Here is a 57671-nt window from a genome sequence, read left to right as displayed (position 1 = left end):
GTCTCCTCCCTGATTGTTGTTCGGTGGCCGATGCCGCGCCGTCGCGAGACGGGGCGGGCATCGGCATGACGCCTGCGCGCGTTACGCGACCTTCTTGCCGTCGAAGAACTGTTCGTCTTCGGTCGAGCCGTGCAGCGCGGTCGTCGATGCTTCGCGCTCGACCGTCTGCGTCACCGCGTCGAAGTAGCCGGTGCCGACTTCGCGCTGGTGCTTGACGGCCGTGAAGCCCTTGTCGGCTGCCGCGAACTCGGCCTGCTGCAGTTCGACGAACGCGCTCATCTGCGTGCGGGCATAACCGTGCGCGAGGTTGAACATCGAGTAGTTCAGCGCATGGAAGCCGGCCAGCGTGATGAACTGGAACTTGTAGCCCATCGCACCGAGTTCCTTCTGGAACTTCGCGATCGTCGCGTCGTCGAGGTTCTTCTTCCAGTTGAACGACGGCGAGCAGTTGTACGACAGCAGCTTGCCCGGGAACTGCTTGTGGATCGCTTCCGCGAACTTCTTCGCGTACTCGAGATCCGGCTTACCGGTTTCGCACCAGATCAGGTCGGCATACGGCGCGTACGCGAGACCGCGCGAGATCGCCTGCTCGAGGCCCGGCTTCGTGCGGAAGAAGCCTTCCACCGTGCGCTCGCCAGTCAGGAACGGCTTGTCGTTGTCGTCGACGTCGGACGTGATCAGGTCGGCCGCTTCCGCGTCGGTCCGTGCGACCAGCACGGTCGGCGTGCCCATCACGTCCGCGGCGAGACGCGCAGCCGACAGCTTCGCGACGGCTTCGCGCGTCGGCACGAGCACCTTGCCGCCCATGTGGCCGCATTTCTTCACCGACGCGAGCTGGTCTTCGAAGTGGACGCCCGACGCGCCGGCCTCGATCATCGCCTTCATCAGTTCGAACGCGTTCAGCACGCCGCCGAAACCGGCTTCCGCGTCGGCCACGATCGGCGCGAAGAAATCGACATAGCCTTCGTCGCCCGGGTTCTTGCCTTCCGACCACTGGATCTGGTCGGCGCGCGTCAGCGTGTTGTTGATGCGCTTTACGACGAGCGGCACCGAGTTCGCCGGGTACAGCGACTGGTCCGGGTACATTTCGCCCGCGACGTTCGCGTCGCCGGCCACTTGCCAGCCGGACAGGTAGATGGCCTTCAGGCCGGCCTTCACCTGCTGCATCGCCTGGTTGCCGGTCAGCGCGCCGAGTGCGTTGACGAACGGCTCGTTGTTGATGAGACTCCACAGCTTTTCCGCGCCGCGCTTGGCCAGCGTGTGCTCGATCGGGATCGAGCCGCGCAGGCGGACCACGTCCTCGGCCGAGTAGCCGCGCTTGATGCCCTTCCAGCGCGGATCGGTTTCCCATTGCCTTTGCAGTTCCTGTGCCTGTTGCTGACGCGACATGATGAGCTCCTTGATGCGGTGTGTTGCCTGATGGATCGAATCCGGCGATGTGATGCTGTTCGCGAAGCCGGAAGCGATGCGTTCCGTTTCGTGAAGTCTTGTATAAGAGTCTAGGCAAGTCGACGGGGGTGAAACAGGGGCCGTCTCAGGAATTGCGTAAATTTTTAGTTGTTTTAAATCAGTATCTTGAAATTGTCGTTTCGGAATGAGAAACGCTTTTTTCCATCCCGCAATCGCACGGGTTGTGCCACGCAGCATGATTTTTTACGACGCAAAAAAATTTTCCGCATCGTGAAATGTGGGGCGAGACGAAAAAAAACCGGCGCATGTGCGCCGGTTGGCTGGATTGGCGGGGGACGCCATCCGTGGGGCGGCCAGCGGCCGCCCGTGCGTGCTTACGACGCGGAACCGCGGCGCGGGCCGCTGCTGCGCTGCCCGTCGCGACGCGGGCCGCCGTCGCGGCTGCCGCCCGGCTTGCCGCTCCAGCCGCCGCCATTGCCGCCGCCGTAGCTGCGGCCGTTGCCGCCGTTGCCACCGTAACCGCCGCCCGGCTTGCCGCCGAAACGACGGCCGCCGCCGTTACCGCCGCCCGGACGGCCACGGCCGCCGGTGCCGCCGTTGCGCGGGGGTGCCTTGCGCGGCTCGAAGCCTTCGATCACGTTGACCGGCAGCGGCGAGCGCACGAAGCGCTCGATGCGCTTGAGCGCGCCCTGTTCTGCGTGGTGCACGAGGCTCACCGCGGTGCCCGAACGGCCCGCACGGCCCGTGCGGCCGATACGGTGCACGTAGTCTTCCGCGAACTTCGGCAGGTCGTAGTTGAACACGTGCGTGATGCCCGGGATGTCGATGCCGCGTGCCGCGACGTCGGTCGCGACCAGCACGCGCACGCGGCGCTCGCGCAGCGCACGGATCGTGCGGTTACGTGCGCCCTGCGGCAGGTCGCCGTGCAGCGCGGCCGACTCGAAGCCAGCGTCGGCGAGACGGCCGGCGAGCTGGTCGGCGTCGATCTTGGTCGCCGTGAAGATGATCGCCTGGTCGAGCGCGTCGTCGCGCAGCAGGTGATCGAGCAGGCGATCCTTGTGGTCGCGGTCGTCGACGTAGTGCACGGTCTGCGCGATGTTCGCGCGCGACTCGAGGCGCTGCTGGATCTCGATGCGCTCGGGATCCTTCAGCAGGCGGCTCGTCAGCGAACCGATCTTGCCGTCGAGCGTGGCCGAGAACAGCATCGTCTGGCGCGTCGCGGGCGTCGCAGCGACGATCGTTTCGATATCGTCGATGAAGCCCATGTCGAGCATGCGGTCGGCTTCGTCGAGCACGAGCATCTTCAGTTCGGACAGGTCGATACGGCCGCGCTCGAGGTGGTCGAGCAGGCGGCCCGGCGTGGCGACCAGGATTTCGGGGTTCTTCGCGAGCAGCATCAGCTGCTGGCCGTAGGCGACGCCGCCAAGGATGCTGACCGTGCGCAGGCGCTTCAGGTGCTTGCCGTAGGTCGACGCGGCCGTGGTGACCTGCATCGCGAGTTCGCGGGTCGGCGTCAGCACGAGCAGGCCCGGGCGCGCGACGGGTTGCGGGCGGCGCACGCGGCGATCACCCTGGTTCGGTTCGCGCGGCGCGCGCGGTTGCTGCGCCAGCGTCTTCTGGAGCTGCGCGAAACGTTCGATCGCGGGCAGCATGAATGCAGCCGTCTTGCCCGAACCGGTCGGGCTCGACACCAGCAGGTCGCGGCCGGCGATGCCGGCCGGAATCGCGCGCTGCTGGACCGGCGTCGGCTTCACATAGCCGGCGGCCTCCAGCGCGGAGACGATCTCCGGCGACAACCCGAGCGACGCGAAGCTCGGCTCGTCCGACGCCGGTTCGACCGCGGCCGGTACGGCGGCGTCGTCGAGACCGAGCGCCTGGTCGGCGATCGCGTTGAGCGGGCTGGAGTTGATGCTCGAAGTCATAACAATCCTTGAAACACAGTGGGTGAAACGTCGGCGCCAATCGCGCATACCCAAGTCGTCGGATTCAGCGAGCAAATCGGGAAACGGGTGCAATCCGCCGAACAGTCGGCGGATGAGGCATTAGAAGCTGTTTTGGGTGCGGCGCGCTTCAGGAGCGGGGCCGCCAGCCTGATAAGTGACGACCGCGAGGGTCGAAGCAGGAGGGGACAGGTTCTAAACCGGATTGGAGCTTAACGCTACGAGGCGTCTGGCCGGAACGGCTTGCGAGCCGAGCGCGGGAGGTGACGCAGGCCGCATTATAAAGAGATTTGCTGCGCTGCGCCACTGATTTGATTGCCTATTGCAAAGGGCGTGGTTCGGTCAGGAAGCCGTGCCGTTTTTCAACGATTCGACGAGTTCAATGTACTGCTGCTTCGCCGCATCCTGCGACGTGCCCTTCAGCGCATCCCACGCGTCGTACTTGTATTTGCCGACGATGTCGGTGAAGCCCGGCTTGTCGCCGTGGGCGTCGCCGTCGGTCGCCTGCTTGAAGAGCGCGTACAGGCGCAGCAGGGTCAGGTTGCCCGGCCGTTCCGTCAGTTGCTTGACGTCGATCTGGGCCTGGTCGAATTGGGCGGTGAGTTCGCTCATCGGGTGTCTCCGTAAGGGTTTCAGGTCGGGCGATCTTAACAAGCGGGCCGCCGCGCGGGGTCGAGCGATCCTTCCAAACCGGCGCCGGCGGCGAACGCGCGCACAGATCGGGCCCGATCGCCCGTGGGAGCGGGGCGCCGCATTACAATGTCGGCCATGACGCAAACAGTGCTCCTCGCCATCGATACGTCGACCGAATACTGCTCGGTCGCGCTGCTGCGCTCGGCCCATGCCGATGACGCCGTTTCCACCCCGCAAACCTGGGTCCGCCACGAACTGACGGGCGCCGTGTCGAGCACGCGCGTGCTGCCGGCGATCCAGGCGCTTTTCGCCGAATCCGGGCTGACGCTCGCCGACTGCGACGCGATTGCGTTCGGCGCGGGCCCCGGTTCGTTCACGGGCCTGCGCACCGCGACCGGCATTACCCAGGGCCTCGCATTCGGGCGCGGGCTGCCGGTCGTGCCGATCGGTACGCTGCTCGCGTGCGCGGAGCACGCGCGGCTGCGCGCGCCCGGCACGACCCGCGTGCTTGCCGCGCTGGACGCGCGGATGGACGAAGCCTATTGGGCGGACTTCGCGTGGGACGACAGCGCCGGCGACTGGCGCACGGTGCATCCGGCGTCGCTCGATGCGCCGGGCGCCGTCGGCGTGCCCGACGCGCCGTTCACGCTCGCGGGCAATGCGGCTGCCGCGTTCGGCGCGCAGTTGCCGGCCGCGGCACGCGCGGCCGTGATCGACGGCGAAGCATTGCCGCATGCGCTGGCGGTCGCGCATGCCGCGCTGCGCGCATTCCGCGCCGGGCGCACGGTGCCGGCCGATCAGGCGGCGCCCGAATACGTGCGCGACAAGGTCGCGCAGACGACTGCCGAGCGGGTCGCGGCACGGGCCGCGCAGACGGGCGGGGCGAAGGGATGACGGGTGTACTGCTGAGCGACCGCTATCTGGCGCCGATGACGGATGCCGATCTCGACGAGGTCGTCGAGATCGAGCAGGTCGCGTACGAATTCCCGTGGAGCCGCGGCAACTTCGAGGATTCGTTGCGCAACGGCTATCTGGGCGTGTGCATGCGGCACGTGACCGGTTCGCTGGTCGGCTATTGCGTGCTGATGCCCGTGGTCGACGAGATGCACCTGCTGAACCTGTGCGTCGCGCCGGACGCGCAGTGTGCGGGCGCGGGCCTCGCACTGTTGCGCGAGGCCGTGCGCATATCGCGCGCGGAGCGGCTCGACGGCGTGCTGCTCGAGGTGCGACCGTCCAATCTGCGTGCGATCCATCTGTACGAGCGTTTCGGCTTCGTGACGATCGGCCGGCGCAAGAATTACTATCCGGCGAAGCATCGCGGCCGCGAGGACGCGATCGTGATGCGTCTGACGCTGAACAAGGACGAAGGGGGCGCGCATGGCGTGGGCTGAAGCATCGCTCGAGGAAATGGGCCTCGCGCAGATCTGGGTGCGGCGCGGGCAGCGCGCGGACGAAGGCGTGGCAGCCGACGCGCCCGCCGTGGCGCAAACCGCTGCGGCGGACAACGTTTCCGCTGGCGCGGCCGATCGGCCGGTGCGCGCGCTGCGTGCACCGGTGCAAGACGATGCGCCGCCGGCCGTCGTGCGTGCCGCCGAGGCCTCGCCGGCTCGCGAGTCGGGCATACCGGCTTCGGGCATACCGGCTTCGGGCGTACCGGCTTCGGGCGCGCCGGCTTCGGGCGCACCGGCGCGCCGTGTCGTCGATGGCGATCGGGCGCTCGCGCCGGCGGCTTCCGCCGATGCAATGCCGCCGATGGACGACGCACCGCCTGCCGGAGAAGACGATTTCGCGTGGTTCGACGCGGCGCCGCCGGGCGAGCCCATGCCGGCCGCCGAATCGCGTCCCGCCGAAACGCCGGTTGCGATGCTCGACTGGGATGCGCTGGCCGCGCGCGTGCGCGACTGCACGCACTGCCGGCTGTGCGAGAAGCGGACCAACACCGTGTTCGGCGTCGGCGACCGTGAAGCGGACTGGATGCTGATCGGCGAAGCGCCGGGCGAGAACGAGGACAAGCAGGGCGAGCCGTTCGTCGGCCAGGCCGGCAAGCTGCTCGACAACATGCTGCAGTCGCTGGCGCTCAAGCGCGGCGACAACGTGTACATCGCGAACGTGATCAAGTGCCGGCCGCCCGGCAACCGCAACCCGGAACCGGACGAGGTCTCAAGTTGCGAGCCTTATCTGCAGCGCCAGGTCGCGCTCGTGAAGCCGAAGCTGATCGTCGCGCTCGGGCGCTTCGCCGCGCAGACGTTGCTGAAGACCGACGCCAGCATCGCGTCGCTGCGCGGCCGCGTGCATGCGTACGAAGGTGTGCCGGTGATCGTCACCTACCACCCGGCGTATCTGCTGCGCAGCCTGCAGGACAAGTCGAAGGCGTGGGCCGACCTGTGCCTCGCGCGCGACACGTTCCAGCGCGCAGAGGGTAGCGACGCTAACGGGCCGGCCGGGCCATGACGACCGGCGCGGCGTTCGCATTCGTCGATACGCTGCGTGACGCCGCGGTTCGCGATCTGGGCTGGCTGCTCGCGAGCCCGAGCCTGCTGACCGCGGCACCCGGTGCGCCGCTCGCGCATCCGTGGGCGGATGCGGCCGGACAGTCGGCCGTCGAGGCCTGGCTCGCCGCGCTCGATGCGGAGCCCGAGCCGCTGCACCGCGCGCTCGCCGGGTTGCGGCCCACACGGCTCGGCCGCTACGCCGAATGCCTGCTCGAGTATTTCCTCACGCACGGACCGTCGCTGCGGCTCGTCGCGGCCAATCTCCCGCTGCGCAGCAACGGCCTGACGCTAGGCGAAGTCGATTTCCTCGTCGATGCGCCTGACGGGCAGCGCCTGCACTGGGAACTCGCGGTGAAGTGCTATCTGTGCGCGCCGGTGCGCGACGGCGCGTCGCTCGCCGACTTCGTCGGGCCCAATCTCGTCGACCGGTTCGACCGCAAGCGCAGCCGGCTGCTCGACCACCAGCTTCGGCTCGGCGATCGCGCCGGGTTCGCGCAACTCGGTTACGGCGCGCCGTCCGACGCACAGATGTTCATCAGGGGCTGGCTGTTCTATCCGCACGGCGTGCAGTTGCCGCCGGTGTCCGCCGAAATCACGCCGGATCATCCGCGCGGTTTCTGGCTGACGCACGCGCAGTGGCCGGCGTGGGCGGCCGCGCAGCGTGCCGGCGTTGCGTGGAGTGTGTTGCCGCGGCTTGCGTGGCTCGCGCCGCGGCGCGTTGCCGCCGGCGAGGGCTTCGAACCCGAATCGCTCGCGGCCGCACTCGAGCTGCCGCCCGTGCTGGCGACGCGTCGGGCTCCCGACCTGATCGGCATCCATGAGAAGGGCGGCGATGGCACGTGGCGCGAGACGGCACGCGGCTTCGTCGTGCCGGACGACTGGCCGGCGCGCGCGCAGGCGTTCGCGGCGCAGGACAACTGACGCCGCGTCAGGCGCCGCTTACCACCAGCGATGGAAGTGATGGACAGGGCCGACGCCGTGGCCGACGTCGAGGCGGCCGCTCGCGGCGATCGCGCCGGTCAGGTAGGCCTTCGCTTCGCGCACCGCGCTTTCGAGGTCGGGCTGCTGCGGCAACAGCGCGGCGATCGCCGACGACAGCGTGCAGCCCGTGCCGTGCGTGTTGCTGACCGGCACGCGCGGCCCGTCGAGCCGCACGGTGCGCGCCGCATCGACGAGCCAGTCGGGGCTCGCGGACGCGTCGGGCAGGTGGCCGCCTTTCATCAGCACGGCGCGCGCGCCCGTTTGCAGCAGCGCCCGGCCTTGCCGGACCATGTCGTCTTCGGTGGTCGCGGGTGCGTCGCCGAGCAGCGCGGCCGCTTCGGGCAGGTTCGGCGTGACGACGGTCGCCAGCGGCAGCAGCGCGTCGCGCAGCGCGTCGACCGCGTCGGGCGCGAGCAGCGCGTGCGAACTCTTCGAGATCATCACCGTGTCGAGCACGACGAAGCGCGGCGCGTAACGGCGCAGGGCGTCGGCCACCGCGTGCACGATCGCGGCGTTCGCGAGCATCCCGATCTTGACCGCGTCGATGCGGATGTCGTCGAACACCGCGTCGAGCTGCGCGGTCACGAACGCGGCGTCCGGCGCGTGCACGCCCGTCACGCCGCGCGTGTTCTGCGCGGTCAGCGCGGTGATCACGCTGGCGCCATACGCGCCGAGTGCCGAAAACGTCTTCAGGTCGGCCTGGATGCCTGCGCCGCCGCCCGAATCGGAGCCGGCGATCGTCAGGATGTTGGGTATCGGGTGCGTCATGATGGCAACGCGCCGGTTCGAAGACCGGCGCTGGCGGACGGAAACGGGAAGTGTAGCGTCAGTGCCGCGATTCGCCGATCAGCGCGACCGAGTCGAACTGACGCTGGTTCGCCTGGTGGCGACGCATCACGAGCCACATCGTCAGGCAGACGAACGTGCCGAACAGCACGATCACGACGCCGACCGGCACGTCGAGCCACACGAGCACCGCATACAGGCACAGCATCACGAGCACCGACAGGTTCTCGTTGAAGTTCTGCACGGCGATCGAATGGCCGGCCGACAGCAGCACGTGGCCGCGATGCTGCAGCAGCGCGTTCATCGGCACGACAAAATAGCCCGACAGCGCGCCGACCCAGATCAGGAAGATGTACGCGACGATCAGGTAGACGGGCATGCGCAGGTGGCCGAAGTGTACGGCCCAGTTCGACGGAAACAGGTCGCGCGTATAGAACGCCATCAGCATCACCGCGATGCCCATGATGATGCCGACGGGCAGCACGGTCAGCGACTTCTTCAGCGGGATCCGGGCGGCGGCGGCGATCGCGCCGGCCGCGACGCCGACCGCGACCACGGCCTGCAGGATCGCGCCTTCCGACAGCGACATGCCGAGCGACACCTCGGCCCATTTCAGCACGATGAACTGCAGCGTCGCGCCCGCGCCCCAGAACAGCGTCGTGACCGCCAGCGAGATCTGGCCGAGCTTGTCGCGCCACAGCACCATGAAGCAGTCGGCGAAATCCGTGAGGAGCTTGACCGGGCCGCGTTCCTGCTTCGGATAGCGGGCGCCCGTATCGGGAATGCGCAAGTTGAACAGCGCGGCGATCACGTAGATCGCCATGATGATCGCCATTGCCGCTTCGGCAGGCGTGCTGATCCAGTCGGGCGTGTGCGCGATCACGTGCGATGCGATGTGCGGGCTGATCAGCGCGCCGCCGAGCACGGTGCCGAGGATGATCGAGCTGACGGTCGTGCCTTCGATCCAGCCGTTCGCGGCGACCAGCCGGTCGGCCGGCAGCAGCTCGGTGAGAATCCCGTACTTCGCGGGCGAGTAGGCTGCGGCGCCGAATCCGACGATCCCATACGCGATCAGCGGGTGGGCACCGAACAGCATGATCAGGCAGCCGACCACCTTGATCGAGTTGGTGATGAACATCACGCGACCCTTCGGGCGCGAATCCGCGAAAGCACCGACATACGCCGCCAACACCACATAGGACAACACGAAGAACAGCTTCAGCAGCGGTGTCATCCAGTTGGGGGCGTGGAGGTCTTTCAGCAGGGCGATGGCGGCGATGAGGAGCGCATTGTCGGCCAGCGACGAGAAAAACTGCGCGGCCATGATGGTGTAAAAACCTTTTTTCATCTGATGCGATGCTTTCGTCGCTGCGGCAGGGCCGCGTAGGCCGCCTGATATGCGATCGGCTTATTCCGTTCGAAATGGGTTGTGCGCACGGCTTTATAACATGAAAATACGCCAATTCGGACTAGCAAGATTCCCCGATCGTTCCGCAAGTTGTCGGCTTCAGTGCTCAAAAGGCGCGGTAAGCTGATGATTCGCAAGCGTCTTTACGTAAATTTCCCATGCCGCGCCCGATCTCCGCCACCATCCACACCGCCGCTCTCGCGAACAATCTCTCCGTCGTCCGCCGCTTTGCCGGCCCGTCCAAGGTCTGGGCGGTCGTCAAGGCCAACGCGTACGGCCACGGTCTCGCCCGTGCGTTTCCCGGCCTGCGCGGCACCGACGGCTTCGGCCTGCTCGACCTCGACGAGGCCGTGAAGCTGCGCGAGCTCGGCTGGGCCGGCCCGATCCTGCTGCTCGAAGGGTTCTTCCGGTCGACCGACATCGACGTGATCGACCGCTACAGCCTGACGACGACCGTCCACAACGACGAGCAGATGCGGATGCTGGAAACGGCGCGGCTGTCGAAGCCCGTCAACGTGCAGCTCAAGATGAACAGCGGGATGAACCGGCTCGGCTACGTGCCGGAAAAATACCGCGCGGCCTGGGAGCGCGCCCGCGCGTGCCCCGGTATCGGCCAGATCACGTTGATGACCCATTTTTCGGACGCGGACAACGAGCGCGGCGTCGCCGAGCAGCTCGCGACGTTCGAGCGCGGCGCGGAAAACATCGCCGGTGCGCGCAGTCTCGCGAACTCTGCCGCCGTGCTGTGGCATCCGAATACGCACTTCGACTGGGTGCGGCCGGGGATCGTGCTGTACGGCGCGTCGCCGTCCGGGCTGTCGTCCGATATCGCCGACACGGGGCTGAAGCCCGCGATGACGCTCGCGTCCGAGCTGATCGCGGTGCAAACGATCGCGAAGGGCCAGGCCATCGGCTATGGCTCGACATTCTCCGCGCAGGCGCAGATGCGGATCGGCGTCGTCGCGTGCGGCTACGCGGACGGCTATCCGCGCGTCGCGGCCGAAGGCACGCCCGTGATCGTCGACGGCATCCGCACGCGGATCGTCGGCCGCGTGTCGATGGACATGATTACCGTCGACCTGACCCCGTGCCCGCAGGCGGGCGTCGGCGCGCGCGTCGAGCTGTGGGGCAACGCACTGCCGATCGACGACGTCGCCCGTCATTGCGGCACGATCGGCTACGAGCTGATGTGCGCGGTCGCCGGCCGCGTGCCCGTGCGCGCGGAATAAGGGCGTCACGCGTGGCCAAACAGAAAACCGTCTATGTCTGCAGCGAGTGCGGCGGGCAGTCCCCGAAGTGGCAGGGGCAGTGTCCGTCGTGCCAGGCCTGGAACACGCTCGTCGAATCGGTCCCCGAGACGCCGTCGGCCCACCGTTTCCAGTCGCTCGCGAAGCGGGCGCCGGTACAGCGACTCGTCGACATCGAAGCGGCCGACGTGCCGCGTTTCTCGACGGGCATCGGCGAATTCGACCGCGTGCTTGGCGGCGGGCTGGTGCCCGGCGGCGTCGTGCTGATCGGCGGCGACCCGGGTATCGGCAAGTCGACGCTGCTGCTGCAGTCGCTCGCGGACATCGCGAGCGAGCGGCGCGCGCTTTATATCAGCGGCGAGGAATCGGCCGCGCAGATCGCGTTGCGCGCGCAACGGCTTGCGCTGCTCGACGGCGGTACGCCGGCGGCCGAGCTGCAGCTGCTCGCCGAGATCCAGCTCGAAAAGATCCAGGCCGCGATCGACGCGGAACGGCCGGACGTGGCCGTGATCGACTCGATCCAGACCGTCTATTCGGAGGCGCTCACGTCGGCGCCGGGCTCGGTCGCGCAGGTGCGCGAATGCGCGGCGCAGCTCACGCGCATCGCGAAACAGTCGGGCACCGCGATCATCATGGTCGGGCACGTGACGAAGGAGGGCAACCTCGCCGGCCCGCGCGTGCTCGAGCACATCGTCGACACGGTGCTGTATTTCGAAGGCGACACGCATTCGTCGTTCCGGCTCGTGCGCGCGTTCAAGAACCGCTTCGGCGCGGTCAACGAACTCGGCGTGTTCGCGATGACCGAGCGCGGGCTGCGCGGCGTCGCGAATCCGTCCGCGCTGTTCCTGTCGCAGCACGAGCAGGTCGTGCCCGGCTCGTGCGTGCTCGTCACACAGGAAGGCACGCGCCCGCTGCTCGTCGAAATCCAGGCGCTCGTCGATACCGCGCACGTGCCGAACCCGCGCCGGCTCGCGGTCGGCCTCGAGCAGAACCGGCTCGCGATGTTGCTCGCGGTGCTGCACCGCCACGCGGGCATCGCGTGCTTCGACCAGGACGTGTTCCTCAATGCAGTGGGCGGCGTGAAGATCACCGAGCCGGCCGCCGACCTCGCGGTGCTGCTCGCGATTCACTCGTCGATGCGCAACAAGGCGTTGCCGAAGGGGTTGTTCGTGTTCGGCGAGGTGGGGCTGGCGGGCGAAATCCGGCCGTCCCCGCGCGGGCAGGAGCGGCTGCGCGAGGCGGCGAAGCTTGGATTCACGTCCGCGCTGATTCCGAAGGCGAATGCGCCGAAACAGCCGATCGAAGGGCTGAACGTGATGGCCGTCGAGCGGATCGAGCAGGCGATCGACCGCGTGCGCGATCTCGAATGATCGGCCCGACAGCCGCGCGGGCCGTGCCGGTCGACGATCTGTCGCGTAATTCTATGTAAAGAATATGTAGGCTGCTGTAACCCGCCGGACATTGCTTTTCCCTATCCTTTGCCGGATTGTCGAACCGCGCAATGCGAAGGGAACCTATGTTGAAATCGTATGGGGAAGCGCCGGGCGGACGCCTTTACAACCTGCGCGGCTGCCGCGTGTCGGAGCCGATTCGCCAGCCCTGGGGCGGCGGATGCCGGATCGTCGAATGGATCGACGACGAAGGGCGCCTGGCGCGCAAGGTCGTGTCCGAGGACGTGACCGAAGCGGAGGTCGCCGCGGCGATTCGGCGGCCGACCGAAGGGCGCCGGTATCTGATGGGTGACGACGAGCAGATGCCGCGCGACACGCTGCCGCGGCGCTGAGCCGGCAGGCGGCGAGCGAACCGACGAGCGACGGCAATAAACAGGCCGGGCCAGTGCGCCCGGCCTTGTTGCATCCGGGCCCTGTGCGGGCCCGATGGTTTGTCGAAGAACCCGTTTCGCCGGCGTGCCAGGCTGGCTGCACCGACCGGCTGCACAGCGGCCGCGTTCAGCCGATCTGCTCGAGTTCTTCGTGCGCGGCGAGCCAGTCGGCCTCGACCGTTTCGAGACGCGTGTTGACGTCGCCGAGCTTGCGGATCGCGTCGGTCAGCTCCGTCTTGCGCGCGGCCTCGTAGCTTGCCGGATCGGCGACGAACGTGTCGAGGCGCGCCTTCTCCGCGTGCAGCGTCTCCATTTCCTTTTCGAGCTTCGTGATGCGCGTCTGCAGCGGCTTTTTCAACACCGACAGGCGCTGCCGCTCCTCGGCGGCCTGACGCTTCTGGTCCTTGCGGTTCGCCGCGGCACCCTCGCCCGACGCAGCCGCGCTGTCGGCCTTCGCGGCCGCGCGCTGTTCGGCCGCGTGCTGCAGCAGCCAGTCGCGGTAGTCGTCGAGGTCGCCGTCGAACGGCTGCAGCCGGTGCTTCGCGACCAGCATGAACTGGTCGGTCGTCGCGCGCAGCAGGTGGCGGTCGTGCGATACGAGGATCAGCGTGCCTTCGAACTGCGCGAGCGCCATCGTCAGCGCATGGCGCGTTTCGAGATCGAGGTGGTTCGTCGGTTCGTCGAGCAGCAGCAGGTTCGGCTTCTGCCAGATGATCAGCGCGAGCGCGAGGCGCGCTTTCTCGCCGCCCGAGAACGGGCCGACGGCGCTGGTCGCCATGTCACCCGAGAAATTGAAACCGCCGAGGAAGTCGCGCAGCTCCTGTTCGCGCGTGTCAGGTGCGAGCCGCGCAAGATGCGCGAGCGGCGAATCGTCCTCGCGCAGCGTTTCGAGCTGGTGCTGCGCGAAATAACCGATCGTCAGCCCCTTGCCCTCGCGGACGCCGCCCGACAGCGGCGCGAGCGTGCCGGCCAGCGTCTTGATCAGCGTCGACTTGCCCTGGCCGTTCGCGCCGAGCAGGCCGATGCGCTGCCCGTTCTGGATCGACAGCGCCACGCGCTCGACGATCGGGATGTCCGCGCCGTCGTCGGCATGGTAGCCGCAGCGGACGTCTTCCATCACCATCATCGGGTTCGGCGCGGCGTCGGGCGTGCGGAATTCGAACGTGAACGGCGACGCGATGTGCGCGGGCGCGATCAGCTCCATCTTCTCGAGCGCCTTCATCCGGCTTTGCGCCTGTTTGGCCTTGGTCGCCTTGGCCTTGAAGCGGTCGACGAAGCTCTGCAGGTGCTCGATCGTCTTCTGCTGCTTTTCGTATGCGTTTTGCTGCAGCGCCAGTTGCTGCGCGCGCAGCACTTCGAATTGCGAGTAGTTGCCGCCGTAGCGCTTCACCTGGCGGTTTTCCAGATGCAGCGTGACGTTGCAGATCGAATCGAGGAATTCGCGGTCGTGCGAGATCACGACGAGCGTGCCGGGGTAGCGGTGCAGCCAGTCTTCGAGCCAGACGATCGCGTCGAGGTCGAGGTGGTTGGTCGGTTCGTCGAGCAACAGCAGGTCGGAGCGGCACATCAGCGCCTGCGCGAGGTTCAGGCGCATGCGCCAGCCGCCGGAGAAGCTGGCGACGGATTCGCGCGTCTGGGCGAGCGTGAAGCCGAGGCCCAGCAGCAGCGCTTCGGCGCGGGCGGGCGCAGTGTAGCCGTCGGCGTCGGCGAAGGCCGCGTGCGCGTCGGCTTCGGCGGCGCCGTCATGCGCGGCCGAAGCGGCGGCGATGCGCGCCTCGATCTCGCGCAGCGCGGCGTCGCCGTCGAGCGTGTAATCGAGCGCCGAGCGGTCGACCGCGGGCGTTTCCTGCGACACATGGGCGATTCGCCACGACGGCGGCATCGCGAAATCGCCGGCGTCCGAGTGCAGCTCGCCGCGCAGGACCGCGAACAGCGTCGACTTGCCGGCGCCGTTGGCGCCGATCAGGCCGGCTTTCTCGCCGGGATTGAGCACGAACGAGGTCGACTCGAACAGCGGCTTGGTGCCGCGCGCTAGGCTGAACTGATTGAAACGGATCACGGCGGAAATGACTGGCGAAAACCGCTATTCTAGACTGCGCGCCGCTCGTGCCGGGCATCGGCCGCTCGGCGGATGCCGCAACGGCGCGATTTCGCCTAGACTCCACGTCGATCCGGTTTCGTAAAAGGAGTGCCCGATGTCCACCCTGTATTCGTTCAGCGCAGAGACGCTTGCCGGTGCGCCGGTTTCGCTCGACGCGTACCGCGGCAAGGTGCTGCTGATCGTCAACACCGCGAGCGAGTGCGGTTTCACGCCGCAATACGCGGGCCTGCAGAAGCTGTACGACCAGTACGCGGCGCGCGGCTTCTTCGTGCTCGGCTTCCCGTGCAACCAGTTCGGCAAGCAGGAGCCCGGCGACGCCGCGCAGATCGGCGCGTTCTGCGAGCGCAATTACGGCGTCTCGTTCCCGATGTTCGCGAAGATCGACGTGAAGGGCGACCATGCGCATCCGCTGTACCGCTACCTGACCGACGAGGCGCCCGGCATTCTCGGCCTCAAGGCGATCAAGTGGAATTTCACGAAATTCCTGGTCGACCGCGAAGGGCGCATCGTCAAGCGCTACGCGCCGTCGACCAAGCCCGACGAAATCGCCGCGGATATCGACAAGCTGCTGTGACGGCGGGCGGCGGCGTGTGCAGCGCCGGTGCGGATCGCACGGGCGCTGCCGGCTTCCCTGCGGTTACAGGATCGGCGCGAACAGCCGCGCGACGTGCATCGCGATTCGCCGCCATGCGGGCGACCGGTGGTATTCGTTCGCATCGACCTCGTACGCCTGCGCGAAGTCGGCATCGAGCATCGTCTCGACCTCGTCGGCGAATGCGCGGTCGACGGTCAGCACCATGATCTCGAAGTTGAGGCGGAACGAGCGGTTGTCGAGATTCGCGCTGCCGATCGCCGCCGCGATGCGGTCGATCAGCACGACCTTCTGGTGCAGGAAGCCGGGCCGGTAGCGGAACACCTTGACGCCCGCATCGACCAGGTCGCGCGCGTACAGCTTCGACGCCTCGAACACCACGTAGTGATCGCGCCGGCTCGGGATCAGGATGCGCACGTCGACGCCGCGCATCACCGCGAGCTTCAGCGCGGCGATCACGGCTTCGTCGGGGACGAGATACGGCGTGGTGATCCAGACCCGCTCGCGCGCGGCATTGATCGCCTCGACGAAGAACAGCGAGCCGGTTTCCTGCTTGTCGGCCGGCCCCATCGGCACCGCGAGGCAATGCATGCCGTCGCCGGGCTGTGCGGGCGGCGGCAGCGCGAGCGGCGGCAGCTTCTGCGTTGCCCAGTGCCAGTCTTCGGCGAACACGTACTGGATGCTCGCGACCACCGGGCCGCGAATCTCGATGTGCGTGTCGCGCCATGGCGACAGGCGCGGCTTCGCGCCGAGATATTCGACGCCGACGTTGTGGCCGCCGACGAACGCGCGATTGCCGTCGACGACGACGATCTTGCGATGGTTGCGGAAGTTGAGCTGGAAGCGGTTCACGAACTTGCGATTGGTCGCGAACGGATGGACCTCGACGCCGCCCCGGCGCAGCGCGTCGACGTAGCTGTGCGGCAGGTCGAAACTGCCGATGCTGTCGTACAGCAGGCAGCAGCGCACGCCGGCCGCCGCGCGCGCCAGCAGCGCGTCGCGCAGCATCTGGCCGAGCGCATCGTCGCGCACGATGAAGAACTGGACGACCACGTAGTCGCGCGCGGCGTCGATCGCCGACAGGATCGCCGAGAACGTCGCGTCGCCGTTCACGAGCGTGCGCACCGAATTGCCGCCGAGGAACGGCATGCCGCCGAGCCGCGTGAGCGCGAGCACGGCGGCCTGGCCGAGCGCGTCGGCGGCCGGCCCGTCTGTCGCGTCCGTCGCGTCGGTGCTGAGCCACGGCGAGCGCGGTGTGTGCGTGCGCAACAGTTCCAGCTCGTGGCGCCGTGCGTCGACGTAGCCGGAGAACTTGCTGCGGCCGAGGAACAGGTACGGAACGAGCGTCAGGTACGGCATCGCGGCGAGCGAGACGGCCCACGCGATCGCGCCTTGCGACGTGCGCGTGTTCATGATCGCGTGGCACGCCGCGACGATCCCGAGCACGTGGATGGTCAGGATCAGGGTGCCGAGATGTAGCCAGTCGAGGGTCATGGGCGCGTGACGGACTCCTGAGGTCGTGCGGCGCGGCGGCCGCTTACGCGCATCTTACCCAACCGTGCGGCGCAGCGGTGCGCGTTGCCGCACGGTTGGGGAGCCGGGAGGCTCAGGCCTTGCGCGGCAGGTCCGACGCCTGGATCAGGAACACGGTGTCGTCGCCCGCGCTGGTGGGCAGCCACGTGAGTTCGAGGCCGCCGAACGCAGCTTCGACGTGCTCGCGCTCGTTGCCGATCTCGACGACGAGCACGCCGTCATCGTGCAGCCAGCGGTGCGCTTCGGCGACGATGCGTCGCACGATGTCCATCCCGTCGTCGCCGCCCGCGAGCGCCATTTCCGGCTCGTGCCGGTATTCGGGCGGCAGCGCGGCCATCGACGACGCGTTCACGTACGGCGGGTTCGTCAGGATCACGTCGTAACGCGAGCCTGGGTCGGTACGGAACGCGGGCAGCGGCGCGTAGAGGTCGCCGCGGTGCAGTGCGACGCGGTCTTCGAGGCCGTAGTCGCGCACGTTGATCTCCGCGACTTCGAGTGCCTTGTCGGACAGGTCGACCGCATCGATCTCCGCGTTCGGGAACGCGCTCGCCGCGAGGATCGCGAGGCAGCCGGAGCCCGTGCACAGTTCGAGCACCGCACCGACCTGCTCGGGATCGGCCACATACGGCTGCAGCCCGTCGTCGAGCAATTCGCCGATGAACGAGCGCGGCACGATCACGCGTTCGTCGACGTAGAAGCGGTGGCCATGCATCCACGCTTCATGCGTGAGATACGCGGCCGGCACACGATCGGTCGCGCGCCGTTCGATCACGGCGAGCACGGCCGCGATTTCGTCGGGCAGCAGCCGCGCGTCGAGGAATGGCTCGAGCGTGTCGAGCGGCAGGTCGAGCGTACGCAGCACGAGGTAGGCCGCTTCGTCGTACGCATTGTCGGAGCCGTGGCCGAATGCGAGCTTCGCCTTCGAGAAGCGCGTGACCGCATAGCGCAGCAGGTCGCGAACAGTGGCAAAAGGTGTCGTCATGCGAGGCTCCATCAGGCGATCAGTTGTTCGAGCACGCGGCGGTACACGTTCTTCAGCGGGTCGACGAAGCGCACTTCGATATGCTCGTCGATCTTGTGGATGCTGCCGTTCGGCGGGCCGAACTCGATCACCTGCGGGCAGATGCGCGCGATGAAGCGGCCGTCCGACGTGCCGCCGGTGGTCGACAGCTCGGTCGTGATGCCGGTCTCGGTGCGGATCGCGTTTTCGAGCGCATTCGACAGTTCGCCACGCGGCGTCAGGAACGGCAGGCCGCTCACCGACCACTTCAGCGTGTATTCGAGGCTGTGCTTGTCGAGGATCGCGTGCACGCGTGCCTGCAGGCCCTCGACGGTGCTCGCGGTCGAGAACCGGAAGTTGAACAGCAGGTCGGCGTGGCCGGGGATCACGTTGGTCGCGCCGGTGCCGGCGTGCAGGTTCGACACCTGCCAGGTGGTCGGCGGGAAATATTCGTTGCCTTCGTCCCACTGCTCGGCGGCGAGCTCGGCGAGCGCCGGCGCGAGCAGGTGGATCGGGTTCTTCGCGAGGTGCGGATACGCGATATGGCCCTGCACGCCCTTGACGACCAGTTCGCCCGACATCGACCCGCGGCGGCCGTTCTTGACGACGTCGCCGAGCTCGGCGGTCGACGTCGGCTCGCCGACGATGCAGTAGTCGAGGCGCTCGCCGCGTGCCTGCAGCAGTTCGACGACCTTCACGGTGCCGTCGGTGGCCGGGCCTTCCTCGTCGCTGGTGATCAGGAACGCGATCGCGCCGCGGTGGCCGGGATGGGCCGCGACGAATTCCTCGGACGCGACGACGAATGCCGCGAGCGACGTCTTCATGTCGGCCGCGCCGCGGCCGTACAGCTTGCCGTCGCGATGGGCGGGGATGAACGGCGGCGAGGTCCACTGTTCGAGCGGGCCGGTCGGCACGACGTCGGTGTGGCCCGCGAACGCGAGCAGCTTGCCGTCGCGGCCGTCGGTGCCGCGCTTGACGGCCCACAGGTTGGTCACGCCGTGCGACGCGATGGTCTCGCATTCGAAGCCGAGCGCGGTGAGGCGCTCGGTCATGATCTGCTGGCAATGCTGGTCGTCGGGCGTCACGGACGCACGGGCGATCAACTGTTCGGTAAGGGCTAGGGTGGCGGACATGGTTCGGACCACTTTCGATAAAAAATGCCGGCACGGTGGCCGGCAGCGACAAGACGTCGGGCCAGGGCCTGTTCCCGCTAATAACGGGCTTGTGAACGTGCCTTGCCGGCTGCAGTGCAAGAAGCAAGGAGCGCCGTTTGGCCGAGCCAAACAAGCGACGCGCAACGCCGCAATGCGGCCGGCAAGGCACGTTCCCCTGTTTGGAAAAAATCATTCGTGGGGCCAGCGCAAGCCCGTTATTAGCGGGAACAGGCCCTTCTACAGGCGCAGCGCGGGCGACCTTATGCGGCAAACAGCGCCGCGTATTGATCGGCCGCGAAGCCGAGCGATTTCACGCGGCCGTTGACGACGAGCACGGGGCGCTTGATGACCGACGGCTTGTGGATCATCAGCGCGACCGCGCCAGTTTTCGATTCGGCGGCCGCCTTCATCGCGTCGTCCAGGCCGCGCCACGTGGTGCCGCGCTTGTTCACGAGCGCGTCGAGCGACACGTCCTTCAGCCAGTCTTCAAGCAGCGGCGCGCTGACGCCGAGCTTCTTGAAATCGTGGAACTCGAATTCGACGCCGTGATCGTCGAGCCACACGCGGGCCTTCTTCACGGTGTCGCAGTTCGGAATACCGTAGACGACCACGGTGTGCGGCTTCGCCATCAGTCGCCTCGCAGCAGCTCGTTCAGGCCGACCTTCGCGCGGGTCTTCGCGTCGACCTTCTTGACGATCACCGCGCAGTACAGGCTGTGCGAACCATCCTTCGACGGCAGGTTGCCGGCGACGACGACCGAGCCGGCCGGGATGCGGCCGTAGCTGACTTCGCCCGTTTCGCGGTCGTAGATCTTCGTGCTCTGGCCGAGGTACACGCCCATCGAGATCACCGAGTTTTCCTCGACGATCACGCCTTCGACGACTTCCGAGCGCGCGCCGATGAAGCAGTTGTCTTCGATGATGACGGGGTTCGCCTGCAGCGGCTCGAGCACGCCGCCGATGCCGACGCCGCCCGACAGGTGCACGTTCTTGCCGATCTGCGCGCACGAACCGACCGTTGCCCACGTGTCGACCATCGTGCCTTCGTCGACGTAGGCGCCGATGTTCGTGTACGACGGCATCAGCACGACGTTCTTCGCGATGAACGAGCCGCGGCGCGCGATGGCCGGCGGGACGACGCGGAAGCCGCCCGCGGCGAAGTCTTCAGCCGTGTAGTTCGCGAACTTCGACGGCACCTTGTCGTAGAACTGCGAGTAGCCACCGGCCGGCATCGGCGCGTTGTCCTCCAGGCGGAACGACAGCAGCACGGCCTTCTTCAGCCACTGGTGCACGGTCCAGTTGCCGTCGATTTTCTCGGCGACGCGCAGCGCACCCTTGTCGAGTTGCTCGATCGCGTGCGCGACGGCCTCGCGGACGTCGGCGGGTACGGCCTTCGGCGACAACTCGGCGCGGTTGTCCCAGGCGGTATCGATGATTTGCTGAAGTTGTTGCGACATGTTCGTTTTCGCAGGAGATGGATGGAATTGATCGGGATGGACGATTACCGCGCGAGAGAACGGCAGAAATCGACGATGCGTTGCGCGCCCTCGACGCATTCGGGGGTGCCCGCGACGAGCGCGATCCGGATGAAATCGCGGCCCGGGTTGGTACCGTGCGCATCGCGCGCCAGGTACGAGCCGGGCAGAACCGTCACATTATAGTCGGCGTACAGGCGGCGGGCGAACTCGGTGTCCGACAGCCCGGTGCGCGACACGTTCGCCCACAGGTAGAACGCGGCGTCGGGCAGCTTGACGTCGATCACGTCGGCGAGCATCGGCGTGACCGTATTGAACTTCTGCAGGTACAGCGCGCGGTTCTCGCGCACGTGCGCTTCGTCGTTCCACGCGGCGATGCTCGCGTGCTGCCAGACCGGCGACAGCGCCGCGCCGTGGTACGTGCGGTACAGCAGGAATTTCTTCAGCAGCGCCGCGTCGCCGGCGACGAAGCCCGAGCGCATGCCCGGCACGTTCGAGCGCTTCGACAGGCTCGACAGCATCACGAGGCGCTCGAAGCCACGGCCGAGGCGGTGCGCGGCCTCGAGGCCGCCGAGCGGCGCCGCCGCTTCGTCGAAATAGATTTCCGAGTAGCACTCGTCGGACGCGATCACGAACCCGTGGCGGTCCGACAGCGCGAACAGCTCGCGCCAGTCGTCGAGCGTCAATACGGCGCCTGTCGGGTTGCCTGGCGAGCACACGTACAGCAGTTGCGTACGCGCCCAGACTTCATCGGGCACGGCTGCGTAGTCGCACGCGAAGTTGCGGGCCGGGTCGCTGTTCGCGAAATAGGGTTCGGCACCGGCCAGGAGCGCCGCGCCTTCGTAAATTTGATAGAAAGGATTCGGACAGAGTACGATCGCCTTCTCGCCGTGCCCGGACGGGTGCGCGTCGATCACGGTTTGCGCGAGCGAGAACAGCGCCTCGCGCGACCCCGACACGGGCAGCACCTGCGTGGCCGGATCGATCGCCGGCAGCCCGTAGCGACGCTCGAGCCAATGCGCGATCGACGTGCGCAGCGCGTCCGAGCCGGCCGTGGCCGGGTACGACGCGAGGCCGTCGAGCGCGGCCACCACGGCGTCGCGGATCAGCGCCGGGGTCGGATGCTTGGGCTCGCCGATGCCGAAGCTGATCGGTTTGAGGGCGCCGGAGGGCGTCACGTCCTTGAACAGGGCGCGCAGCTTTTCGAAGGGATAGGGCTGGAGCGAGTCGAGTCGAGGGTTCACGGGCGAAGCGGCCATCGCGGCCGGTTGGAGCGAAAGAAGCGGCGGGCGTGCCGCGCGGCTGCGAACGGGCGCCGACGGCGCGCGGGTCGCAACGAATGATTATAGCGTGACGGAATGCGGTCACGGCCCGTCGGAACGGCGGCCGGGCCGGTGGAACAAAGGGTATTGAACCAAATGAATAACGCGGTACGCGGCAGCCTGCCGACGCTGGCCATCCTGGTCGGCGCATCGGTATGGGGCCTGATCTGGTATCCGCTGCGGATCCTCGCGTCGCTCGGCGTGACGGGCACGCTGGCGAGCGCGCTGACGAGCCTCGTCGCGTTCCTGTTCGTGATCGTCACGCGGCACCGTACGATCGCGACGCTGCGCTGGCACTGGGTGCTGCCGGGCATCGCGGTCACGGCCGGCGTGACGAACCTCGGTTTCGTGTGGGGCACGATCCACGGCGAGGTGCTGCGCGTGATGCTGCTGTTCTACCTGACGCCCGCATGGACCGCGATCTACGCGCACTTCCTGCTGCGCGAGCGGTTGACCTGGGCCGGCGCGGGGCTGGCGGCGCTGTCGATCGGCGGCGCGATGCTGATGCTGTGGTCGCCGAAGCTCGGCATGCCGCTGCCGGCCAACCCGGCCGAATGGGCCGGTCTCGCGGCCGGGCTGAGCTTCGCGATGAGCAACGTGCTCGTGATCAAGGCGAGCCGCGAGCTGCCCGGGATGCGCGCGGAGATGCGTACCGCGACGCTGTTCGGCGGCGCGGCGGTGTTCGGCGCGATCGCGTCGCTGTTCGAAGGGCTGCCGGCCGCGCCGGCGGGCGGCCAGCTCGGCGTCGCCGCGCTGATCGTCGCCGCGATCGGCGTGACGATGGCGGCGAACAACCTGCTCGTGCAATACGGCCTCGCGCGCGTGCCGGCGAACCGCGCGTCGATCATCATGCTGTTCGAGATCGTGATCACCGCGCTGTCGGCGTGGGTGTTCGCGAACGAGCTGCCGACCGCGCGCGAGTGGGCGGGCGGCGTGTGCATCGTGCTGGCGACGCTGCTGTCCAGCCGGGTCCATCGTGCCGCACCGGCACCGGGCAAACCCGGCGACGGTCGGGACGGCGCACGCGCGATGGTATGATGGAAGCCGTTTGCGGGGCCCAACGCTGTATGCGCGCGGCCCCGCTTTTGAATTCCGGGGCGCGTCGCGCGCATGGGTCGTTCGGCCCCGCGCAGCGCGGCCCCGTCCGTTTCACACCTTCTTCACATCCGATACCGCCGTGCGTCTGAGCTCGATCAAACTCGCTGGCTTCAAATCCTTCGTCGATCCCACGCATTTCCAGGTTCCGGGCCAGCTTGTCGGCGTGGTGGGCCCGAACGGGTGCGGCAAGTCCAACATCATCGACGCCGTGCGCTGGGTGCTCGGCGAGTCGCGCGCCTCCGAGCTGCGCGGCGAATCGATGCAGGACGTGATCTTCAACGGCTCGACCGCACGCAAGCCCGGCAGCCGGGCAAGCGTCGAGCTGATCTTCGACAACTCCGACGGCCGCGCGGCCGGGCAGTGGGGCCAGTACGGCGAAATCGCCGTGAAGCGCGTGCTGACGCGCGACGGCACGTCGAGCTACTACATCAACAACCTGCCGGCACGCCGCCGCGATATCCAGGACATCTTCCTCGGCACCGGCCTCGGGCCGCGTGCGTACGCGATCATCGGGCAGGGCATGATCGCGCGGATCATCGAGGCGAAGCCGGAAGAGCTGCGCGTGTTCCTCGAGGAAGCCGCGGGCGTATCGAAGTACAAGGAACGCCGCCGCGAAACCGAGAACCGCCTGCACGACACGCGCGAGAACCTGACGCGCGTCGAGGACATCGTCCGCGAACTCGGCGCGAACCTCGAGAAGCTCGAGGCGCAGGCCGTCGTCGCGAACAAGTACAAGGAACTCGTCGCCGACGGCGAGGAGAAGCAGCGCCTGTTGTGGCTGCTGCGCAAGAACGAGGCCGCGGGCGAGCAGCAGAGGCAGCAGCGCGCGATCGAACAGGCGCAGATCGACCTCGAGGCGCAGACGGCGAAGCTGCGCGAGGTCGAGTCGCAGCTCGAGACGCTGCGCGTCGCGCATTACGCGGCGAGCGATGCGATGCAGGGCGCACAGGGTTCGCTTTACGAGGCGAACGCCGAGGTGAGCCGCCTCGAAGCGGAAATCAAGTTCATCGTCGAATCGCGCAACCGCGTGCAGGCGCAGATCGCCGCGCTGAACGCGCAGCGCGAGCAATGGCGCGCGCAGGCCGAGAAGTCGCAGGACGAGCTCGAGGAAGCCGAAGAGGCGCGCGCGATGGCCGACGAGAAGGCCGCGCTCGCCGAGGACAACGCAGCCGCGAAGCACGACGCGCTGCCGGCGCTCGAGGCGACGTGGCGCGACGCACAGGCGCAGCTCAACGACGAGCGCGCGCGGATCGCGCAGACCGAACAGTCGTTGAAGCTCGAAGCCGCGCACCAGCGCAACGCCGACCAGCAGCTCCAGCAGCTTCAGCAGCGCCACGAGCGCCTGAAGAGCGAAGCGGGCGGGCTCGACGCACCGGACGAGGTGCAGCTCGAGGAGTTGCGCATGCAGCTTGCCGAGCAGGAAGAAATCCTCGCCGAAGCGCAGGCGCGTCTCGCCGACGCGCAGGAAACGGTGCCGCGCCTCGACGGCGAACGCCGTGCCGCGCAGGAGCGCGTGCAGGCCGAAGGCGCGCAGATTCACCAGCTCGAAGCGCGCCTCGCCGCACTGAAGCAGCTTCAGGAAAACGTGCAGACCGAAGGCAAGGTGCAGCCGTGGCTCGACAAGCACGAGCTCGGCGCGCTGCCGCGCCTGTGGAAGAAGCTGCACGTCGAGGCGGGCTGGGAAGCGGCGCTCGAAGCCGTGCTGCGCGAGCGCCTCGCTGCGCTCGAAGTGTCGAATCTCGACTGGGTGAAGGCGTTTGCGACCGATGCGCCGCCCGCGAAGCTCGCGTTCTACGCGCCGCCCGCGGCCGGCGAACCGCCCGCGGCGGTGGCCGGGCTGCGTCCGGTGCTGTCGCTCGTGCGCATCGACAACGCGGGCATTCGCGCGGTGCTGAACGACTGGCTCGGCAACGTCTATGTCGCTGACGACGTCGCGCAAGCGCTTGCGACCCGCACGCAACTGCCGGCAGGCGGTGCGTTCGTCGTCAAGGCCGGCCATATCGTTACGCGAGTCGGCGTGCAGTTGTACGCGGCGGATTCGGAGCAGGCCGGGATGCTGGCCCGCCAGCAGGAAATCGAAAACCTGACGCGCCAGGTGCGTGCGCAGGCGCTGCTCGCCGACGAGGCGCGCACGGCTGCGGTACGCGCGGAAGCTGCGCACACGCAGGCCACGCAGGCGCTCGGCGACGTGCGCGCGCAGGCCGAGCGTGCGACGCAGCGTGTGCACGCGCTGCAGATGGACGTGCTGAAGCTCGCGCAGGCACACGAGCGTTATACGCAGCGCAGCACCCAGATCCGCGAGGAACTCGAGGAAATCGGTGCGCAGATCGAAGAGCAGCGCGCGCTGCGTGCCGAGTCGGAAGCGAATTTCGAGCGCTTCGACGGCGAACTCGCGGAGCTGCAGGCGCGCTTCGAAGATAACCAGCTCGCGTTCGAATCGCTCGACGAATCGCTGACGCAGGCGCGTCAGGAAGCACGTGACCTGGAGCGCGGCGCGAACGACGCGCGCTTCGCCGCGCGCAACGCGGTGACCCGGATCGACGAGCTCAAGCGCAGCATCCAGGTCGCACACGAGCAGAGCGAGCGCGTCGCCGCATCGCTGGAAGACGCGCGCGCCGAGCTCGAGACGATCAACGAACAGACCGCGCACACGGGCCTGCAGGACGCGCTCGAGATTCGCGCGGTGAAGGAAGAGGCACTGCAGGCCGCGCGAATCGAGCTCGACGACCTGACCGCGAAGCTGCGCGCGTCGGACGAGCAGCGTCTCGTCGCCGAGCGCTCGTTGCAGCCGCTGCGCGACCGCATCACCGAACTGCAGCTGAAGGAGCAGGCTGCGCGCCTGTCCGTCGAGCAGTTCGCCGAGCAGCTCGCGACGGCCGAGGTCGACGAGGCCGCGCTGAGCGAGAAGCTGACGTCGGACCTGAAACCGTCGTACCTGCAGGGCGAGGTGACGCGGCTCAACAACGCGATCAACGCGCTCGGCCCGGTGAACATGGCCGCGCTCGACGAGCTGAAGGCCGCGAGCGAGCGCAAGGTGTTCCTCGACGCGCAGTCGGCCGACCTGATCGATGCGATCACGACGCTCGAGGACGCGATCCACAAGATCGACCAGGAAACCCGCACGCTGTTGCAGGGTACCTTCGACGAGGTCAACCGTCACTTCAGCGACCTGTTCCCGCGCCTGTTCGGCGGCGGCCAGGCGAAGCTGATCATGACGGGCGACGAGATTCTCGATGCCGGCGTGCAGGTGATGGCGCAGCCGCCGGGCAAGAAGAACGCGACGATCCACCTGCTGTCGGGCGGCGAGAAGGCGCTGACCGCGACCGCGCTGGTGTTCGCGATGTTCCAGTTGAACCCGGCGCCGTTCTGTCTGCTCGACGAGGTCGACGCGCCGCTCGACGACGCGAACACCGAACGTTTCGCGAACCTCGTGCGCGCGATGTCCAACAAGACGCAGTTCCTGTTCATCTCGCACAACAAGATCGCGATGGAGATGGCGCAGCAACTGATCGGCGTGACGATGCAGGAGCAGGGCGTGTCGCGGATCGTTGCGGTGGACATGGAAACCGCAGCGGGTTTTGCCCAGAATTGACGTTTGACGAAACCGGACCGCGTTCGCGCGGCGCATGGGCGCCCGTTCGCGGTTCCGACGAAAAAGAATTGCTGATGGAGCGTGCATGGACGAGTTGACACTCGGTTTGATCGGCGCGGGCGCCGTCGTGGTGGGCGGCGTCGTGGTCTACAACGCATGGCAGGGCGCGAAGGTGCGGCGCAGGATGCCGCGGCCGATGCCGGAAGAAGCGGCCGAGGCGATGAACCGCCCCGAGCGCGACGAAGAGTTGCCGTTTATCGAACCGGTGCGTCAGCCGGTGCGCCGCGAGCCCGCGGCACCGGTCGCGGCGGCGGCCACGCCGGCCGAGGCCGCGCGCGTCGAGCCGACGTTCGGCGGGGCCACCTTAGGCGGGGCCGCGCCTGCGGACATGCCGGCCGATCTGCAGGCCGAGGCGACCGGCGTCGATCTGGCGTCCGAGTCGACCGAACCGGCCGCCGGTGACGAAGCGGTGCCTGCCGTCGTGCACGAAGCGGCCGCCGAACCGGCCGAGCCGTCCGAACCCGTGCTGCCGGCCGCGACGACGATCTCGTCGGCACCGCCCGCGATCGTCGATCGCCGGATCGACTGCATCGTGCCGATCCGCCTCGCCGGGCCGCTGCCGGGCGACAAGATCCTTCCGGCTGCACAGCGGCTGCGCCGCGCGGGCAGCAAGCCCGTGCACATCGAGGGCAAGCCGGACGGCGGCCAGTGGGAACTGCTGCAGAACGGCGTGCGCTACGACGAACTGCGCGCGGCCGCGCAGCTCGCGAACCGCAGCGGCGCGCTGAACGAGCTCGAATTCTCCGAATTCGTGACGGGCGTCCAGCAGTTCGCCGACACGATCGACGGCGCGCCGGAATTCCCGGACATGATGGAGACGGTGGCGATGGCGCGCGAACTCGACGCGTTTGCCGCGCAGTGCGATGCACAACTGTCGATCAACGTGATGTCGGACGGTGCGCCGTGGTCGGCGAACTACGTGCAGGCTGTCGCGTCGCAGGACGGGCTGCTGCTGTCGCGCGACGGCACGCGTTTCGTGAAGCTCGACGCGAAGCAGAACCCCGTGTTCATGCTGCAGTTCGGCGATACGAACTTCCTGCGTGACGACCTCACGTACAAGGGCGGCAACATGATCACGCTGGTGCTCGACGTGCCGGTTGCCGAAGAGGACATCCTGCCGTTCCGGCTGATGTGCGATTACGCGAAGTCGCTGTCCGAACGGATCGGCGCACGCGTCGTCGACGATTCGCGCCGGCCGCTGCCGGAATCGACGCTCGTCGCGATCGACCAGCAGTTGATGAAGCTGTATGCGAAGCTCGAGGAAGCCGGCATTCCGGCCGGTTCGCCGGTCACGCGCCGCCTCTTCAGCCAGTAACGCGATGGCGCGGACGGCGGGCCTCGGCACCGTCGTTCGCCGTTGCCGCGCACGCCTTTTCGTGTGCGCTGCAGCACGTCCATCCGGCGTGCATTGCACGCCCCGCGGCGGCGTCAAACTGAGATAATCGGGCATCCGATTTTCTCAGAACGAATCTGCCGCCAGCATGGCCCGAACCCAAGCCGAACCGCCAGCCAGCCAGTCCGACGCGCGCGCCGCGTGGCTGCGCAACCAACTCGAGCGGGCGAACTACGCCTACTACGTGCTCGACCAGCCGGATCTGCCCGACGCCGAATACGACCGGCTGTTTCGCGAACTGCAGCAGCTCGAAACCGACCATCCCGATCTCGTGACGCCCGATTCGCCGACGCAGCGCGTCGGCGGCGAAGCGGCCGGCGGCTTCACACCGGTCGTCCACGACGCGCCGATGCTGTCGCTGAACAACGGCTTCGCCGACGAGGACATCGCCGCGTTCGACAAGCGCGTCGCCGATGCGCTCGACAAGACGACCGATCTCGCCGGCGCGGTGACGGAGCCCGTCGAGTACGCGTGCGAGCTCAAGTTCGACGGCCTCGCGATCTCGCTGCGCTACGAGCGCGGTGCGTTCGTGCAGGCATCGACGCGCGGCGACGGCACGACGGGCGAGGACGTGACCGCGAACGTGCGCACGATCCGCTCGATCCCGCTGAAGCTGAAGGGCGAGAACGTGCCGGCCGTGCTCGACGTGCGCGGCGAGGTGCTGATGTTCAAGCGCGATTTCGCACGCCTGAACGAACGCCAGCGCGCGGCCGAGCAGCGTGAATTCGCGAACCCGCGCAACGCGGCGGCCGGCAGCCTGCGGCAGCTCGACTCGAAGATCACCGCGCAGCGTCCGCTGTCGTTCTTCGCATACGGAATCGGCGTGCTCGACGGGATGCCGATGCCCGACACGCACAGCGCGCTGCTCGACTGGTACGAAGCGCTTGGCCTGCCGGTGAACCGCGAGCGCGCGGTCGTGCACGGCGCCGACGGATTGCTCGGCTTCTTCGGCAAGATCGGCGAGAAGCGCGAGTCGCTGCCGTACGACATCGACGGCGTCGTCTACAAGGTCAACCGGCGCGACGAGCAGGAGCGCCTCGGCTTCGTGTCGCGCGCGCCGCGCTTCGCGCTCGCGCACAAGTTCCCCGCACAGGAAGCACTGACCAAGCTCGTCGCGATCGACGTGCAGGTCGGCCGCACCGGCGCGATCACGCCGGTCGCGCGCCTCGATCCCGTGTTCGTCGGCGGCGCGACCGTGACCAACGCGACGCTGCACAACGAGGACGAGGTGCGCCGCAAGGACATCCGGATCGGCGATACCGTGATCGTGCGACGCGCGGGTGACGTGATTCCCGAGGTGGTCGGCGCACTGCTCGACCGGCGTCCGGACGATGCAGCCGAATTCGTGATGCCGACCGAATGCCCGGTGTGCGGCTCGAAGATCGAGCGCCTGCCGGACGAGGCGATCGCGCGCTGCACGGGCGGCCTGTTCTGCCCGGCGCAGCGCAAGCAGGCGCTGTGGCACTTCGCACAGCGCCGCGCGCTCGACATCGACGGGCTCGGCGAGAAGATCATCGACCAGCTCGTCGACCTGAATCTCGTGCGCACGCCGGCCGACCTGTTCAATCTCGGTTTTGCGACGCTCGCCGAGCTCGACCGGTTCGCCGAGAAGTCCGCACAGAATTTGCTCGATTCGCTCGAGAAGGCGAAGCATACGACGCTCGCGCGCTTCATCTACGGGCTCGGCATCCGCCATGTCGGCGAATCGACCGCGAAGGATCTCGCGAAGCATTTCGGCTCGCTGACGCCGATCATGGACGCATCGATCGACGAGCTGCTCGAAGTCAACGACGTCGGGCCGATCGTCGCCGAGTCGCTTCATCAGTTCTTCGCGGAAGAGCACAACCGGACCGTGATCGAGCAGTTGCGCGCGCCGGGCAAGGTGACGTGGCCTGAAGGGCCGCCCGCGCCGAAGGCGCCGCAGGGCGTGCTGGCCGGCAAGACCGTCGTGCTGACCGGCACGCTGCCGACGCTCACGCGCGAGGCGGCGAAGGAGATGCTCGAAGCGGCGGGCGCGAAGGTCGCCGGCTCGGTATCGAAGAAGACGGATTACGTGGTCGCGGGCGCCGAAGCCGGCAGCAAGCTCGCGAAGGCCGAGGAACTCGGCATCCCCGTGCTGGACGAAGACGGTCTGCACCAACTCCTGGAGGGCAATACGCCATGATTCGCGAGATCCTGAAGATGGGCGATCCGCGCCTGCTCGAAGTCGCCAAACCGGTCGAGCGGTTCGACACACCCGAACTGCACGAAATCGTCGCGGACATGTTCGAGACGATGCACCACGCGAACGGTGCCGGGCTGGCCGCGCCGCAGATCGGCATCGGGCTGCAGATCATCATCTTCGGCTTCGGCAACAACAACCGCTACCCGGATGCGCCGCCGGTGCCCGAGACCGTGCTGATCAACCCGAAGATCGAATACATTCCGCCGGACATGGAAGAGGGCTGGGAAGGCTGCCTGTCGGTGCCGGGCATGCGCGGCGTCGTCAGCCGCTACGCGAAGGTGCGTTACAGCGGCTTCGACCAGTTCGGCGCGAAGATCGATCGCGTGGTCGACGGTTTTCACGCGCGCGTGGTCCAGCATGAATACGATCACCTGATCGGCAAGCTGTATCCGATGCGGATCACCGACTTCACGCGCTTCGGTTTCACCGAGGTGCTGTTCCCGGGGCTCGATCCGGCAGGAGACGACTGACCGGCACGCGGGGCGGCAGGCGTCCGGTTTCGCGTCGCCCGCCGGAAACAAAAAAGCCCGCTTGCGCGGGCTTTTTCATTGCGGGCCGTACGTCGCGTGCCCGCGGTCAGAACGTCTCGTCGGCCGACAGATAGCGCCATTGCCCCTGCGGCAGCGCGCCGAGCATCACGCGGCCCATCCGCACGCGCTTGAGGCCGATCACGTCGAGGCCGACCAGTTCGCACATGCGGCGGATCTGGCGCTTCTTGCCTTCGCGCAGCACGAAGCGCAGTTGCTCGCCGTTCTGCCAGCTCACCATCGCGGGCTTCAGCGCGACGCCGTCGAGATCGAGGCCGTGGCGCAGTTTCGCGAGCGATTCCGCGGGGAAGTGCTGGTCGATGTCGAGGAGCCGTTCGCCGAAGCGCACGCGCACCAGGTACTCCTTGTCGATGTCCGATTGCTCGCCGATCAGTTGCTTCGCGATCCGGCCGTTCTGCGTCAGCACGAGCAGGCCGGTGGAATCGATGTCGAGCCGGCCGGCCGGCGCGAGCGCGTGCAGGTGCTGCGGCGAGAAGCGCAGCGGCGAATGGTCGCCGCTCCAGTGGTTCCCGCGCGTGATCAGCACGGCCGCGGGCTCGTAGCCGTCTTCCGCCTGACCCGACACATAGCCGACCGGCTTGTGCAGCAGGATCGTCACCTGCGCGGCCTGCGCGGCGCTCGCGCGCTCGTCGATCTCGATCTTCTGGTCGGCGCGCACCTTGGTGCCGAGCGTGTCGATGCGTTCGCCGTCGACCAGCACCCAACCCTTTTCGATCCATTCGTCGGCTTCGCGGCGCGAGCACATGCCGAGCTCGGACATCCGCTTCGACAGGCGCATCAGGCCCGTTTCGTCGCCGTAGTCGACGTCGGCCGCAGCACGCTTGACCGGTTGCGCGGTCTTGACCGTGCCGGGCGAGCGGCGTTCGCCGTCGCGTGCGGGGCGCGCCGGGCGGTCGCCGAAGCTGCGCTTCGCGCCTTCGCCGGTTGCCTTGTCGCGATAGGACGGGCGCTTACCTTCATCAGCGCCTGCGCGGCGCGGGCGGGCGTCGTCGTCGTTGCGACGCGGCGGACGATCGGACGACGTGCGGCGATCGCCGAAGCTGCGTTTTGCGCCTTCGCCAGATGCGTTGTCACGATACGGTGCGCGAGCACCGCCTTCGCCACCCGTGCGACGCGGCCGTGCATCGTCATCGCGGCGCGGCGGTCGATCCGACGACGTGCGGCGGTCGCCGAAGCTGCGCTTCGCGCCTTCACCGGATGCATTGTCGCGATAGGACGGGCGCTTGCCGTCGTCAGCACCCGCGCGACGCGGCCGTGCATCGTCATCGCGGCGCGGCGGTCGATCCGACGACGTGCGGCGGTCGCCGAAGCTGCGCTTCGCGCCTTCACCGGATGCGTTGTCGCGATAGGACGGGCGCTTGCCGTCGTCAGCACCCGCGCGACGCGGACGTGCGTCGTCATCACGACGCGGCGGGCGATCGGACGACGTACGGCGGTCGCCGAAGCTGCGTTTTGCGCCTTCGCCGGATGCGTTGTCGCGATACGGCGCGCGTGCGCCGCCTTCGCCACCCGCACGGCGCGGACGTGCATCGTCATCGCGGCGCGGCGGACGATCCGACGACGTGCGACGGTCGCCGAAGCTGCGCTTCGCGCCTTCACCGGATGCGTTGTCGCGATACGGCGCGCGTGCGCCGCCTTCGCTACCTGCGCGACGCGGACGTGCGTCGTCATCGCGGCGCGGCGGACGATCCGACGGCGTGCGACGGTCGCCGAAACTGCGCTTCGCGCCTTCACCGGATGCGTTGTCGCGATACGGCGCGCGTGCGCCGCCTTCGCCACCTGCGCGACGCGGCCGCGCATCGTCATCGCTGCGGCGCGGCGGACGATCCGACGGCGTGCGACGGTCGCCGAAACTTCGCTTTGCACCTTCGCCGGCCGCGTTGTCGCGATAAGGGGCACGTGTGCCGCGTTCGGCACCGCCGTCACGTGGCGCGCGCTTGGCCGTTGCGCGATCCGCGCCCGGGCGTTCGGCGCCCGCGGCACCGCGCGGCTTGAACGTGCGTTCGCCGCCGGCAGCCGGGGACGCCTTCTTCGGGCGGGCCGGCTTGTCTCCCGCGGGCGGCGCAGCGGGGCGCACCGCCTTGCGGGCAACGTGGCTGCCGGAGCGGACGGGTGCGCGGGTCGGCGACGCCGGCCGCGGATTCTTGACGGTCAATTTGGTGCGCATAAACGCTGGGATTCATTCAGACTGCGATCGCGCGCAGCAATTCGGTTTCGAGCTGGATCTGCAGGCGGTTGTCGGACAAGCCGGCGCCCGCGAGCAGGAAGATGTCCTCGACGCGTTCGCCGAGCGTATTGATCCGCGCCGCATGGACGCCGATCCGATGCTCGGCGAGTACGCGCGCGATCGAATAGAGAAGGCCCGGCCGGTCGTTGGCGGACACGGACAGGATGTAGTACTGGCCACGCTCGTCGGCCCGCAGGTCGACGCGCGGCGTGATCGGAAACGTCCGGGACAGCCTCGACAGGCGGCCCTTGGACGGCTCCGGCAGCGGTGCGGTTTCGGCGAGCCGCGTCGCGAGCTGCAGTTCGACGAGATTCGCGATGTCGCGGTACCGCACGTCGCGTTCGGTCTGCGTGACGATGAAGTTGTCGAGCGCATAACCGTGCCGCGTCGTGCTGACGCGCGCATCGAGCACCGACAGCCCGTTGCGGTCGAAATACGCGCAGATGCCCGCGAACAGGTCGGGGCGGTCCTTCACGTACACGAGCACCTGCAGCGCGTCGCCGATCGGCGACGGCCGCGCGCGGACGATCGCAGTTTCGGCGTTCACGTGCCGGTACAGCACACGCGTCTGCCATGCGATGTCGGCCGCATCGTGACGCAGGAAGAAGCCGACGTCGAGCTGATCCCACAGCGCGCGGTGCGCGTCGTCGGGCACGGTCTCGAGGCGCAGCAGCGCGAGCGCCTGTTCCTGCCGCGACTTCAGCTCCGAATGCGCGTCGGGGTTCGCGCCGCCGAGCACCGCGAGCGTGATGCGGTACAGATCCTCGAGCAGCTTGCCCTTCCACGTGTTCCACACCTTCGGGCTCGTGCCGCGGATATCGGCGACGGTCAGCAGGTAGAGCGCGGTGAGGTACCGTTCGTTGCCGACGACTTCGGCGAAGCGCTTGATGACTTCGGGGTCGCTCGTGTCCTGCTTCTGCGCGACCTGGCTCATCGTCAGGTGATGCTGGACGAGCCACACGATCAGCGCCGCGTCGTCGCCGGCGATTCCGTGTTCGCGGCAGAAGCGTCGCGCGTCGGCCATCCCGAGCGTCGAGTGGTCGCCGCCGCGGCCTTTCGCGATGTCGTGGAACAGCGCCGCGACATACAGCACCCACGGGCGCTCGAAGTTGCCGATCAGCTGGCTGCAGAACGGGTATTCGTGCGCATGCTCGGCGACCGCGAAGCGGCGGATGTTGCGCAACACCATCAGGATGTGCTGGTCGACCGTGTACACGTGGTACAGGTCGTGCTGCATCTGGCCGACGATGCGGCGGAAGTTCAGCAGGTAGCGGCCGAGCACGCTCGTCTGGTTCATCAGCCGGAACGCGTGCGTGATTCCTTCGGGCTGCTGCAGGATCCGCATGAACGTGTCGCGGTTCTGCGGATCGCGGCGCCACGCGTTGTTCATGATTTCGCGCGAGTTGTACAGCGCGCGCAGCGTGCGTGCGGACAGGCCTTTCACGCCGCGGGTCGTTTCGTACAGCAGGAACGCTTCGAGGATCGCATCGGGATGGCGTTCGAACACGCCGTCGTCGACGATTTCGAGCATCCCCTGCTTCTCGACGAAGCGGTCGGGCGACAGCACGCGCGTGATGCCGCTCGTCGCGGGGAAGAGCTGTGCCTCGATGTTCTGGATCAGGATCGTCGCGAGCTGCGTGACGGCTTTCGCGGCCCAGTAATAGCGGCGCATCAGTTGCTCGCTCGCGCGCTTGGCCTGCGTCGGCTGATAGCCGAAGCTCTCGGCGGCCTGCGTCTGCAGGTCGAAGACGAGCATGTCCTGGCGGCGGCCGGCGATCACGTGCAGCCGCGCGCGCAGCGTCTTCAGGAAGCCTTCGTTGCGGCGCAGCTCGCGCGCTTCGCGATCGGTGATGAGGCCGCGCGTGTCGAGCTCGCGCCAGCTGCTGCCGAAGCCTGCCGCACGCGCGATCCACAGGATCGTCTGCAGGTCGCGCAGCCCGCCGGGGCTTTCCTTCACGTTCGGTTCGAGGCTGTACGGCGTGTCCTGGAACTTCGCGTGGCGCTGGCGCATCTCGAGCACCTTCGCGGTGAAGAACGCACGGGCGTCGAGCGCCTCGTGGTAGCGCACCGTGAAGCGCTCGAACAGCGCGGTGCTGCCGACGATGCGGCGCGCTTCCAGCAGCGAGGTTTGCACCGTGACGTCCTGCGACGCCTCCTCGATGCACTGCGCGACCGTGCGCACGCTGCTGCCGATCTCGAGGCCGAGATCCCACGCCATCCCGATGAAGCGCTCGATGCGCGGATCGAGCGCCGGGTCGTGCGCATCGGGCAGCAGCACGAGGATGTCGACGTCGGAATAGGGGGCGAGCTCGCCGCGCCCGTAGCCGCCGACGGCGACGAGCGCGAGCGTCGCCGGCAGCCCGCACTCGTCCCACACGCGCTTCAGTGCGTCGTCGGTGAGTTTCGACTGCGCGTGCATCAGCGACGCGACGTTCGTCGCGCGGCGAAAGCGCTCGAGCATGTCGGCTTTGGCGGCCTTGAATTCGGCGCGCCGCGACAGCGCTTCGGGCGAGGGGGCGGCGTGAGCGCTCATGGGCGGCCGTTCAGGTGGGGGCGGGGCGGGCTGGCGCGACGGCGCTCAGACTGCGGAGGCCGGTTGCGCGAACACGGGGCGCGCCGGCGTGCCGGCCGACACGGTCAGCACGTCGTAGCCGGTTTCGGTGACGAGCACCGTGTGCTCCCACTGCGCGGACAGGCTGCGGTCGCGCGTCTTGACCGTCCACTGGTCGGGCATCGTGCGGATGTCGCGCTTGCCGGCGTTGATCATCGGCTCGATCGTGAAGATCATTCCGGGCTTCAGTTCGATGCCCGTGCCCGGACGGCCGTAGTGGACGACCTGCGGATCTTCGTGGAACACCGTGCCGATGCCGTGGCCGCAGTATTCGCGCACGACGCTGTAGCCCTGCGCTTCCGCGTGCTTCTGGATCGCGTAGCCGATGTCGCCGAGGTGCGCGCCGGGCTTGACCTGGTCGATGCCGAGCCACATGCACTCGTAGGTGGTCTGCACGAGGCGCTTCGCGAGGATCGAGCCCTCGCCGACGATGAACATCCGGCTCGTGTCGCCGAAGTAGCCGTTCTTGATCACGGTGACGTCGATGTTCAGCGCGTCGCCGTTCTTGATCACCTTCTCGCCGGGAATGCCGTGGCAGATCACGTCGTTGACCGAAATGCAGGTGGCCTTCGGGTACGGCGGATAGCCGGGCGGCTGGTAGTTCAGCGGCGCGGGGATCGTGCCCTGTTCGTTGAGCATGAACTCGTGGCAGAGGCGATCGAGTTCGGCGGTCGTGATGCCCGCGACGACGTGCGGCGTGATGAAGTCGAGCACTTCGCTCGCGAGACGGCAGGCGACGCGCATCTCGGCGATGTCGTGTTCGTTTTTGAGCGTAATAGCCATCGAGGTATGCCTGGAATGCGGTGAATTGATGGATTATCGCACCTTATGGCGGGCCTCGCAGCCCCTGCCGGCCGCGCGGATGCGGGTTTTCGCCGATTGTCCGGCCGGCTGCCGCGCGGCTAGCGAAAGTGGTGCGCGACTTGAGAGTCGACAAGTCGGCGTGCTATACTCTTTGGCTAAGTCGATATCCGAATGCCGAGTTTGCCCCGTCTTGGGGCGGCATCGCGGTGAAAGGCTTACGGCACGGGCGTTTTGCACGTGCCGAATCGCAAGCCGGCGCAACCAGGGTGCCGATCGCGTGGAATCAGGTTCCTTTCGGGGCAGGTTCGCGCGGCGGTACGGCAGCCGGCTTAAGACCCAACCCTCGTGGAGAATTCACATGGCAGTTACGATGCGCCAAATGCTGGAAGCGGGTGTCCACTTCGGTCACCAGACGCGCTTCTGGAACCCGAAGATGGCACCGTTCATTTTCGGTCACCGCAACAAGATTCACATCATCAACCTCGAAAAGACGCTGCCGATGTTCACGGACGCACAGAAGTACGTGCGCCAGCTGGCAGCGAACCGCGGCACGATCCTGTTCGTCGGCACGAAGCGCCAGTCGCGCGACACGATCGCCCAGGAAGCGCAGCGCGCAGGCATGCCGTACGTCAATGCACGCTGGCTCGGCGGCATGATGACCAACTTCAAGACGCTGAAGGTGTCGATCAAGCGCCTGAAGGACATGGAAGCGGCCGTCGAATCGGGTGAAACCGAGAAGATGAGCAAGAAGGAAGCGCTGCTGTTCGAACGTGAAATCGCCAAGCTGCAGAAGTCGATCGGCGGCGTGAAGGACATGGGCGGCATTCCGGACGCGATCTTCGTCGTCGACGTCGGCTACCACAAGATTGCCGTCACCGAAGCGAACAAGCTGGGCGTGCCGGTCATCGCCGTGGTCGACACGAACCACTCGCCGGAAGGTGTGGACTACGTGATCCCGGGTAACGACGACTCGAGCAAGGCAGTCGCGCTGTACGCTGAAGGCGTGGCCGACGCGATCCTCGAAGGCCGTGCGAACGCGGTCAACGAAGTGGTCCAGGCAGCGCGCGGCGACGACGAGTACGTCGAGGAAAACGCGTAACTGGCCCCGAGCCGGCGCAAAAAGGGGGCTCTCAACAGGCCCCCTTTTTTTAAGCTTGTGCGCCGGACCTGATCGCGCCGAATCGGCGCGGGTCCGGAAACGAATCTCGGCCGTCCGCGTCAAAGCGGGCGGCGTTGTGAATACAGACTCAAGGAGCGAATGATGGCGGCAATTACCGCAAGCATGGTGGCAGAACTGCGCGCAAAGACCGACGCACCGATGATGGAGTGCAAGAAGGCGCTGACGGAAGCCGACGGCGATCTGGCCAAGGCTGAAGAGCTGCTGCGCGTCAAGCTCGGCAACAAGGCGAGCAAGGCGGCATCGCGCGTGACGGCCGAAGGCGTCGTCGCATCGTTCGTCGGCGGCAACGCAGGCGCGCTGGTCGAACTGAACTGCGAAACCGACTTCGTCGCGAAGAACGACGACTTCCTCGCATTCTCGAAGACGGTCGCTGAACTCGTCGCGACGCAGAACCCGGCCGACGTGGCCGCGCTGTCGGCACTGCCGCTCGACGGCAAGACGGTCGACGCAGTGCGTCTGGAACTGATCGGCAAGATCGGCGAGAACGTGTCGATCCGCCGTTTCGTCCGCTTCGAAACCGCGAACAAGATCGCAACGTACCTGCACGGCGCGCGTATCGGCGTGATCGTCGAGTACACGGGTGCGGAAGAGCAGGTCGGCAAGGACGTCGCGATGCACATCGCGGCAATGAAGCCGGTCGCGCTGTCGTCGGCCGACGTGCCGGCCGAGCTGATTGAGACGGAACGCCGCGTGGCCGAGCAGAAGGCTGCGGAATCGGGCAAGCCGGCCGAGATCGTCGCGAAGATGGTCGACGGTAGCGTCCAGAAGTACCTGAAGGAAGTGTCGCTGCTGAACCAGACGTTCGTGAAGAACGACAAGCAGACGATCGAGCAGATGCTGAAGGCAGCGGATTCCGCGGTGCAGAAGTTCGCGCTGTTCGTCGTCGGCGAAGGCATCGAGAAGCGCCAGGACGACTTCGCCGCCGAAGTGGCCGCGCAAGTCGCAGCAGCAAAGCAGCAGTAAGCAGTCAGGCAGTATCCGCGGCGGGCGTCCGCTCCGCCGCGGCCGGCGGCGCCGCCGGCCGGCCGGGAACCCCGGTCCGACCGTCGGCGCTTGCCCGAATCAGTATTTCGCCCCTACAGTTCGTGGTTGTCATCCTCTCGTCGCTCGGAAGCCCCTATGTCCAATGCCTATAAACGCGTCCTCCTCAAACTCTCCGGCGAAGCGCTGATGGGCGACGATGCCTTTGGCATCAATCGCGCGACGATCGAACGGATGGTGGCCGATATCGCCGAAGTCGTGCGTCTCGGTACGCAGCTTGCGGTCGTGATCGGTGGCGGTAATATTTTCCGCGGTGTCGCGGGCGGCGCGGCCGGCATGGACCGCGCGACCGCCGACTACATGGGGATGCTCGCGACGATGATGAACGCGCTGGCGCTGCAGGATGCGATGCGCCACGCCGGCATCGAGGCGCGCGTGCAATCCGCGCTGCGGATGGACCAGGTCGTCGAGCCGTACATCCGGCCGCGCGCGATCCGCCAGCTCGAGGAAGGCCGCGTCGTGATCTTCGCGGCCGGCACCGGCAACCCGTTTTTCACGACGGACACCGCCGCCGCGCTGCGCGGTTCGGAAGTGGGCGCCGAGGTCGTACTGAAGGCGACCAAGGTCGATGGCGTATATTCTGCCGATCCGAAGAAGGATCCGTCGGCCACGCGCTACACGACGATCAGCTTCGACGAGGCGATCAGCCGCAACCTGCAGGTGATGGACGCGACGGCGTTTGCGCTGTGCCGCGACCAGAAGCTGCCGATTCGCGTGTTTTCGATCAACAAGCCGGGCGCGCTCAAGCGCATCGTGCTGGGCGAGGACGAAGGTACGCTCGTCCACGTGTAAACTCCCGCGGATGCGGGTCGTCGGCCCAGGTGTGCGTGTCGCGCCGGGCAGCGCCCGCGTTTTTTGAAGGTTTGAAGGTTCGGAGGTTGAAATGAGTGTCGCTGATACCAAGAAGGGCGTCGAGCAGAAGATGCAGCGCTCGATCGATGCATTCAAGAGCGATCTGGCGAAGATCCGTACGGGCCGTGCGCACACCGGCATGCTCGATCACGTGCAGGTCGACTATTACGGGTCGATGGTGCCGATCTCGCAGGTTGCCAACATGACGCTCGTCGACGCACGCACGATCGGTGTGCAGCCGTGGGAAAAGCCGATGGTCGCGAAGGTCGAGAAGGCCATTCGCGAAGCCGATCTCGGCCTGAACCCGGCAACGTCCGGCGACCTGATTCGCGTGCCGATGCCCGCGCTGACGGAAGAGCGCCGCCGCGAACTGACCAAGGTCGTCAAGAGCGAAGGCGAAACGGCCAAGGTCGCGATCCGCAACCTGCGCCGCGACGCGAACGAAGCGCTCAAGAAGCTCGTGAAGGACAAGGAAATCTCGGAAGACGACGAGCGCCGTGCGAACGACGACGTGCAGAAGCTGACCGACAAGCACGTCGCCGAAATCGACAAGCTCGTGCAGACCAAGGAAGCCGAGATCATGACGGTCTGACGACCGTCCTCGCGCGCCGCCTTCTTCCCGCAACTGTCTCAACGGCCATGACCTATACCAGCTCTACCGTTCGCGTGCCTGACGTCGGCGTCGTGCCGCGTCACATCGCGATCATCATGGACGGCAACGGCCGTTGGGCCACCGAACGGCGCTTGCCGCGCGTCGCGGGGCATACCCGCGGCGTCGATGCCGTGCGGGCGGTGGTCGAAGGCTGCGCGCGCGCCGGCGTCGAATACCTGACGCTGTTCGCGTTCAGTTCGGAAAACTGGCGCCGGCCGAACGACGAAGTGTCGTTCCTGATGCGGCTCTTCATCACCGCGCTCGAGCGCGAGGTGGGCAAGCTGCATGCGAACGGAATCCGCCTGCGTGTCGTCGGCGATCTCGATCGCTTCGAGCCGCGCATCCGCGAACTGATTCGCCGCGCTGAAACCAAGACGGCGCGCAACACCCGTCTTACGCTCACCATCGCTGCCAACTACGGCGGCCGGTGGGACATCCTGCAGGCGACGAAGAAGCTCGTCGAGCAGGCCGTGCGCGAGGGTCGCGAGGTCGAAGTGACCGAGGACGCATTCGCGCCGCACCTGGCGATGGCCTATGCGCCGGAGCCCGATCTCTTCATCCGTACAGGCGGCGAGCAGCGCGTCAGCAACTTTCTGCTGTGGCAGCTCGCGTACGCCGAATTCTATTTCACCGACAAATACTGGCCGGATTTCGACGGCGCGGCGCTGACCGACGCAATGGCGTCCTATACCGAGCGTGAGCGCCGTTTCGGGCGCACGAGCGCGCAGCTCGAACCGCAATCGCAGAACGCCGACTCCCTTTCATGCTGAAAACCCGTGTGATCACGGCGCTCGTGATGCTGGCAGTGCTGCTGCCGGTGACGCTGTTCGCGCCGCTCGCCGCGTTCGGCGCACTGATCGGCGTCGTGCTCGTGTTTGCCGCGTGGGAGTGGGCGCGCCTGCTGAAGCTCGGTGGCGCCGGCGCGGTCGTCTATGCGGTCGTCGCGGCGCTCGCGCTGGCGGCCACCATGCCGCTCGGCATCGATGCGGCTGCATCCCGTCCCCTTTTCATGGCGGCCGGCGTGTTCTGGCTGCTGGTCGGCCCGTTCGCGCTGCGGCGCAAGCCTGAACTCTCGGGCGGCGTCTGGCGGCCGTTCCTGCTGGCGGCCGGGCTGATCGTGTTCGCGGCCTGCTGGCATGCGCTCGTCGCGGCGCGCGCGCAGGGTGTGCCGTTCGTACTGTCGCTGCTACTGGTCGTCTGGCTGGCCGATATCGGTGCATACTTCGCGGGCAAGGCCTTCGGAAAGCGTAAACTGGCCATTACGATCAGTCCCGGCAAGAGCTGGGAAGGCGCGATCGGCGGCTGGCTTGCGGTGATGGTCGTCGCCGGTGTCGCGATGGCCGCGCATGTGTTCGAGCCGACCCTGTTTTCCGCATTCGCCGTGCACTACGGAATGCCCGGTGCGTGGGCCGCGCTGACGCTGCTGGTCGCGTACAGCGTGATCGGCGACCTGTTCGAGTCGCTGCTGAAGCGGCAGGCCGGTGTGAAGGATTCGAGCGGACTGCTGCCCGGCCATGGCGGCGTGCTCGACCGTGTCGACGCGCTGCTGCCGGTGCTGCCGCTCGCGATGCTGCTGCTTGGTTAAACCACTATTCCTGTTATGCAAAAACGTCTGACATTGCTCGGTTCCACGGGCTCGATCGGAGACAGCACGCTCGACGTGGTCGCGCGCCACCCCGAACGATTCTCGGTCTACGCGCTGACCGCGCACCGCAACGGCGACAAGCTCGTCGAGCAGTGTCTGCGCTTCGCGCCTGAAGTGGCGGTGGTCGGCGATGCCGCGACAGCCGCGCATGTCGACGCGAAACTGCGCGCGGCGGGCAGCAAGACGACCGTGCTGCACGGGCCGCAGGCGCTCGTCGACGTGTCGAAGAGCGACGGCTGCGACACGGTGGTCGCGGCGATCGTCGGCGCGGCCGGCCTGGCGCCGAGCCTCGCGGCCGCGCGTGCCGGCAAGCGGATCCTGCTCGCGAACAAGGAAGCGCTCGTGATGTCGGGCGCGATCTTCATGGACGCCGTGCGCGACCATGGCGCGATCCTGCTGCCGGTCGACAGCGAACACAACGCGATTTTCCAGTGCATGCCGCGCGACGCGGCCGAGCATGGCGGGATCTCGAAGATCATCCTGACCGCATCGGGCGGCCCGTTCCGGACGCGCGAGCCGGCCACGCTCGTCGACGTGACGCCGGACGAGGCGTGCAAGCACCCGAACTGGGTGATGGGCCGCAAGATCTCGGTCGATTCCGCGACGATGATGAACAAGGGTCTCGAGGTGATCGAGGCGCACTGGATCTTCGGGTTGCCGGGCGACCGGATCGACGTGCTGATCCATCCGCAGAGCGTGATCCACTCGCTCGTGTCGTACCGCGACGGCTCGGTGCTCGCGCAGCTCGGGAACCCCGACATGCGCACGCCGATCGCGCATGCGCTCGCGTTCCCCGATCGCGTCGATGCGGGCGTCGACCAGCTCGACCTCGTGCAGATCGCGCAGTTGTCGTTCGAGAAGCCCGATTACGCGCGCTTCCCGTGCCTCGCGCTTGCGCTGAAGGCGCTCGAGGAAGGCGGCATCGCGAGCGCCGCATTGAACGCGGCGAACGAAGTTGCGGTCGAAGCGTTTCTCGAGCGCCGGATCGGCTTCATGGCGATCGCGGCGACGGTCGACGCAGTGCTCAACGCGCTGCCGAACCGTGCGCCCGACGGGCTCGACGATGTCCTGGCGGCGGATGCCGAGGCACGCCGCCTCGCCGCCGCGATTATTGCGAAAGCGCCTGCGCCACGCGTGGAGCGCACTGTCTGAATGGAGTGCTCATGAACGTGCTGGTCGAACTGATCGCGTTTGCGGTGGCGATCGGGGTGCTGGTCGTCGTGCATGAGTACGGACATTATCGTGTCGCGCGCTGGTGCGGCGTGAAGGTGCTGCGATTCTCCATCGGCTTCGGTCAGCCCGTTGCGCGCTGGGTCAGCCGCAAGACGGGCACCGAGTGGACGTTGTCCGCGCTGCCGCTCGGCGGTTATGTGAAGATGCTCGACGAGCGCGATCCGGGCCCCGGCGTCAAGCCGGAGGAGCTCGGCCAGGCGTTCAACCGGCAGTCGGTCTACAAGCGCATCGCGATCGTCGCGGCCGGGCCGATTGCGAACTTTCTGTTGGCAATTGTGCTGTTTTCTGCCGTATTTGCCACGGGCGTGACCGAGCTGGCCGCGATCGTCGCGCCGCCGGCCGTCGGCACGGTGGCGGCCCGCGCGGGCTTCGACGGCGGCGAGACGATCGTGTCGATCCGCAGCGTGCGCGCAGGCGACGCGCCGGGCGGCGAGTCGGAACCGGTGCGGTCGTGGTCGGACCTGCGCTGGAAGCTGCTGTCGGCTGCGTTCGATCATCGCGAGATCGTGCTCGGCGCGCGCGATGGCAGCACGACGTTCGATTTCCGCGTCGACCTTCGCAATGTTCCCGAAAGTCAGCTCGACGACGATTTCATGGCGCACCTGGGCTTCGAGGCCGGCGACGGCACGTTGTCGGTCGCATCGGTGCAGCCCGGCAGCGCGGCGGAGCAGGCGGGCCTGAAGGCCGGCGACAAACTCGTGGCGCTCGACGACAAGCCGATCGGCGGCGCGTCGCGCTTCATCGATTTCGTCAAGCACCATGCGGGCAAGGCGCTCGACCTGCGGATCGAGCGCAACGGCGCCGCGCAGACGGTATCGATCGTGCCGCAGATGCAGCGCGACGACGATTCGGGTCAGCAGGTCGGCCGCATCGGCGCGGCGCTGTCGATGCACGTGCCGTCCGTCGACGTGCGCTACGGGCCGATCGAGAGCCTGCGGCTCGGCGTGCACCGCACGTGGGACATCTCCGTGTATTCGCTGCGGATGTTCGGGCGCATGATCACCGGCAACGCGTCGCTGAAGAACCTGTCCGGCCCCGTGACGATCGCCGACTACGCGGGCAAGAGCGCGCGGCTCGGTCCGTCGGCGTTCCTGTCGTTCCTCGCCCTTGTCAGCATTAGCCTTGGCGTCCTGAACTTGTTGCCGATTCCCGTTTTGGACGGGGGGCATCTGTTATATTATGCGGTTGAAGCCGCGACCGGGAAAGCCGTCTCGGAGCGCTGGCAACTGATTCTGCAAAGAGCCGGGTTGATCTGCATCGTCGCGTTGTCGGCGATCGCGCTGTTCAACGATCTGGCTCGGTTAATCCATTTCTGAAGCGTCAGGCGGCCGCCGCTGGGCAGCCGCCCGATTTGATGCAGCTAAATATTGGGGATGCATGTTGTTCAAACCTCATCGCTTTGTACCTAAGACAGTTGCAGCGGCCGCGCTCGCCGCTCACGGCCTCGCGGCGCATGCAGCGGCACCGTTCGTGGTGCAAGACATCAAGATCGAGGGGCTGCAGCGCGTCGAAGCGGGTTCGGTGTTCGCCTACCTGCCGATCAAGCAGGGCGATACCTTCACGGACGACAAGGCATCCGAAGCAATCCGCGCGTTGTACGCGACGGGCTTTTTCAACGACGTGCGCATCGCCACGCAGGGCAACGTCGTGATCGTGCAGGTGCAGGAGCGGCCGGCCATCGCGTCGATCGACTTCACCGGCACGAAGGAATTCGACAAGGACAACCTGACGAAGGCGCTGCGCGCCGTCGGTCTCGCCGACGGCCGCTACTACGACAAGGCGCTCGTCGACAAGGCGGAGCAGGAGCTCAAGCGTCAGTACCTGACGCGCGGCTTCTACGCGGCCGAAGTCAAGACGACGGTCACGCCGGTCGACGCGAACCGCGTGTCGATCCTGTTCGCGGTGGCCGAAGGCCCGAGCGCGAAGATCCGCCAGATCAACTTCATCGGCAACAAGGCGTTCAGCACCAGCACGCTGCGCGACGAGATGCAGCTTTCGACGCCGAACTGGTTCTCGTGGTACACGAAGAACGACCTGTACTCGAAGGAAAAGCTGACGGGCGACCTCGAGGCCGTGCGCTCGTACTACCTGAACCGCGGTTACCTCGAGTTCAACATCGAGTCGACCCAGGTGTCGATCTCGCCCGACAAGAAGGACATGTACCTGACGGTCACGCTGCACGAAGGCGAGCCGTACACGGTGTCGGGCATCAAGCTGTCGGGCAACCTGCTCGATCGCGAGGCCGAACTCAACAAGCTGATCAAGATCAAGCCGGGCGACCGCTTCTCGGCCGAAAAGCTGCAGCAGACCACCAAGTCGATCGTCGACAAGCTCGGTGAATACGGTTATGCATTCGCGGCCGTCAACGCGCAGCCGGACATCGACCAGGCGAACCACAAGGTGAACCTGAACCTCGTCGTCGATCCGAGCCGCCGCGTGTATGTGCGCCGCATCAACGTCGTCGGCAACACGCGTACGCGCGACGAAGTGGTGCGCCGCGAAATGCGCCAGCTCGAAAGCTCGTGGTTCGATTCGAACCGTCTCGCGCTGTCGAAGGACCGCGTGAACCGTCTCGGCTACTTCACCAACGTCGACGTGACGACGGTGCCGGTCGAAGGCACGAACGACCAGGTCGACGTGAACGTGAAGGTCGACGAAAAGCCGACCGGCGCGATCACGCTGGGCGCCGGCTTCTCGTCGACGGACAAGGTCGTGCTGTCGGCCGGCGTGTCGCAGGACAACGTGTTCGGTTCGGGCACCAGCCTGTCGGTGAACGTCAACACCGCAAAGAGCTACCGTACGCTGACCGTCACGCAGGTCGACCCGTACTTCACGGTCGACGGCATCAAACGGATCACGGACGTCTTCTACCGCACGTACCAGCCGCTCTATTATTCGACGAGCTCGAGCTTCCGGATCATCAGCGCCGGCGGCAACCTGAAGTTCGGCATCCCGTTCTCGGAAGTCGATACCGTCTACTTCGGCGCGGGCTTCGAGCAGAACCGCCTCGACGTCGATTCGAACACGCCGCAGAGCTACCAGGATTACGTGAACCAGTTCGGCCGCGTGTCGAACACGGTGCCGCTGACCGTCGCATGGTCGCGCGACGCACGCGACAGCGCGCTGATCCCGAGCCGCGGCTACTTCACGCAGGCAAACGTCGAATACGGCGTGCCGGTCGGCAAGATCCAGTACTACAAGGCCGACCTGCAGGCGCAGTACTACTATTCGTTCTCGCGCGGCTTCATCCTCGGCATGAACCTGCAGGGCGGCTACGGTAACGGTATCGGCAACCCGTACCCGATCTTCAAGAACTACTACGCGGGCGGTATCGGCTCCGTGCGTGGCTACGAGCCGAGCTCGCTGGGCCCGCGCGACACGAAGACGAACGACCCGATCGGCGGTTCGAAGATGCTGGTCGGCAACATCGAGCTGACGTTCCCGCTGCCGGGCACCGGCTACGACCGCACGCTGCGCGTGTTCACGTTCCTCGACGGCGGTAACGTGTGGGGCAACGCGCCGGGCGGCACGAGTACGGGCGCCAACGGCCTGCGTTACGGCTACGGTGTGGGTCTCGCGTGGATCTCGCCGATCGGCCCGCTGAAGCTGAGCCTCGGCTTCCCGCTGCAGAAGCACGAAGGCGACCAGTACCAGAAATTCCAGTTCCAGATCGGGACGGCGTTCTGACCGAACGCATGACAACAGCAACGAGAGGGTAATTTTGCTAACCGGTAAGTTTTCGAAACGAGTGATGTGCGCGCTGACCGTTGCGCTGGCCCTGGGCGCGGCGACGGTTCACGCACAGGACGTCGCCCGCATCGCGGCGGTCAATTCGGATCGGATCCTGCGCGAGTCGGTGCCCGCGAAGGCGGCGCAGACGAAGCTCGAAGCCGAGTTCGCGAAGCGCGACAAGGATCTGCAGGATCTGGCGGCGCGCCTGAAGTCGATGTCCGATTCGCTCGACAAGAGCGGCACGTCGCTGTCGGCGGCCGATCGCGCGCAGAAGCAGCGCGATCTCGCCCAGCTCGATACCGATTTCCAGCGCAAGCAGCGCGAGTTCCGCGAGGACCTGAACCAGCGTCGCAACGAGGAACTGGCGGCCGTGCTCGAGCGGGCGAACAAGGTCATCAAGCAGATCGCCGAGCAGCAGAATTACGATCTGATCGTGCAGGAAGCCGTGTACGTCAGCCCGCGCATCGACATCACCGACAAGGTGCTCAAGGCGCTCGCGTCCGGCTCGACGAACTGAACGGAGCAGACGACGAATGGCATTGACGCTTGAGGAACTCGTAAAGCGGTTCGGCGGCGAGATCGCCGGCGACGCACAGTGCAAGGTGAGCGGGCTCGCACCGCTCGACCAGGCAGGCCCTCAGCAACTCGCGTTCCTCGCGAATCCGAAGTACCTGTCGCAGGTCGAGTCGACCCGCGCAGGCGCGGTGCTGATCGCACCGAAGGATCTGGAAAAGCTGGGTGCGGCCGCTAACGGCCGGACGGCCGGCCCCCGCAATTTCATTGTGACGCCGAATCCGTACGCGTATTTCGCGCGCGTCGCGCAGATGTTCATCGACCTGGCCGCGCCGCCGCGCGCCGCCGGCGTGCATCCGAGCGCGACGATCGATCCGGCCGCGCAGGTCGCCGCGAGCGCGGTGATCGGCCCGCACGTGACGGTCGAAGCCGGCGCGGTGATCGAGGACGGCGTGCAGCTCGACGCGAACGTATTCGTCGGCCGCGGCACGACGATCGGCGCGGGCTCGCACTTTTATCCGAACGCATCGGTGTACCACGGCTGCAAGGTCGGCCCGCGCGCGATCATCCATTCGGGCGCGGTGATCGGCTCCGACGGCTTCGGCTTCGCGCCGGATTTCGTCGGCGACGGCGACGCACGCACCGGCAGCTGGGTCAAGATCCCGCAGGTCGGCGGCGTATCGATCGGCCCGGACGTCGAGATCGGCGCGAACACGACGATCGATCGCGGCGCGATGGCGGACACCGTCATCGAGGAATGCGTGAAGATCGACAACCAGGTGCAGATCGCCCACAACTGCCGGATCGGCGCCTACACGGTGATCGCCGGCAAGGCAGGCATTGCGGGCAGCACGACGATCGGCCGCCACTGCATGATCGGCGGCGCGGCCGGGATCGCCGGCCACGTGACGCTCGGCGACTATGTCATCATCACCGCGAATTCGGGCGTATCGAAGTCGCTGCCGAAGGCCGGCATCTATACCAGCGCGTTCCCGGCCGTCGACCACGGCGAATGGAACAAGAGCGCCGCGCTCGTGCGCAACCTCGACAAGCTGCGCGACCGCATCAAGGCGCTCGAAGCCGCGCTCGCCGCCCAGGGCGGCACGGACGCCTGAGCGCGCCATGCGAGACCACCAACCGGGCACGGCCAGCGCAACCGGCCCGGTTTGCCAGACTGGGCCGCGGGGCGGCCCGCTTCAGCCTTTGCATCACCACCGCGCAGCCTCTGCGTGAGACGAACCATCATGAGCACTGAAAAAATCAATCTCGACATCCACAAGATCCTCACGCTGCTGCCGCATCGCTACCCGATTCTGCTCGTCGATCGCGTGCTCGAACTGGAGCCGCACAAAGGGATCAAAGCGCTGAAGAACGTGTCGATCAACGAGCCGTTCTTCCAGGGGCATTTCCCGAAGCGGCCAGTGATGCCGGGCGTGCTGATCCTCGAAGCGCTCGCGCAGGCCGCGGCGCTGCTGACCTTCGCGGAAGAGCAGCCGAAAGATCCGGAGAACACGCTGTACTACTTCGTCGGGATCGATGGGGCGCGCTTCAAGCGCGTGGTCGAGCCGGGCGACCAACTGATTCTGAACGTGACGTTCGAACGCTACATCCGCGGCATCTGGAAGTTCAAGGCGGTGGCGGAAGTGGACGGCAAGGTGGCGGCGGAAGCCGAACTGATGTGCACGGTCAAGACGGCCGACGCGGCGCCCTGAGCGACGCGGCACGCATCGGCAACGCAACGCGACACATCACATCGAGAGGCAACGGCGCATGACCAGGATTCATCCCACCGCGATTGTCGAACCGGGCGCGCAGATCGACGAAACGGTCGAGATCGGCCCGTATGCGATCGTCGGCCCGAACGTCACGATCGGCGCGCGCACGACGATCGGCTCGCACAGCGTGATCGAAGGCCACACGACGATCGGCGAGGACAACCGCATCGGCCATTACGCATCGGTCGGCGGCCGTCCGCAGGACATGAAGTACAAGGACGAGCCGACGAAGCTCGTGATCGGCAATCGCAACACGATCCGCGAATTCACGACGATCCACACGGGCACCGTGCAGGACGTCGGCGTGACGACGCTCGGCGACGACAACTGGATCATGGCCTACGTGCACATCGGCCATGACTGCAAGGTCGGCAGCAACGTCATCATGTCGAGCAACGCGCAGATGGCCGGCCACGTCGAGATCGGCGACTGGGCGATCGTCGGCGGGATGTCGGGCGTGCATCAGTTCGTGCGCATCGGTGCGCACTCGATGCTGGGCGGCGCGTCGGCGCTCGTGCAGGACATTCCGCCGTTCGTGATCGCGGCAGGCAACAAGGCCGAGCCGCACGGGATCAACGTCGAAGGGCTGCGCCGGCGCGGCTTCTCGGCCGATGCGATCTCGGCGCTGCGCAGCGCGTACCGTCTGCTGTACAAGAACGGCCTGTCGCTCGAGGAAGCGAAGGTGCAGCTGCGCGAGCTGGCGGAGGCGGGCGGCGACGGCGATGCGCCGGTGAAGGCGCTCGTCGAGTTCGTCAACGCGTCCCAACGCGGCATCATCCGCTAAGCGATGCCGCTTCCGACCAATCAGCTCCGGCTCGCGATGGTGGCCGGCGAGCCGTCGGGCGATTTGCTCGCGGCGTCGCTGCTCGGCGGGCTGCGCGAGCGGCTGCCCGAATCGGCCCAGTACTACGGGATCGGCGGGCCGCGGATGATCGCGCAGGGCTTCGACTCGCACTGGCAAATGGACAAACTGACCGTGCGCGGCTATGTCGAGGCGCTGGGCCAGATTCCCGAGATCCTGCGGATTCGCGGCGAGTTGAAACGCCAACTGCTCGCGGAGCGGCCGGACGCGTTCATCGGCATCGACGCGCCGGATTTCAACTTCAACGTCGAACAGGCCGCGCGCGACGCAGGCATTCCGTCGATCCACTTCGTGTGCCCGTCGATCTGGGCATGGCGCGGCGGCCGGATCAAGAAGATCGCCAAGTCCGTCGATCACATGCTGTGCCTGTTCCCGTTCGAGCCGGCGATTCTCGACAAGGCCGGCGTCGCATCGACCTACGTCGGCCATCCGCTGGCCGACGAGATCCCGCTCGAGCCCGACACGCACGGCGCGCGCATCGCGCTGGGCCTGCCCGCAGACGGCCCCGTGATCGCGGTGCTGCCGGGCAGCCGGCGCTCGGAGATCGCGCTGATCGGCCCGACCTTCTTCGCGGCGATGGCGCTGATGCAGCAGCGCGAGCCCGGTGTGCGGTTCGTGATGCCGGCGGCGACGCCCGCGCTGCGCGAGCTGCTGCAGCCGCTCGTCGACGCGCATCCGCAGCTCGCGCTGACGATCACCGACGGCCGCTCGCAAGTCGCGATGACGGCCGCCGATGCGATCCTCGTGAAGAGCGGCACCGTCACGCTGGAAGCGGCGCTGCTGAAGAAGCCGATGGTGATCTCGTACAAGGTGCCCTGGCTGACCGGGCAGATCATGCGCCGGCAGGGCTACCTGCCGTATGTCGGCTTGCCGAACATCCTGGCGGGGCGCTTCGTCGTGCCCGAGCTGCTGCAGCATTTCGCGACGCCCGAGGCGCTCGCCGATGCGACGCTCACGCAGTTGCGCGACGACGCGAACCGCCGCACGCTGACCGAAGTGTTTACCGAAATGCATCTTTCGCTGCGGCAGAACACGGCCGCGAAGGCGGCCGAAGCGGTCGTGCGCGTGCTCGAACAACGCAAGGGGCGCGCATGACGGCAGCACGCGTACCGCGCCGCCGCGCGTCGAGCGACGTGCAGGGTGGTTTCGACTTCAGTCGGCCCGACGAGATCGTCTGCGGCGTCGACGAAGCCGGCCGCGGCCCGCTCGCGGGGCCGGTGGTGGCCGCCGCGGTGATCCTCGATCCGGCGCAGCCGATCGACGGGCTCGACGATTCGAAGGCGCTGTCCGCGAAGAAGCGCGACGCGCTGTACGACCTGATCGTCGCGCGTTCGCGCGCGTATTGCGTCGCGTCGGCAAGCGTCGACGAAATCGATACGCTGAACATCCTGCACGCGACGATGCTCGCGATGAAGCGGGCCGTCGAGGGCCTGTCGGTCCTGCCGACGCTCGCGCAGATCGACGGCAACCGCTGCCCGACGTTGACGGTGCGCGCCGAGGCGATCGTCAGCGGCGATGCGCTGGTGCCGAGCATCTCGGCCGCGTCGATCCTCGCGAAGGTCACGCGCGACCGCATGCTCGTCGACCTGCACGAACGCTTCCCGGTGTACGGCTTCAACGTACATGCGGGCTACGGCACCGCGAAACACCTTGCCGCGCTGCGTGAGCACGGCCCGTGCGAAGTGCACCGGCGCTCGTTCGCGCCTGTGCGCGCGGCACTCGATCTGATTCGATGAAAAGCATTACTTCCCGCGACAACCCGCTGTACAAGCGCCTGAAGGCGCTCGCGGGTTCGACGCCCCATCAGCGCCGCAGCGGCCACGCGCTGCTGGAAGGATTCCATCTCGCGAGCGCGTACCTCGACACGGGCGCGACGCCCGAGCTGTGCGTGGCGACCGAAGGCGCACTTGGCCACGCCGAGGCGCAGGCGATCGTCGCACGCATCGACGCGCAGCGTGTCGTCACGCTGCCGGACGCGCTGTTCGGGCAGTTGTCGAACGTCGTCAACGGCGTCGGTTTCCTGTTGTTGGTCGACCGGCCGGCGCAACCGCTGCCGGAGCGTGTGACGCATACGTCGGTCGTGCTCGACGGCGTGCAGGACGCCGGCAACGTCGGCTCGATCCTGCGCAGCGCCGCGGCCGCCGGCGTGCGCCATGTGTTCTGCGCGCCGGGCACGGCCTACGCATGGTCGTCGAAGGTGCTGCGTTCGGGGATGGGCGCGCATTTCCTGCTGTCGATCCACGAGGATGTTGAAGCCGCGGCGCTCGCCGAACGCCTCGACGTGCCGGTCGCGCTGACCGATTCGCATGGCGCGCAGGCGCTCTATGACTGCGACCTGTCGGGGCCCGTCGCATGGGTATTCGGCAACGAGGGCGCCGGCGTATCGGCGTTCTGGCGCGATGCGGCCACGCATCGCGTGACGATTCCGCAACCGGGCGGGATGGAGTCGCTGAATGTTGCCGCAGCAGCAGCGGTGTGCCTGTTCGAGCAGGTGCGACAGCAGCGGCCTGCGTGATGCCGCATGCGGGCATTCCCCGCACCACGAAAAAAGGCCGCGTTCGACGCGGCCTTTTTGTTTCCGGCGGCGGCCAGATGGCCGCAAGCGCGCAGGCGCTCAGTACGACTGCCGGTCGAGGCGGATTTCCTGCAGGATCGTCGTCGCGATTTCCTCGATCGACTTGTGCGTCGACGACAGCCACTTGATCCCCTCGCGGCGCATCATCGCTTCGGCCTCGTTGATCTCGTAGCGGCAGTTCTCGGGTGCCGCGTACTTGCTGCCCGGCCGGCGCTCGTTGCGAATCTCCGACAGACGCTGCGGGTCGATCGACAGCCCGAACAGTTTTTCACGGTGCGCGGAGAGCGCCGACGGCAGCTTGCCGCGTTCGAAGTCTTCCGGAATCAGCGGATAGTTCGCGGCCTTCACGCCGTACTGCATCGCGAGATACAGGCTCGTCGGCGTCTTGCCGCTGCGCGACACGCCGACGAGGATCACGTCGGCTTCCGACAGGTTGCGGTTCGACTGGCCGTCGTCGTGCGCGAGCGAGAAGTTGATCGCCTCGATCCGCGTCTTGTATTCCTCGGTGTCCGCGTTCTGATGGCCGCGGCCCATCGCGTGGCTCGACTTGAGCTCCAGCTCCTGCTCGAGCGGCTCGACGAAGCGCTGGAACATGTCGAGCACGAGCGCGTTGGAGCGCTTGACGATGTCGTTCGACTCGCTGTCGACGAGCGTCGTGAACACGATCGCGCGGCGGCCGTCGTGCACGGCGGCCTCGTTGATCTTCTCGACGGTCGCATAGGCCTTGTCGAGCGAGTCGACGAACGGCACGCGCACGAGACGGAATTTCTGGTCGAACTGGGAGAGGATCGAATGCGCGAAGGTTTCGGCAGTGATCCCCGTGCCGTCGGAGACGATGAAAACGGTTGGCAGCATGAATCTGGGCGTCGAACGTGAAGGGCGGTTGCGCGGGGCGGCTGGAGGTTCGCCTCCAGACGCAGTGACAAGGTCGCGCCACATCCGGCAGCCGGCACGGTAGAATAGCGGCAACCTGTTGGATAAGCAATTGCGGGGGCAGGGCGCGAACGGCGCCCGTGGCTTGGCCGCTTGATTCCAAAATTCCCGGCAAGTTCGGCGATTCGTCTGAGAATATCGCCCTTCTGCCGGGATTTTTGCAAATCGGGTCTGAAGATTTTCCGCCGCTGCGATTGTTTATCTAACAGGTTGCGCAAGACGCGCCGCGCCTTTTTGCAGGCGCCCGCGTCCAAGCCCACTTGCGCGATCGAGCATTTTTTTCACACTTAGGGGCTTGTATGACTAACGCAGCAAACGTCGCAAAGGACCAGGCGTATGTAATTCCGTTCGAGCAGTTGCGGATGACCGATGTGGAGATCGTCGGCGGCAAGAATGCGTCGCTCGGCGAGATGATCAGCCAGCTTTCCGAAGCAGGCGTTCGCGTGCCCACCGGTTTCGCCACGACCGCGCTCGCGTTCCGCGATTTCCTCACGCACAACGACCTTACCGACCGCATCGCCAAGCGTCTCGAGTCGCTCGACATCGACGACGTGAAGGCGCTCGCCGAAGCCGGTGCCGAAATCCGCAAGTGGATCGTCGACGCGCCGATGCAGTCGCGCCTCGAGCAGGAAATCCGCGCGCAGTTCGAAGTCCTGAAGAACGGCTCGCCGGCCGAGCTGTCGTTCGCCGTGCGCTCGTCCGCGACCGCGGAAGACCTGCCCGACGCATCGTTCGCCGGCCAGCAGGAGTCGTACCTGAACGTCGTCGGCATCGAAGACGTGCTCGACCGCATGAAGCACGTGTTCGCGTCGCTGTATAACGACCGCGCGATCTCGTACCGCGTGCACAAGGGCTTCACGCACGCCGAGGTCGCCCTGTCGGCCGGCGTGCAGCGCATGGTCCGCTCGGACGTCGGCGCCGCCGGCGTGATGTTCACGATCGATACCGAATCGGGCTTCAAGGACGCCGTGTTCATCACGTCGAGCTACGGCCTGGGCGAAACCGTCGTGCAGGGCGCGGTGAACCCGGACGAGTTCTATGTGTTCAAGACGACGCTCGCACAGGACAAGTACCCGATCATCCGCCGCTCGATCGGCTCGAAGCTGATCAAGATGGAATTCACGCAGCCGGGCGAGCCGGGCCGCGTGAAGACGGTCGACGTGCCCCACGAGCAGCGCAACCGCTACTCGATCACCGACGAGGACGTGATCGAGCTGGCGAAGTACGCGGTCATCATCGAGAAGCACTACCAGCGTCCGATGGACATCGAGTGGGGCAAGGACGGCCGCGACGGCAAGATCTTCATCCTGCAGGCGCGCCCGGAAACGGTGAAGAGCCAGGCGACCGGCAAGGCGGAGCAGCGCTTCAAGCTGAAGGGCCAGTCGCAGGTGCTCGCGACGGGCCGTGCGATCGGCCAGAAGATCGGCGCGGGCCCCGTGCGCGTGATCCAGGATCCGTCGGAAATGGAACGCGTGCAGCCGGGCGACGTGCTGGTTGCCGACATGACCGACCCGAACTGGGAGCCGGTGATGAAGCGCGCGGCCGCGATCGTCACGAACCGTGGCGGCCGGACCTGCCACGCGGCGATCATCGCGCGTGAGCTCGGCGTGCCGGCGGTGGTCGGCTGCGGCGACGCGACCGACATCCTGAAGGACGGCGCGCTCGTCACCGTGTCGTGCGCGGAAGGCGACGAAGGCAAGATCTACGACGGCCTGCTCGAGACGGAAGTCACGGAAGTGCAGCGCGGCGAACTGCCGGAAATCCCGGTCAAGATCATGATGAACGTCGGCAACCCGCAGCTCGCGTTCGACTTCTCGCAACTGCCGAACGCCGGCGTGGGCCTCGCGCGTCTCGAGTTCATCATCAACAACAACATCGGCGTACACCCGAAGGCGATTCTCGAGTACCCGAACATCGACCAGGACCTGAAGAAGGCCGTCGAGAGCGTTGCGCGCGGCCACGCGTCGCCGCGTCAGTTCTACGTCGACAAGCTGACGGAAGGTGTCGCGACGATCGCCGCGGCGTTCTATCCGAAGCCCGTGATCGTGCGTCTGTCCGACTTCAAGTCGAACGAGTACAAGAAGCTGATCGGCGGTTCGCGTTACGAGCCGGACGAGGAAAACCCGATGCTGGGTTTCCGCGGCGCATCGCGCTACATCGCCGAAGACTTCGCGCCGGCGTTCGAGATGGAGTGCCGTGCACTGAAGCGCGTGCGCGACGAGATGGGTCTGACCAACGTCGAGATCATGGTACCGTTCGTGCGTACCGTGAAGCAGGCGGAGCGTGTCGTCGGCCTGCTCGAGAAGTTCGGCCTGAAGCGCGGCGAAAACGACCTGCGTCTCGTGATGATGTGCGAAGTCCCGACCAACGCGATCCTCGCCGAAGAGTTCCTGCAGCACTTCGACGGTTTCTCGATCGGCTCGAACGACCTCACGCAGCTCACGCTCGGCCTCGACCGCGACTCGGGCATGGAACTGCTGGCAGTCGACTTCGACGAACGCGACCCGGCCGTCAAGTTCCTGTTGAAGCGTGCGATCGATACCTGCCGTAAGATGGGCAAGTACGTCGGCATCTGCGGCCAGGGCCCGTCCGATCACCCGGATTTCGCGCAATGGCTGACCGATGAAGGCATCGTGTCGATCTCGCTGAACCCGGACACGATCATCGAAACGTGGCAGGCGCTCGCCAACCGGAAGTAACGGTCGGTAACGCACCTTCGGCGAAAGCGCGGGTCCGCCGCGCTTTCGTTGAAGGCGAAATGCAAGGTTCATGCTATAAACACCCCGGTAAGCACCGGGGTGTTTTTGTTTGTCGGGACGCGCCGGGCCGCCCCAAGCGTGCCGACCGCCCCCGCGGGGGGGGAGCCGTGCATGGGACCGGAGTAAGCGCTGAAGCGCCAACTCCGGTCGACAGCGAACGAAGTGAGCGTGGGGGCGTTTTCTGGAGACCACAATGATGTCCGGGCATCTGTTCTGGTGGGTCGCGGTGGGCGTGCTGGTCGTGGCCGAGTTGCTGACGGGCACGTTCTATCTGCTGATGATCGCGCTCGGCTTTCTCGCGGGCGGGTTGCTGCAACTGGCCGGTTTTGCGCCGCACGTGCAGTTCGGCGCGGCGGCCGCGGTCGCGGTCGTCGCGATGATCGTGCTGCGCCGTTCGGGGCTCGGCCGCAAGCAGAAGCGCGACACGTCGACGAATCCCGACGTCAATCTCGATATCGGCGCGACCGTCACGGTCGACGCGTGGCGTGACGGCCGTGCGCGCGTGCAGTATCGCGGCGCCGACTGGGACGTCGAGCTCGCGAACGGCGAGCGAGACGATGCGCGCGTGTATCAGGTGAGTGCCGTGCGCGGCAACTGTCTCGTGGTCGTGGCGAAACCCGCGGGCTGATCGTCCGCTGATACAACAAGGAGGGAATACTTCATGGATTCGCTGATCATCTGGGTTGTCCTGCTCGTCATCGCGATCGTGATCGTGTCGAAAACGGTGAAGATCGTGCCGCAGCAGCATGCGTGGGTGCTCGAGCGCTTCGGTCGCTATCACGCGACGCTGTCGCCCGGTCTCAATATCGTGCTGCCGTTCGTCGATCGCATTGCGTATCGCCACGTGCTGAAGGAAATTCCGCTCGACGTGCCGAGCCAGATCTGCATCACGCGCGACAACACGCAGCTTCAGGTCGACGGCGTGCTGTATTTCCAGGTGATGGACCCGATGAAGGCGTCGTACGGGTCGAGCAACTTCGTGCTCGCGATCACGCAGCTGTCGCAGACGATGCTGCGCTCGGTGATCGGCAAGCTGGAGCTCGACAAGACTTTCGAGGAGCGCGACTTCATCAACCACAGCATCGTGTCGGCGCTTGACGAGGCCGCCTCGAACTGGGGTGTGAAGGTGCTGCGCTACGAGATCAAGGACCTGACGCCGCCGAAGGAAATCCTGCACGCGATGCAGGCGCAGATCACCGCAGAGCGCGAAAAGCGCGCGCTGATCGCCGCATCCGAGGGCCGCAAGCAGGAACAGATCAACCTCGCGTCGGGTGCGCGCGAAGCGGCGATCCAGAAGTCCGAAGGCGAGCGGCAGGCCGCGATCAACCAGGCGCAGGGCGAGGCCGCCGCAATCCTTGCCGTGGCCGAGGCGAACGCGCAGGCGATCCAGAAGATCGCGAACGCGATGCAGTCGCAGGGCGGGATGGACGCGGTGAACCTGAAGGTCGCCGAGCAGTATGTCGGCGC

General features: G+C 66.9%; 48 protein-coding genes (1 of these 48 running past the window's edge). 32 read left to right on the top strand and 16 right to left on the bottom strand.

The genetic code is table 11. From position 1 onward, the window contains the following. Window positions 1-81 precede the first annotated feature (81 nt). From aceA to R9B84_RS10685, 3 genes are all read right to left on the bottom strand, one after another. Window positions 82-1389, bottom strand: coding sequence for an isocitrate lyase (gene aceA / locus R9B84_RS10695; protein WP_065500996.1), 1308 nt, complete (start codon window positions 1387-1389; stop codon window positions 82-84). A 395-nt stretch (window positions 1390-1784) separates the two neighbouring features. Next, a complete protein-coding gene (locus R9B84_RS10690) occupies window positions 1785-3332 on the bottom strand; it encodes a DEAD/DEAH box helicase (protein ID WP_423757946.1) in 1548 nt (515 codons plus the stop codon). Window positions 3333-3692: 360 nt separating this feature from the next. Further along, window positions 3693-3962 carry an acyl-CoA-binding protein gene (locus R9B84_RS10685; RefSeq protein WP_011352486.1) on the bottom strand — a complete coding sequence of 90 codons (270 nt, stop codon included), beginning with the start codon at window positions 3960-3962 and terminating at the stop codon, window positions 3693-3695. Window positions 3963-4109: 147 nt separating this feature from the next. Between R9B84_RS10685 and tsaB the strand changes: the two genes are divergently transcribed. Genes tsaB through R9B84_RS10665 form a run of 4 tightly spaced genes read left to right on the top strand, consistent with a single transcriptional unit; the run spans window position 4110 to window position 7396 of the window. After that, window positions 4110-4877, top strand: coding sequence for a tRNA (adenosine(37)-N6)-threonylcarbamoyltransferase complex dimerization subunit type 1 TsaB (tsaB, locus tag R9B84_RS10680; protein WP_047898434.1), 768 nt, complete (start codon window positions 4110-4112; stop codon window positions 4875-4877). Continuing rightward, window positions 4874-5374 (top strand): ribosomal protein S18-alanine N-acetyltransferase, encoded by a 501-nt coding sequence (gene rimI / locus R9B84_RS10675; protein ID WP_423757945.1) that lies wholly within the window; start codon window positions 4874-4876, stop codon window positions 5372-5374. Before tsaB ends, rimI begins: the two co-directional genes overlap by 4 nt. Further along, a complete protein-coding gene (locus tag R9B84_RS10670; RefSeq protein WP_423757944.1) occupies window positions 5361-6434 on the top strand; it encodes a uracil-DNA glycosylase family protein in 1074 nt (357 codons plus the stop codon). Before rimI ends, R9B84_RS10670 begins: the two co-directional genes overlap by 14 nt. Then, a complete protein-coding gene (locus R9B84_RS10665; RefSeq protein WP_423757943.1) occupies window positions 6431-7396 on the top strand; it encodes a DUF1853 family protein in 966 nt (321 codons plus the stop codon). Before R9B84_RS10670 ends, R9B84_RS10665 begins: the two co-directional genes overlap by 4 nt. A gap of 18 nt (window positions 7397-7414) precedes the next feature. Here R9B84_RS10665 and thiD read toward each other — a convergent pair whose 3' ends face one another. Both thiD and lplT read right to left on the bottom strand, forming a co-directional pair. Next, entirely contained in the window at window positions 7415-8224 is an 810-nt protein-coding gene (gene thiD / locus R9B84_RS10660) for a bifunctional hydroxymethylpyrimidine kinase/phosphomethylpyrimidine kinase (RefSeq protein WP_423757942.1), read from the bottom strand. A gap of 58 nt (window positions 8225-8282) precedes the next feature. Continuing rightward, complete coding sequence (gene lplT / locus R9B84_RS10655; RefSeq protein WP_423757941.1) at window positions 8283-9590, bottom strand: lysophospholipid transporter LplT; 1308 nt, start codon at window positions 9588-9590, stop codon at window positions 8283-8285. Window positions 9591-9808: 218 nt separating this feature from the next. On the opposite strand from lplT, the gene alr reads away from it, so the two are divergent. From alr to R9B84_RS10640, 3 genes are all read left to right on the top strand, one after another. Further along, the gene (alr, locus tag R9B84_RS10650; RefSeq protein WP_423757940.1) at window positions 9809-10879 is read left to right on the top strand and encodes an alanine racemase; all 1071 of its coding nucleotides are present in this window, start codon (window positions 9809-9811) and stop codon (window positions 10877-10879) included. Between the two features lie 11 nt (window positions 10880-10890). Continuing rightward, the gene (gene radA, locus R9B84_RS10645) at window positions 10891-12267 is read left to right on the top strand and encodes a DNA repair protein RadA (protein WP_047898427.1); all 1377 of its coding nucleotides are present in this window, start codon (window positions 10891-10893) and stop codon (window positions 12265-12267) included. Between the two features lie 146 nt (window positions 12268-12413). Beyond that, window positions 12414-12680 (top strand): DUF2866 domain-containing protein, encoded by a 267-nt coding sequence (locus tag R9B84_RS10640; RefSeq protein ID WP_047898426.1) that lies wholly within the window; start codon window positions 12414-12416, stop codon window positions 12678-12680. Between the two features lie 166 nt (window positions 12681-12846). On the opposite strand, the gene R9B84_RS10635 is transcribed toward R9B84_RS10640, so the two are convergent. Then, window positions 12847-14778, bottom strand: coding sequence for an ATP-binding cassette domain-containing protein (locus R9B84_RS10635; protein ID WP_423757939.1), 1932 nt, complete (start codon window positions 14776-14778; stop codon window positions 12847-12849). A gap of 136 nt (window positions 14779-14914) precedes the next feature. Here R9B84_RS10635 and R9B84_RS10630 point away from each other — a divergent pair, with 136 nt between their 5' ends. Next, window positions 14915-15394, top strand: a complete 480-nt coding sequence (locus R9B84_RS10630; RefSeq protein WP_423757938.1) for a glutathione peroxidase — start codon at window positions 14915-14917, stop codon at window positions 15392-15394. Window positions 15395-15457: 63 nt separating this feature from the next. Here R9B84_RS10630 and cls read toward each other — a convergent pair whose 3' ends face one another. From cls to dapC, 6 genes are all read right to left on the bottom strand, one after another. Continuing rightward, window positions 15458-16906 (bottom strand): cardiolipin synthase, encoded by a 1449-nt coding sequence (gene cls / locus R9B84_RS10625; RefSeq protein WP_423757937.1) that lies wholly within the window; start codon window positions 16904-16906, stop codon window positions 15458-15460. Window positions 16907-17018: 112 nt separating this feature from the next. After that, on the bottom strand, window positions 17019-17927 hold the full coding sequence (prmB, locus tag R9B84_RS10620; RefSeq protein WP_423757936.1) for a 50S ribosomal protein L3 N(5)-glutamine methyltransferase: 909 nt from the start codon (window positions 17925-17927) through the stop codon (window positions 17019-17021). Window positions 17928-17938: 11 nt separating this feature from the next. Beyond that, window positions 17939-19078, bottom strand: coding sequence for a succinyl-diaminopimelate desuccinylase (gene dapE / locus R9B84_RS10615; protein ID WP_423757935.1), 1140 nt, complete (start codon window positions 19076-19078; stop codon window positions 17939-17941). A gap of 281 nt (window positions 19079-19359) precedes the next feature. Next, window positions 19360-19728, bottom strand: coding sequence for an ArsC family reductase (locus R9B84_RS10610; protein ID WP_423757934.1), 369 nt, complete (start codon window positions 19726-19728; stop codon window positions 19360-19362). Further along, window positions 19728-20555, bottom strand: a complete 828-nt coding sequence (dapD, locus tag R9B84_RS10605; protein WP_423757933.1) for a 2,3,4,5-tetrahydropyridine-2,6-dicarboxylate N-succinyltransferase — start codon at window positions 20553-20555, stop codon at window positions 19728-19730. The genes R9B84_RS10610 and dapD overlap by 1 nt, the downstream gene beginning before the upstream one ends. A 44-nt stretch (window positions 20556-20599) precedes the next feature. Further along, entirely contained in the window at window positions 20600-21832 is a 1233-nt protein-coding gene (gene dapC, locus R9B84_RS10600) for a succinyldiaminopimelate transaminase (RefSeq protein WP_423757932.1), read from the bottom strand. 159 nt (window positions 21833-21991) lie between these two features. On the opposite strand from dapC, the gene R9B84_RS10595 reads away from it, so the two are divergent. The 5 genes from R9B84_RS10595 to def all read left to right on the top strand — a co-directional run bounded on the left by R9B84_RS10595 (window position 21992) and on the right by def (window position 30732). Continuing rightward, entirely contained in the window at window positions 21992-22933 is a 942-nt protein-coding gene (locus R9B84_RS10595; protein WP_423759988.1) for a DMT family transporter, read from the top strand. A gap of 139 nt (window positions 22934-23072) precedes the next feature. Continuing rightward, window positions 23073-26585 (top strand): chromosome segregation protein SMC, encoded by a 3513-nt coding sequence (gene smc, locus R9B84_RS10590; protein WP_423757931.1) that lies wholly within the window; start codon window positions 23073-23075, stop codon window positions 26583-26585. Window positions 26586-26670: 85 nt separating this feature from the next. Continuing rightward, window positions 26671-27960 carry a cell division protein ZipA C-terminal FtsZ-binding domain-containing protein gene (locus tag R9B84_RS10585; protein ID WP_423757930.1) on the top strand — a complete coding sequence of 430 codons (1290 nt, stop codon included), beginning with the start codon at window positions 26671-26673 and terminating at the stop codon, window positions 27958-27960. Window positions 27961-28126: 166 nt separating this feature from the next. Beyond that, the gene (ligA, locus tag R9B84_RS10580; RefSeq protein ID WP_423757929.1) at window positions 28127-30202 is read left to right on the top strand and encodes an NAD-dependent DNA ligase LigA; all 2076 of its coding nucleotides are present in this window, start codon (window positions 28127-28129) and stop codon (window positions 30200-30202) included. Next, entirely contained in the window at window positions 30199-30732 is a 534-nt protein-coding gene (gene def / locus R9B84_RS10575) for a peptide deformylase (RefSeq protein ID WP_423757928.1), read from the top strand. Before ligA ends, def begins: the two co-directional genes overlap by 4 nt. 106 nt (window positions 30733-30838) lie before the next feature. On the opposite strand, the gene R9B84_RS10570 is transcribed toward def, so the two are convergent. Genes R9B84_RS10570 through map form a run of 3 tightly spaced genes read right to left on the bottom strand, consistent with a single transcriptional unit; the run spans window position 30839 to window position 36431 of the window. Then, complete coding sequence (locus tag R9B84_RS10570) at window positions 30839-32977, bottom strand: pseudouridine synthase (protein WP_423757927.1); 2139 nt, start codon at window positions 32975-32977, stop codon at window positions 30839-30841. A gap of 16 nt (window positions 32978-32993) precedes the next feature. Then, on the bottom strand, window positions 32994-35570 hold the full coding sequence (locus R9B84_RS10565) for a [protein-PII] uridylyltransferase (RefSeq protein ID WP_423757926.1): 2577 nt from the start codon (window positions 35568-35570) through the stop codon (window positions 32994-32996). Window positions 35571-35615: 45 nt separating this feature from the next. Further along, on the bottom strand, window positions 35616-36431 hold the full coding sequence (map, locus tag R9B84_RS10560) for a type I methionyl aminopeptidase (RefSeq protein ID WP_423757925.1): 816 nt from the start codon (window positions 36429-36431) through the stop codon (window positions 35616-35618). 379 nt (window positions 36432-36810) lie between these two features. Here map and rpsB point away from each other — a divergent pair, with 379 nt between their 5' ends. The 16 genes from rpsB (at window position 36811) to R9B84_RS10480 (ending at window position 52452) form a co-directional block, all read left to right on the top strand. After that, window positions 36811-37551: a 30S ribosomal protein S2 gene (gene rpsB / locus R9B84_RS10555; RefSeq protein ID WP_011352461.1), complete on the top strand. Its 741-nt coding sequence runs from the start codon at window positions 36811-36813 to the stop codon at window positions 37549-37551. A gap of 162 nt (window positions 37552-37713) precedes the next feature. After that, complete coding sequence (tsf, locus tag R9B84_RS10550) at window positions 37714-38595, top strand: translation elongation factor Ts (protein ID WP_065500997.1); 882 nt, start codon at window positions 37714-37716, stop codon at window positions 38593-38595. Between the two features lie 156 nt (window positions 38596-38751). Then, window positions 38752-39465 carry a UMP kinase gene (gene pyrH / locus R9B84_RS10545; protein WP_006402648.1) on the top strand — a complete coding sequence of 238 codons (714 nt, stop codon included), beginning with the start codon at window positions 38752-38754 and terminating at the stop codon, window positions 39463-39465. A 91-nt stretch (window positions 39466-39556) separates the two neighbouring features. Continuing rightward, window positions 39557-40117 (top strand): ribosome recycling factor, encoded by a 561-nt coding sequence (frr, locus tag R9B84_RS10540; RefSeq protein ID WP_423757924.1) that lies wholly within the window; start codon window positions 39557-39559, stop codon window positions 40115-40117. Window positions 40118-40164: 47 nt separating this feature from the next. Continuing rightward, window positions 40165-40947 (top strand): polyprenyl diphosphate synthase, encoded by a 783-nt coding sequence (gene uppS, locus R9B84_RS10535; protein WP_423757923.1) that lies wholly within the window; start codon window positions 40165-40167, stop codon window positions 40945-40947. Further along, entirely contained in the window at window positions 40941-41762 is an 822-nt protein-coding gene (locus R9B84_RS10530) for a phosphatidate cytidylyltransferase (protein ID WP_047901006.1), read from the top strand. Before uppS ends, R9B84_RS10530 begins: the two co-directional genes overlap by 7 nt. A gap of 15 nt (window positions 41763-41777) precedes the next feature. Then, a complete protein-coding gene (locus R9B84_RS10525; RefSeq protein WP_423757922.1) occupies window positions 41778-42974 on the top strand; it encodes a 1-deoxy-D-xylulose-5-phosphate reductoisomerase in 1197 nt (398 codons plus the stop codon). Between the two features lie 11 nt (window positions 42975-42985). Then, on the top strand, window positions 42986-44371 hold the full coding sequence (gene rseP, locus R9B84_RS10520; protein WP_423757921.1) for an RIP metalloprotease RseP: 1386 nt from the start codon (window positions 42986-42988) through the stop codon (window positions 44369-44371). A gap of 61 nt (window positions 44372-44432) precedes the next feature. Then, on the top strand, window positions 44433-46742 hold the full coding sequence (gene bamA / locus R9B84_RS10515) for an outer membrane protein assembly factor BamA (protein WP_423757920.1): 2310 nt from the start codon (window positions 44433-44435) through the stop codon (window positions 46740-46742). Window positions 46743-46806: 64 nt separating this feature from the next. Continuing rightward, the gene (locus R9B84_RS10510) at window positions 46807-47304 is read left to right on the top strand and encodes an OmpH family outer membrane protein (RefSeq protein ID WP_174390159.1); all 498 of its coding nucleotides are present in this window, start codon (window positions 46807-46809) and stop codon (window positions 47302-47304) included. 16 nt (window positions 47305-47320) lie between these two features. Then, complete coding sequence (lpxD, locus tag R9B84_RS10505) at window positions 47321-48415, top strand: UDP-3-O-(3-hydroxymyristoyl)glucosamine N-acyltransferase (RefSeq protein ID WP_423757919.1); 1095 nt, start codon at window positions 47321-47323, stop codon at window positions 48413-48415. A gap of 129 nt (window positions 48416-48544) precedes the next feature. After that, on the top strand, window positions 48545-49012 hold the full coding sequence (fabZ, locus tag R9B84_RS10500) for a 3-hydroxyacyl-ACP dehydratase FabZ (protein ID WP_006495559.1): 468 nt from the start codon (window positions 48545-48547) through the stop codon (window positions 49010-49012). A 58-nt stretch (window positions 49013-49070) separates the two neighbouring features. Further along, window positions 49071-49859: an acyl-ACP--UDP-N-acetylglucosamine O-acyltransferase gene (lpxA, locus tag R9B84_RS10495; protein WP_423757918.1), complete on the top strand. Its 789-nt coding sequence runs from the start codon at window positions 49071-49073 to the stop codon at window positions 49857-49859. Between the two features lie 3 nt (window positions 49860-49862). Then, complete coding sequence (gene lpxB, locus R9B84_RS10490) at window positions 49863-51032, top strand: lipid-A-disaccharide synthase (RefSeq protein WP_047900999.1); 1170 nt, start codon at window positions 49863-49865, stop codon at window positions 51030-51032. Beyond that, window positions 51029-51673 carry a ribonuclease HII gene (gene rnhB, locus R9B84_RS10485; RefSeq protein ID WP_423757917.1) on the top strand — a complete coding sequence of 215 codons (645 nt, stop codon included), beginning with the start codon at window positions 51029-51031 and terminating at the stop codon, window positions 51671-51673. Before lpxB ends, rnhB begins: the two co-directional genes overlap by 4 nt. Beyond that, a complete protein-coding gene (locus R9B84_RS10480) occupies window positions 51670-52452 on the top strand; it encodes a TrmH family RNA methyltransferase (protein ID WP_423757916.1) in 783 nt (260 codons plus the stop codon). Before rnhB ends, R9B84_RS10480 begins: the two co-directional genes overlap by 4 nt. A gap of 99 nt (window positions 52453-52551) precedes the next feature. Here R9B84_RS10480 and ppsR read toward each other — a convergent pair whose 3' ends face one another. Continuing rightward, complete coding sequence (gene ppsR / locus R9B84_RS10475; RefSeq protein ID WP_047900996.1) at window positions 52552-53367, bottom strand: posphoenolpyruvate synthetase regulatory kinase/phosphorylase PpsR; 816 nt, start codon at window positions 53365-53367, stop codon at window positions 52552-52554. Window positions 53368-53744: 377 nt separating this feature from the next. Between ppsR and ppsA the strand changes: the two genes are divergently transcribed. From ppsA to R9B84_RS10460, 3 genes are all read left to right on the top strand, one after another. Then, window positions 53745-56144 carry a phosphoenolpyruvate synthase gene (ppsA, locus tag R9B84_RS10470; protein ID WP_423757915.1) on the top strand — a complete coding sequence of 800 codons (2400 nt, stop codon included), beginning with the start codon at window positions 53745-53747 and terminating at the stop codon, window positions 56142-56144. A gap of 253 nt (window positions 56145-56397) precedes the next feature. After that, window positions 56398-56832, top strand: a complete 435-nt coding sequence (locus tag R9B84_RS10465) for an NfeD family protein (protein ID WP_423757914.1) — start codon at window positions 56398-56400, stop codon at window positions 56830-56832. A 33-nt stretch (window positions 56833-56865) separates the two neighbouring features. Then, on the top strand, window positions 56866-57671 hold the 5' portion of the coding sequence (locus R9B84_RS10460) for an SPFH domain-containing protein (RefSeq protein ID WP_423757913.1). Its footprint extends 130 nt past the window's final position; the window shows 806 of its 936 coding nt (coding positions 1-806); its start codon is at window positions 56866-56868; its stop codon lies beyond the right edge, outside the window.

Source organism: Burkholderia sp. NLJ2 (assembly GCF_049487195.1).
GTDB classification, from domain to species: domain Bacteria; phylum Pseudomonadota; class Gammaproteobacteria; order Burkholderiales; family Burkholderiaceae; genus Burkholderia; species Burkholderia pyrrocinia.
The sequence above is the reverse complement of the archived record's forward strand: the minus strand, read 5'-3'. Positions and strand labels throughout refer to the sequence as shown.

Excerpts from the sequence above, each read along its gene's own strand:
- aceA (WP_065500996.1), bottom strand. The coding sequence starts at position 1,389 with ATGTCGCGTCAGCAACAGGCACAGGAACTGCAAAGGCAATGGGAAACC.
- R9B84_RS10690 (WP_423757946.1), bottom strand. The coding sequence starts at position 3,332 with ATGACTTCGAGCATCAACTCCAGCCCGCTCAACGCGATCGCCGACCAG.
- R9B84_RS10685 (WP_011352486.1), bottom strand. The coding sequence starts at position 3,962 with ATGAGCGAACTCACCGCCCAATTCGACCAGGCCCAGATCGACGTCAAG.
- tsaB (WP_047898434.1), top strand. The coding sequence starts at position 4,110 with ATGTCGGCCATGACGCAAACAGTGCTCCTCGCCATCGATACGTCGACC.
- rimI (WP_423757945.1), top strand. The coding sequence starts at position 4,874 with ATGACGGGTGTACTGCTGAGCGACCGCTATCTGGCGCCGATGACGGAT.
- R9B84_RS10670 (WP_423757944.1), top strand. The coding sequence starts at position 5,361 with ATGGCGTGGGCTGAAGCATCGCTCGAGGAAATGGGCCTCGCGCAGATC.
- R9B84_RS10665 (WP_423757943.1), top strand. The coding sequence starts at position 6,431 with ATGACGACCGGCGCGGCGTTCGCATTCGTCGATACGCTGCGTGACGCC.
- thiD (WP_423757942.1), bottom strand. The coding sequence starts at position 8,224 with ATGACGCACCCGATACCCAACATCCTGACGATCGCCGGCTCCGATTCG.
- lplT (WP_423757941.1), bottom strand. The coding sequence starts at position 9,590 with ATGAAAAAAGGTTTTTACACCATCATGGCCGCGCAGTTTTTCTCGTCG.
- alr (WP_423757940.1), top strand. The coding sequence starts at position 9,809 with ATGCCGCGCCCGATCTCCGCCACCATCCACACCGCCGCTCTCGCGAAC.
- R9B84_RS10640 (WP_047898426.1), top strand. The coding sequence starts at position 12,414 with ATGTTGAAATCGTATGGGGAAGCGCCGGGCGGACGCCTTTACAACCTG.
- R9B84_RS10630 (WP_423757938.1), top strand. The coding sequence starts at position 14,915 with ATGTCCACCCTGTATTCGTTCAGCGCAGAGACGCTTGCCGGTGCGCCG.
- cls (WP_423757937.1), bottom strand. The coding sequence starts at position 16,906 with ATGACCCTCGACTGGCTACATCTCGGCACCCTGATCCTGACCATCCAC.
- prmB (WP_423757936.1), bottom strand. The coding sequence starts at position 17,927 with ATGACGACACCTTTTGCCACTGTTCGCGACCTGCTGCGCTATGCGGTC.
- dapE (WP_423757935.1), bottom strand. The coding sequence starts at position 19,078 with ATGTCCGCCACCCTAGCCCTTACCGAACAGTTGATCGCCCGTGCGTCC.
- R9B84_RS10610 (WP_423757934.1), bottom strand. The coding sequence starts at position 19,728 with ATGGCGAAGCCGCACACCGTGGTCGTCTACGGTATTCCGAACTGCGAC.
- dapD (WP_423757933.1), bottom strand. The coding sequence starts at position 20,555 with ATGTCGCAACAACTTCAGCAAATCATCGATACCGCCTGGGACAACCGC.
- dapC (WP_423757932.1), bottom strand. The coding sequence starts at position 21,832 with ATGGCCGCTTCGCCCGTGAACCCTCGACTCGACTCGCTCCAGCCCTAT.
- R9B84_RS10595 (WP_423759988.1), top strand. The coding sequence starts at position 21,992 with ATGAATAACGCGGTACGCGGCAGCCTGCCGACGCTGGCCATCCTGGTC.
- R9B84_RS10585 (WP_423757930.1), top strand. The coding sequence starts at position 26,671 with ATGGACGAGTTGACACTCGGTTTGATCGGCGCGGGCGCCGTCGTGGTG.
- ligA (WP_423757929.1), top strand. The coding sequence starts at position 28,127 with ATGGCCCGAACCCAAGCCGAACCGCCAGCCAGCCAGTCCGACGCGCGC.
- def (WP_423757928.1), top strand. The coding sequence starts at position 30,199 with ATGATTCGCGAGATCCTGAAGATGGGCGATCCGCGCCTGCTCGAAGTC.
- R9B84_RS10570 (WP_423757927.1), bottom strand. The coding sequence starts at position 32,977 with ATGCGCACCAAATTGACCGTCAAGAATCCGCGGCCGGCGTCGCCGACC.
- R9B84_RS10565 (WP_423757926.1), bottom strand. The coding sequence starts at position 35,570 with ATGAGCGCTCACGCCGCCCCCTCGCCCGAAGCGCTGTCGCGGCGCGCC.
- map (WP_423757925.1), bottom strand. The coding sequence starts at position 36,431 with ATGGCTATTACGCTCAAAAACGAACACGACATCGCCGAGATGCGCGTC.
- rpsB (WP_011352461.1), top strand. The coding sequence starts at position 36,811 with ATGGCAGTTACGATGCGCCAAATGCTGGAAGCGGGTGTCCACTTCGGT.
- tsf (WP_065500997.1), top strand. The coding sequence starts at position 37,714 with ATGGCGGCAATTACCGCAAGCATGGTGGCAGAACTGCGCGCAAAGACC.
- pyrH (WP_006402648.1), top strand. The coding sequence starts at position 38,752 with ATGTCCAATGCCTATAAACGCGTCCTCCTCAAACTCTCCGGCGAAGCG.
- frr (WP_423757924.1), top strand. The coding sequence starts at position 39,557 with ATGAGTGTCGCTGATACCAAGAAGGGCGTCGAGCAGAAGATGCAGCGC.
- uppS (WP_423757923.1), top strand. The coding sequence starts at position 40,165 with ATGACCTATACCAGCTCTACCGTTCGCGTGCCTGACGTCGGCGTCGTG.
- R9B84_RS10530 (WP_047901006.1), top strand. The coding sequence starts at position 40,941 with ATGCTGAAAACCCGTGTGATCACGGCGCTCGTGATGCTGGCAGTGCTG.
- R9B84_RS10525 (WP_423757922.1), top strand. The coding sequence starts at position 41,778 with ATGCAAAAACGTCTGACATTGCTCGGTTCCACGGGCTCGATCGGAGAC.
- rseP (WP_423757921.1), top strand. The coding sequence starts at position 42,986 with ATGAACGTGCTGGTCGAACTGATCGCGTTTGCGGTGGCGATCGGGGTG.
- bamA (WP_423757920.1), top strand. The coding sequence starts at position 44,433 with ATGTTGTTCAAACCTCATCGCTTTGTACCTAAGACAGTTGCAGCGGCC.
- R9B84_RS10510 (WP_174390159.1), top strand. The coding sequence starts at position 46,807 with ATGTGCGCGCTGACCGTTGCGCTGGCCCTGGGCGCGGCGACGGTTCAC.
- lpxD (WP_423757919.1), top strand. The coding sequence starts at position 47,321 with ATGGCATTGACGCTTGAGGAACTCGTAAAGCGGTTCGGCGGCGAGATC.
- fabZ (WP_006495559.1), top strand. The coding sequence starts at position 48,545 with ATGAGCACTGAAAAAATCAATCTCGACATCCACAAGATCCTCACGCTG.
- lpxA (WP_423757918.1), top strand. The coding sequence starts at position 49,071 with ATGACCAGGATTCATCCCACCGCGATTGTCGAACCGGGCGCGCAGATC.
- lpxB (WP_047900999.1), top strand. The coding sequence starts at position 49,863 with ATGCCGCTTCCGACCAATCAGCTCCGGCTCGCGATGGTGGCCGGCGAG.
- rnhB (WP_423757917.1), top strand. The coding sequence starts at position 51,029 with ATGACGGCAGCACGCGTACCGCGCCGCCGCGCGTCGAGCGACGTGCAG.
- R9B84_RS10480 (WP_423757916.1), top strand. The coding sequence starts at position 51,670 with ATGAAAAGCATTACTTCCCGCGACAACCCGCTGTACAAGCGCCTGAAG.
- ppsR (WP_047900996.1), bottom strand. The coding sequence starts at position 53,367 with ATGCTGCCAACCGTTTTCATCGTCTCCGACGGCACGGGGATCACTGCC.
- ppsA (WP_423757915.1), top strand. The coding sequence starts at position 53,745 with ATGACTAACGCAGCAAACGTCGCAAAGGACCAGGCGTATGTAATTCCG.
- R9B84_RS10465 (WP_423757914.1), top strand. The coding sequence starts at position 56,398 with ATGATGTCCGGGCATCTGTTCTGGTGGGTCGCGGTGGGCGTGCTGGTC.